This is a genomic window from Pusillimonas sp. (genome assembly GCF_044464525.1).
GTDB lineage: Bacteria > Pseudomonadota > Gammaproteobacteria > Burkholderiales > Burkholderiaceae_B > Pusillimonas.
Window position 1 is genome coordinate 1 of sequence record NZ_JBIQLE010000022.1, and the last position, 54,716, is coordinate 54,716.

The 54,716-nt window shown below is 58.2% G+C and carries 58 protein-coding genes, 1 tRNA gene and 1 pseudogene (1 of these 60 running past the window's edge); 31 read left to right on the forward strand and 29 right to left on the reverse strand.

The genetic code is table 11. The features are described from left to right. The first annotated feature begins 2 nt into the window (after positions 1 to 2). The 3 genes from ectB to thpD all read left to right on the forward strand — a co-directional run bounded on the left by ectB (position 3) and on the right by thpD (position 2,704). On the forward strand, positions 3 to 1,310 hold the full coding sequence (gene ectB, locus ACIY1O_RS12325) for a diaminobutyrate--2-oxoglutarate transaminase (protein WP_397475393.1): 1,308 nt from the start codon (positions 3 to 5) through the stop codon (positions 1,308 to 1,310). Next, positions 1,307 to 1,705: an ectoine synthase gene (locus ACIY1O_RS12330; RefSeq protein ID WP_397475394.1), complete on the forward strand. Its 399-nt coding sequence runs from the start codon at positions 1,307 to 1,309 to the stop codon at positions 1,703 to 1,705. The genes ectB and ACIY1O_RS12330 overlap by 4 nt, the downstream gene beginning before the upstream one ends. A gap of 81 nt (positions 1,706 to 1,786) precedes the next feature. Continuing rightward, positions 1,787 to 2,704 carry an ectoine hydroxylase gene (gene thpD / locus ACIY1O_RS12335; protein ID WP_397475395.1) on the forward strand — a complete coding sequence of 306 codons (918 nt, stop codon included), beginning with the start codon at positions 1,787 to 1,789 and terminating at the stop codon, positions 2,702 to 2,704. 113 nt (positions 2,705 to 2,817) lie between these two features. Here the strand turns inward: thpD and ehuA are convergent, their stop codons facing one another. The 4 genes from ehuA to ehuB all read right to left on the reverse strand — a co-directional run bounded on the left by ehuA (position 2,818) and on the right by ehuB (position 5,934). Continuing rightward, on the reverse strand, positions 2,818 to 3,600 hold the full coding sequence (ehuA, locus tag ACIY1O_RS12340) for an ectoine/hydroxyectoine ABC transporter ATP-binding protein EhuA (protein WP_397475396.1): 783 nt from the start codon (positions 3,598 to 3,600) through the stop codon (positions 2,818 to 2,820). Further along, positions 3,597 to 4,289, reverse strand: a complete 693-nt coding sequence (gene ehuD, locus ACIY1O_RS12345) for an ectoine/hydroxyectoine ABC transporter permease subunit EhuD (protein WP_397475397.1) — start codon at positions 4,287 to 4,289, stop codon at positions 3,597 to 3,599. Before ehuD ends, ehuA begins: the two co-directional genes overlap by 4 nt. Next, positions 4,289 to 4,960: an ectoine/hydroxyectoine ABC transporter permease subunit EhuC gene (gene ehuC / locus ACIY1O_RS12350; RefSeq protein WP_397475398.1), complete on the reverse strand. Its 672-nt coding sequence runs from the start codon at positions 4,958 to 4,960 to the stop codon at positions 4,289 to 4,291. Before ehuC ends, ehuD begins: the two co-directional genes overlap by 1 nt. 86 nt (positions 4,961 to 5,046) lie before the next feature. Then, a complete protein-coding gene (ehuB, locus tag ACIY1O_RS12355) occupies positions 5,047 to 5,934 on the reverse strand; it encodes an ectoine/hydroxyectoine ABC transporter substrate-binding protein EhuB (RefSeq protein WP_397475399.1) in 888 nt (295 codons plus the stop codon). Between the two features lie 331 nt (positions 5,935 to 6,265). Between ehuB and aroG the strand changes: the two genes are divergently transcribed. The 3 genes from aroG to mnmA all read left to right on the forward strand — a co-directional run bounded on the left by aroG (position 6,266) and on the right by mnmA (position 10,061). Next, positions 6,266 to 7,342, forward strand: coding sequence for a 3-deoxy-7-phosphoheptulonate synthase AroG (aroG, locus tag ACIY1O_RS12360; RefSeq protein WP_397475400.1), 1,077 nt, complete (start codon positions 6,266 to 6,268; stop codon positions 7,340 to 7,342). 72 nt (positions 7,343 to 7,414) lie between these two features. Beyond that, a complete protein-coding gene (locus tag ACIY1O_RS12365) occupies positions 7,415 to 8,845 on the forward strand; it encodes an FAD-binding oxidoreductase (RefSeq protein ID WP_397475401.1) in 1,431 nt (476 codons plus the stop codon). 97 nt (positions 8,846 to 8,942) lie between these two features. Further along, positions 8,943 to 10,061, forward strand: coding sequence for a tRNA 2-thiouridine(34) synthase MnmA (gene mnmA, locus ACIY1O_RS12370; RefSeq protein WP_397475402.1), 1,119 nt, complete (start codon positions 8,943 to 8,945; stop codon positions 10,059 to 10,061). A gap of 12 nt (positions 10,062 to 10,073) precedes the next feature. On the opposite strand, the gene ACIY1O_RS12375 is transcribed toward mnmA, so the two are convergent. From ACIY1O_RS12375 to ACIY1O_RS12410, 8 genes are all read right to left on the reverse strand, one after another. Beyond that, a complete protein-coding gene (locus ACIY1O_RS12375; protein ID WP_397475403.1) occupies positions 10,074 to 10,730 on the reverse strand; it encodes a glutathione S-transferase N-terminal domain-containing protein in 657 nt (218 codons plus the stop codon). Between the two features lie 88 nt (positions 10,731 to 10,818). After that, a complete protein-coding gene (locus tag ACIY1O_RS12380) occupies positions 10,819 to 11,568 on the reverse strand; it encodes an IclR family transcriptional regulator (protein WP_397475404.1) in 750 nt (249 codons plus the stop codon). Then, on the reverse strand, positions 11,568 to 12,131 hold the full coding sequence (locus ACIY1O_RS12385; RefSeq protein WP_397475405.1) for a VOC family protein: 564 nt from the start codon (positions 12,129 to 12,131) through the stop codon (positions 11,568 to 11,570). The genes ACIY1O_RS12380 and ACIY1O_RS12385 overlap by 1 nt, the downstream gene beginning before the upstream one ends. 20 nt (positions 12,132 to 12,151) lie before the next feature. Next, positions 12,152 to 13,660: a bifunctional 3-(3-hydroxy-phenyl)propionate/3-hydroxycinnamic acid hydroxylase MhpA gene (gene mhpA, locus ACIY1O_RS12390; RefSeq protein WP_397475406.1), complete on the reverse strand. Its 1,509-nt coding sequence runs from the start codon at positions 13,658 to 13,660 to the stop codon at positions 12,152 to 12,154. Positions 13,661 to 13,670: 10 nt separating this feature from the next. Continuing rightward, positions 13,671 to 14,975, reverse strand: coding sequence for a TRAP transporter large permease (locus ACIY1O_RS12395; protein ID WP_397475407.1), 1,305 nt, complete (start codon positions 14,973 to 14,975; stop codon positions 13,671 to 13,673). Positions 14,976 to 15,040: 65 nt separating this feature from the next. Beyond that, on the reverse strand, positions 15,041 to 15,520 hold the full coding sequence (locus ACIY1O_RS12400; RefSeq protein ID WP_397475408.1) for a TRAP transporter small permease: 480 nt from the start codon (positions 15,518 to 15,520) through the stop codon (positions 15,041 to 15,043). 25 nt (positions 15,521 to 15,545) lie between these two features. Continuing rightward, the gene (locus ACIY1O_RS12405; protein WP_397475409.1) at positions 15,546 to 16,574 is read right to left on the reverse strand and encodes a TRAP transporter substrate-binding protein; all 1,029 of its coding nucleotides are present in this window, start codon (positions 16,572 to 16,574) and stop codon (positions 15,546 to 15,548) included. 107 nt (positions 16,575 to 16,681) lie between these two features. After that, positions 16,682 to 17,533: a fumarylacetoacetate hydrolase family protein gene (locus ACIY1O_RS12410; protein ID WP_397475410.1), complete on the reverse strand. Its 852-nt coding sequence runs from the start codon at positions 17,531 to 17,533 to the stop codon at positions 16,682 to 16,684. Between the two features lie 241 nt (positions 17,534 to 17,774). Here ACIY1O_RS12410 and purB point away from each other — a divergent pair, with 241 nt between their 5' ends. Together purB and ACIY1O_RS12420 are read left to right on the forward strand one after the other, a co-directional pair. Next, positions 17,775 to 19,151 carry an adenylosuccinate lyase gene (gene purB, locus ACIY1O_RS12415; protein ID WP_397475411.1) on the forward strand — a complete coding sequence of 459 codons (1,377 nt, stop codon included), beginning with the start codon at positions 17,775 to 17,777 and terminating at the stop codon, positions 19,149 to 19,151. Between the two features lie 129 nt (positions 19,152 to 19,280). Continuing rightward, positions 19,281 to 19,356: transfer RNA gene (locus tag ACIY1O_RS12420), tRNA-Lys, on the forward strand. A 16-nt stretch (positions 19,357 to 19,372) separates the two neighbouring features. Here ACIY1O_RS12420 and ACIY1O_RS12425 read toward each other — a convergent pair. Then, positions 19,373 to 19,570 (reverse strand): annotated as a pseudogene (locus ACIY1O_RS12425) (tyrosine-type recombinase/integrase); the annotation flags it as partial. A gap of 215 nt (positions 19,571 to 19,785) precedes the next feature. Here ACIY1O_RS12425 and ACIY1O_RS12430 point away from each other — a divergent pair. Both ACIY1O_RS12430 and ACIY1O_RS12435 read left to right on the forward strand, forming a co-directional pair. Next, a complete protein-coding gene (locus ACIY1O_RS12430) occupies positions 19,786 to 20,052 on the forward strand; it encodes a BrnT family toxin (protein ID WP_397475412.1) in 267 nt (88 codons plus the stop codon). After that, positions 20,039 to 20,314 (forward strand): BrnA antitoxin family protein, encoded by a 276-nt coding sequence (locus ACIY1O_RS12435; protein WP_397475413.1) that lies wholly within the window; start codon positions 20,039 to 20,041, stop codon positions 20,312 to 20,314. The genes ACIY1O_RS12430 and ACIY1O_RS12435 overlap by 14 nt, the downstream gene beginning before the upstream one ends. Positions 20,315 to 20,565: 251 nt before the next feature. On the opposite strand, the gene ACIY1O_RS12440 is transcribed toward ACIY1O_RS12435, so the two are convergent. Then, positions 20,566 to 21,324 (reverse strand): GAF domain-containing protein, encoded by a 759-nt coding sequence (locus ACIY1O_RS12440; RefSeq protein ID WP_397475414.1) that lies wholly within the window; start codon positions 21,322 to 21,324, stop codon positions 20,566 to 20,568. Between the two features lie 356 nt (positions 21,325 to 21,680). Between ACIY1O_RS12440 and ACIY1O_RS12445 the strand changes: the two genes are divergently transcribed. Next, positions 21,681 to 21,950, forward strand: a complete 270-nt coding sequence (locus ACIY1O_RS12445; protein ID WP_397475415.1) for a hypothetical protein — start codon at positions 21,681 to 21,683, stop codon at positions 21,948 to 21,950. Between the two features lie 33 nt (positions 21,951 to 21,983). On the opposite strand, the gene ACIY1O_RS12450 is transcribed toward ACIY1O_RS12445, so the two are convergent. From ACIY1O_RS12450 to ACIY1O_RS12460, 3 genes are all read right to left on the reverse strand, one after another. Beyond that, positions 21,984 to 22,442 carry a hypothetical protein gene (locus tag ACIY1O_RS12450; RefSeq protein WP_397475416.1) on the reverse strand — a complete coding sequence of 153 codons (459 nt, stop codon included), beginning with the start codon at positions 22,440 to 22,442 and terminating at the stop codon, positions 21,984 to 21,986. Beyond that, positions 22,439 to 23,002, reverse strand: a complete 564-nt coding sequence (locus ACIY1O_RS12455; protein WP_397475417.1) for a UDP-N-acetylglucosamine acyltransferase — start codon at positions 23,000 to 23,002, stop codon at positions 22,439 to 22,441. Before ACIY1O_RS12455 ends, ACIY1O_RS12450 begins: the two co-directional genes overlap by 4 nt. Positions 23,003 to 23,081: 79 nt before the next feature. Further along, positions 23,082 to 23,486, reverse strand: coding sequence for a hypothetical protein (locus ACIY1O_RS12460; protein ID WP_397475418.1), 405 nt, complete (start codon positions 23,484 to 23,486; stop codon positions 23,082 to 23,084). A 73-nt stretch (positions 23,487 to 23,559) separates the two neighbouring features. On the opposite strand from ACIY1O_RS12460, the gene ACIY1O_RS12465 reads away from it, so the two are divergent. Next, entirely contained in the window at positions 23,560 to 23,778 is a 219-nt protein-coding gene (locus tag ACIY1O_RS12465; protein WP_397475419.1) for a helix-turn-helix domain-containing protein, read from the forward strand. A gap of 125 nt (positions 23,779 to 23,903) precedes the next feature. On the opposite strand, the gene ACIY1O_RS12470 is transcribed toward ACIY1O_RS12465, so the two are convergent. Beyond that, a complete protein-coding gene (locus tag ACIY1O_RS12470) occupies positions 23,904 to 24,170 on the reverse strand; it encodes a hypothetical protein (RefSeq protein WP_397475420.1) in 267 nt (88 codons plus the stop codon). 491 nt (positions 24,171 to 24,661) lie between these two features. Between ACIY1O_RS12470 and ACIY1O_RS12475 the strand changes: the two genes are divergently transcribed. After that, entirely contained in the window at positions 24,662 to 24,967 is a 306-nt protein-coding gene (locus tag ACIY1O_RS12475; protein ID WP_397475421.1) for a hypothetical protein, read from the forward strand. Between the two features lie 534 nt (positions 24,968 to 25,501). Here ACIY1O_RS12475 and ACIY1O_RS12480 read toward each other — a convergent pair. The 5 genes from ACIY1O_RS12480 to ACIY1O_RS12500 all read right to left on the reverse strand — a co-directional run bounded on the left by ACIY1O_RS12480 (position 25,502) and on the right by ACIY1O_RS12500 (position 29,977). Continuing rightward, the gene (locus ACIY1O_RS12480; protein ID WP_397475422.1) at positions 25,502 to 25,795 is read right to left on the reverse strand and encodes an addiction module antidote protein; all 294 of its coding nucleotides are present in this window, start codon (positions 25,793 to 25,795) and stop codon (positions 25,502 to 25,504) included. Then, entirely contained in the window at positions 25,792 to 26,061 is a 270-nt protein-coding gene (locus ACIY1O_RS12485) for a type II toxin-antitoxin system RelE/ParE family toxin (protein ID WP_397475423.1), read from the reverse strand. The genes ACIY1O_RS12480 and ACIY1O_RS12485 overlap by 4 nt, the downstream gene beginning before the upstream one ends. A gap of 162 nt (positions 26,062 to 26,223) precedes the next feature. Next, positions 26,224 to 26,454: a hypothetical protein gene (locus ACIY1O_RS12490; RefSeq protein WP_397475424.1), complete on the reverse strand. Its 231-nt coding sequence runs from the start codon at positions 26,452 to 26,454 to the stop codon at positions 26,224 to 26,226. 536 nt (positions 26,455 to 26,990) lie between these two features. Then, positions 26,991 to 28,463: a phospholipase D-like domain-containing protein gene (locus ACIY1O_RS12495; protein ID WP_397475425.1), complete on the reverse strand. Its 1,473-nt coding sequence runs from the start codon at positions 28,461 to 28,463 to the stop codon at positions 26,991 to 26,993. 44 nt (positions 28,464 to 28,507) lie between these two features. Next, the gene (locus ACIY1O_RS12500) at positions 28,508 to 29,977 is read right to left on the reverse strand and encodes a helix-turn-helix transcriptional regulator (RefSeq protein WP_397475426.1); all 1,470 of its coding nucleotides are present in this window, start codon (positions 29,975 to 29,977) and stop codon (positions 28,508 to 28,510) included. A 217-nt stretch (positions 29,978 to 30,194) separates the two neighbouring features. Here ACIY1O_RS12500 and ACIY1O_RS12505 point away from each other — a divergent pair, with 217 nt between their 5' ends. Next, complete coding sequence (locus ACIY1O_RS12505) at positions 30,195 to 30,473, forward strand: hypothetical protein (RefSeq protein ID WP_397475427.1); 279 nt, start codon at positions 30,195 to 30,197, stop codon at positions 30,471 to 30,473. Positions 30,474 to 30,517: 44 nt separating this feature from the next. On the opposite strand, the gene ACIY1O_RS12510 is transcribed toward ACIY1O_RS12505, so the two are convergent. The 4 genes from ACIY1O_RS12510 to ACIY1O_RS12525 all read right to left on the reverse strand — a co-directional run bounded on the left by ACIY1O_RS12510 (position 30,518) and on the right by ACIY1O_RS12525 (position 32,169). Beyond that, the gene (locus ACIY1O_RS12510) at positions 30,518 to 30,877 is read right to left on the reverse strand and encodes a hypothetical protein (protein WP_397475428.1); all 360 of its coding nucleotides are present in this window, start codon (positions 30,875 to 30,877) and stop codon (positions 30,518 to 30,520) included. Between the two features lie 19 nt (positions 30,878 to 30,896). After that, a complete protein-coding gene (locus ACIY1O_RS12515; RefSeq protein ID WP_397475429.1) occupies positions 30,897 to 31,394 on the reverse strand; it encodes a hypothetical protein in 498 nt (165 codons plus the stop codon). Positions 31,395 to 31,563: 169 nt separating this feature from the next. Further along, positions 31,564 to 31,764: a hypothetical protein gene (locus ACIY1O_RS12520; RefSeq protein WP_397475430.1), complete on the reverse strand. Its 201-nt coding sequence runs from the start codon at positions 31,762 to 31,764 to the stop codon at positions 31,564 to 31,566. Positions 31,765 to 31,887: 123 nt separating this feature from the next. Then, complete coding sequence (locus tag ACIY1O_RS12525; RefSeq protein WP_397475431.1) at positions 31,888 to 32,169, reverse strand: hypothetical protein; 282 nt, start codon at positions 32,167 to 32,169, stop codon at positions 31,888 to 31,890. A 457-nt stretch (positions 32,170 to 32,626) separates the two neighbouring features. On the opposite strand from ACIY1O_RS12525, the gene ACIY1O_RS12530 reads away from it, so the two are divergent. The 8 genes from ACIY1O_RS12530 to ACIY1O_RS12565 all read left to right on the forward strand — a co-directional run bounded on the left by ACIY1O_RS12530 (position 32,627) and on the right by ACIY1O_RS12565 (position 41,527). Next, entirely contained in the window at positions 32,627 to 33,535 is a 909-nt protein-coding gene (locus ACIY1O_RS12530) for a TrbG/VirB9 family P-type conjugative transfer protein (RefSeq protein WP_397475432.1), read from the forward strand. Continuing rightward, positions 33,535 to 35,190: a hypothetical protein gene (locus tag ACIY1O_RS12535; protein ID WP_397475433.1), complete on the forward strand. Its 1,656-nt coding sequence runs from the start codon at positions 33,535 to 33,537 to the stop codon at positions 35,188 to 35,190. The genes ACIY1O_RS12530 and ACIY1O_RS12535 overlap by 1 nt, the downstream gene beginning before the upstream one ends. A gap of 11 nt (positions 35,191 to 35,201) precedes the next feature. Next, positions 35,202 to 36,503 (forward strand): type IV pilus inner membrane component PilO, encoded by a 1,302-nt coding sequence (locus ACIY1O_RS12540; protein ID WP_397475434.1) that lies wholly within the window; start codon positions 35,202 to 35,204, stop codon positions 36,501 to 36,503. Continuing rightward, entirely contained in the window at positions 36,475 to 36,981 is a 507-nt protein-coding gene (locus ACIY1O_RS12545) for a hypothetical protein (RefSeq protein ID WP_397475435.1), read from the forward strand. The genes ACIY1O_RS12540 and ACIY1O_RS12545 overlap by 29 nt, the downstream gene beginning before the upstream one ends. Before the next feature lie 3 nt (positions 36,982 to 36,984). Beyond that, positions 36,985 to 38,751, forward strand: coding sequence for an ATPase, T2SS/T4P/T4SS family (locus tag ACIY1O_RS12550; protein ID WP_397475436.1), 1,767 nt, complete (start codon positions 36,985 to 36,987; stop codon positions 38,749 to 38,751). A gap of 65 nt (positions 38,752 to 38,816) precedes the next feature. Further along, positions 38,817 to 39,875 (forward strand): type II secretion system F family protein, encoded by a 1,059-nt coding sequence (locus tag ACIY1O_RS12555; protein ID WP_397475437.1) that lies wholly within the window; start codon positions 38,817 to 38,819, stop codon positions 39,873 to 39,875. 44 nt (positions 39,876 to 39,919) lie between these two features. Further along, a complete protein-coding gene (locus tag ACIY1O_RS12560; RefSeq protein WP_397475438.1) occupies positions 39,920 to 40,492 on the forward strand; it encodes a type 4 pilus major pilin in 573 nt (190 codons plus the stop codon). 15 nt (positions 40,493 to 40,507) lie between these two features. Further along, positions 40,508 to 41,527 (forward strand): type II secretion system protein, encoded by a 1,020-nt coding sequence (locus ACIY1O_RS12565; protein ID WP_397475439.1) that lies wholly within the window; start codon positions 40,508 to 40,510, stop codon positions 41,525 to 41,527. Between the two features lie 10 nt (positions 41,528 to 41,537). On the opposite strand, the gene ACIY1O_RS12570 is transcribed toward ACIY1O_RS12565, so the two are convergent. Beyond that, positions 41,538 to 42,743 carry a urate hydroxylase PuuD gene (locus ACIY1O_RS12570; RefSeq protein ID WP_397475440.1) on the reverse strand — a complete coding sequence of 402 codons (1,206 nt, stop codon included), beginning with the start codon at positions 42,741 to 42,743 and terminating at the stop codon, positions 41,538 to 41,540. Positions 42,744 to 42,800: 57 nt separating this feature from the next. Next, complete coding sequence (gene uraH / locus ACIY1O_RS12575; protein WP_397475441.1) at positions 42,801 to 43,154, reverse strand: hydroxyisourate hydrolase; 354 nt, start codon at positions 43,152 to 43,154, stop codon at positions 42,801 to 42,803. Between the two features lie 229 nt (positions 43,155 to 43,383). On the opposite strand from uraH, the gene ACIY1O_RS12580 reads away from it, so the two are divergent. The 9 genes from ACIY1O_RS12580 to alaS form a co-directional block, all read left to right on the forward strand. Further along, positions 43,384 to 44,148: a GntR family transcriptional regulator gene (locus ACIY1O_RS12580; RefSeq protein WP_397475442.1), complete on the forward strand. Its 765-nt coding sequence runs from the start codon at positions 43,384 to 43,386 to the stop codon at positions 44,146 to 44,148. Further along, positions 44,145 to 45,089 carry an allantoinase PuuE gene (gene puuE, locus ACIY1O_RS12585; protein WP_397475443.1) on the forward strand — a complete coding sequence of 315 codons (945 nt, stop codon included), beginning with the start codon at positions 44,145 to 44,147 and terminating at the stop codon, positions 45,087 to 45,089. Before ACIY1O_RS12580 ends, puuE begins: the two co-directional genes overlap by 4 nt. Next, a complete protein-coding gene (gene uraD, locus ACIY1O_RS12590; protein WP_397475444.1) occupies positions 45,086 to 45,613 on the forward strand; it encodes a 2-oxo-4-hydroxy-4-carboxy-5-ureidoimidazoline decarboxylase in 528 nt (175 codons plus the stop codon). The genes puuE and uraD overlap by 4 nt, the downstream gene beginning before the upstream one ends. A 29-nt stretch (positions 45,614 to 45,642) precedes the next feature. After that, positions 45,643 to 46,692, forward strand: coding sequence for an allantoicase (alc, locus tag ACIY1O_RS12595; RefSeq protein WP_397475445.1), 1,050 nt, complete (start codon positions 45,643 to 45,645; stop codon positions 46,690 to 46,692). A 31-nt stretch (positions 46,693 to 46,723) separates the two neighbouring features. Continuing rightward, entirely contained in the window at positions 46,724 to 47,263 is a 540-nt protein-coding gene (locus ACIY1O_RS12600; RefSeq protein ID WP_397475446.1) for an ureidoglycolate lyase, read from the forward strand. Between the two features lie 157 nt (positions 47,264 to 47,420). Continuing rightward, positions 47,421 to 48,872, forward strand: coding sequence for a xanthine dehydrogenase small subunit (gene xdhA, locus ACIY1O_RS12605; protein ID WP_397475447.1), 1,452 nt, complete (start codon positions 47,421 to 47,423; stop codon positions 48,870 to 48,872). A gap of 61 nt (positions 48,873 to 48,933) precedes the next feature. Next, complete coding sequence (xdhB, locus tag ACIY1O_RS12610; RefSeq protein WP_397475448.1) at positions 48,934 to 51,321, forward strand: xanthine dehydrogenase molybdopterin binding subunit; 2,388 nt, start codon at positions 48,934 to 48,936, stop codon at positions 51,319 to 51,321. Continuing rightward, positions 51,318 to 52,361 (forward strand): xanthine dehydrogenase accessory protein XdhC, encoded by a 1,044-nt coding sequence (gene xdhC, locus ACIY1O_RS12615; protein ID WP_397475449.1) that lies wholly within the window; start codon positions 51,318 to 51,320, stop codon positions 52,359 to 52,361. The genes xdhB and xdhC overlap by 4 nt, the downstream gene beginning before the upstream one ends. Positions 52,362 to 52,434: 73 nt before the next feature. Beyond that, positions 52,435 to 54,716 carry the 5' portion of an alanine--tRNA ligase gene (alaS, locus tag ACIY1O_RS12620; RefSeq protein ID WP_397475450.1) on the forward strand. The gene runs 343 nt beyond the window's last position, so 2,282 of the gene's 2,625 nt are visible here — the first part of the coding sequence; its start codon is at positions 52,435 to 52,437; its stop codon lies beyond the right edge, outside the window.

Below are 54,716 nucleotides of genomic sequence, written 5' to 3' on the forward strand. Positions count from 1 at the left end.
ATTTGAACATTTTTGACCGGATGGAGTCCGAGGTGCGGGGCTACGTCCGGTCGTTCCCGGTAATTTTCAATCAGGCGCGCGGCTCGGTTTTGCTGGACGAAGCCGGCAAGGAGTACGTCGACTTCTTCAGTGGTGCCGGCAGCCTGAACTACGGCCACAACAACCCAATCCTGAAAAAAGAGATCATCGAGTATCTGAACTCGGACGGTGTGATACACGGCCTCGACATGGCAACCACCGCCAAAAAGGATTTCCTTGAAACCTTTGATCGCGTGCTGCTCAAGCCGCGCAACTGGAACTACAAGCTGCAGTTCACGGGCCCGACGGGCACCAATGCGGTTGAAGCGGCACTGAAGCTGGCTCGACTGGTCAAGGGGCGCCCCAACATTATTTCGTTTACGCACGGCTTCCACGGTGTCAGCGGCGGCTCTTTGGCGGTAACCGCCAACGCCAAGTTTCGCGATGCCGCCGGCGTTTCGCTGGCCAACACCACCTTTGTGCCCTATGACGGCTACTTTGGTCCTGATGTAAACACCATCAGCTATCTCGAGCGCATGCTCGAAGACCCCAGCAGCGGCATGGACAAGCCTGCAGCTGTGATTGTCGAGACGGTGCAAGGCGAGGGCGGCGTTAACGTTGCGTCCATGCGCTGGCTGAAAGACCTTGAAAAGCTATGCCGTCAGCATGACATGCTGCTTATCGTCGACGACATCCAGGTGGGTTGTGGCCGTACAGGAAGCTTCTTCAGCTTCGAATCTGCGGGTATCAGCCCCGACATCATTACGCTGTCCAAGTCTCTATCCGGATTTGGCCTGCCCATGTCGCTGGTGCTGTTCAAGCCCGAATTGGATATTTGGAAGCCCGGCGCCCATAGCGGTACCTTCCGGGGCAACAACATGGCTTTCGTGACTGCAAGCCAGGCATTGGATAGCTATTGGGCCGACGAAACATTCTCCGCTGCTGTGGAACGCAAGGCGGGCATGGTGCGCGATTGGCTCGAGAACCTGGTTCATAGCTATCCCATGGCTGACCTCAGCGTTCGCGGCCGCGGCCTGATACAAGGCCTCGTTACGCCGGCAGGCGATGACATGGCAAACCAGTTCTCGCGCAAGGCGTTTGAACATGGACTGGTCATTGAAACGTCCGGCGCCAACGACGAGGTGCTGAAAGTACTGCCGGCCCTTACCATCACGGAAGATGAACTCAAGAAGGGACTCGAGATTATTGAACGCAGCGTTGCAGAAGTACTGCAAGAAAAGGGCGTAAGTTCAAGCGCCCACGTTTTGAAATTTGGAGGTAAACGTCGATGATAGTCAAGAACGTGAAGGACGTGATTGGCACAGAACATGAAGTCAAGACCGAAACGTGGCTGAGCCGTCGCGTGCTTTTGCAAAAAGATGGCATGGGCTTTTCGTTTCACGAAACCGTCATCTTTCCGGGTACCGAAACCCACATTCATTACCAGAACCATCTGGAGGCGGTGTGGGTGATCGAGGGCGATGGGGAAATTGAAACCATTGCAGACGGCAAGAAATACGCGTTGGGTCCTGGCGTTGTCTATGCGTTAGATCAGCACGACGAGCATTGGCTGCGAGGCGGCAAAGAGCCGCTGCGGGTGCTCTGCGTGTTCAATCCGCCCCTGACGGGATTCGAGGTTCACGACGAAGATGGGGTGTATCCGGCCGCGGTAACTGATGCGGCCTAAGTGTTAGAACATGGCGCGGGCAGGCCTGCCGGCGGTCGTTATGATCGGTGGCTTGGCCGGCCCGTCCAGAAGGAGCAAGCTATGACTATGGGTGATTTATACGTTTCGCGAACCGACCGGGGCGCTGCGATCATTGCGCGGCAAGATCCCGTGGTATACGAAGGCGGCACCTACGCCGACGCGCTTGATTCAGAAAAGATCGAGTCCTACAACCGTGATGGCTTCATCATGCTTGATGGCGTCTTCGACGAGACAGAGGTCGAAGGCCTGCTCGATGAAGTCAAGCGCATGAGCCTTGATGACGAAATCGCCGGCATGGACGAAGCGATCCGAGAGCCGGGCAGCGATGCCGTGCGTTCGATCTTCAGGGTGCACGAATTAAGCGACCGCATTGCGGCTTTGGCCCGCGATCCGCGCCTGCTTCATGTGGCACGCCAGATTCTGGGCTCGGAAGTCTACATTCACCAGTCGCGTGCCAATATGAAGCCTGGCTTCAAGGGCAAAGAGTTCTATTGGCATTCTGATTTTGAGACTTGGCATGTTGAAGACGGCATGCCCAATATGCGCGCGGTAAGCTGCTCGGTTTTGTTGACGGACAACAATGACTGCAACGGGCCGCTGATGCTTATTCCGGGTTCGCACATGCAGTTCATCTCGTGCCAGGGCGAGACGCCCGACGAGAACTACAAGAAGTCGTTGCGTGCGCAAGAATACGGTGTGCCTGATCCGCTAAGCCTGCAAATGCTGGCAGATCAAGGAGGTATTCGCCAAATGACAGGCAAGGCCGGGTCGGTGGTGTTTTTTGATTGCAATGCTATGCATGGCTCCACTGGCAATATTTCGCCGTGGCCCAGGGCTAACGTGTTCATGGTGTACAACAGTGTGGAAAACGCACTTAACCCGCCGAAGTACGGTTTGAAGCCGCGGCCCGAGTACATTGCCACGCGTAAGGATTTTTCGCCTCTTGAGCCTGCCGAGTCAACGAGCGTCGTCGCTTGACACGCTGATTCGTAGGTTCGTTTCGGCTGGGGCTCTTAAGCAGCTTCGTTAGCCGGAGCTCTTGAGCGCCCGAAGGCTTGCATTGGCGGCCGGCTCAAAGCGAGAAGTAATGTTCAAGCAGCCGGGTTCAGGAAGGCGTCCAGGAATTCTCGGGTGCGGGCTTCTTGGGGCTTGCCAAACAGTTGCTCTGGCGGGCCTTCTTCCACCATGCGGCCCTTGTCGAAGAAGCAGATGCGGTCGGATATTTGTTTGGCGAACTGCATTTCGTGGGTTACCAGCAGCATGGTCAGATCGTGCTTCTGGGCCAGGCGCTGAATAACGGTTAGAACCTCACCCACCAGTTCGGGGTCAAGCGCAGAGGTGGGCTCATCGAACAACATGATGCGCGGTCGCATGGCCAGGGCTCGTGCGATGGCCACGCGCTGCTGCTGGCCGCCGGAGAGCTGGCTGGGAAATTTGTCGGCGTGATCGCTTAAGCCGACGAGTTCGAGGTATTCATCGGCACGTTCGCAAGCCTCTTTTTTGGAGAGCTTCAGCACGTGGACGGGCGCTTCGGTAACGTTACGGCGCACGGTCATGTGGGGAAACAGGTTGAATTGCTGGAACACCATGCCCATTTCTTTGCGCATGAGGCGCAAGTGGGCCTCGCCGGCCGGCACAAGTTTTCCGTTGCGCTCTTCGTGCCAGAGGGGCTTTCCGACCACGTGAATGGTGCCTGCATCTATGCCTTCTAGTGTCATGAGAATGCGCAGTACGGTCGATTTTCCAGAACCTGAAGGCCCAATTATGGTGACTTTCTCACCCTGGTTCACATGAAAATCCAGCTCGTCCAACACGGTGACGTCGCCGAAGCGCTTGACGACGCGGTCGAAGCGGATGATGGCTTGTTCGTTCATTTCAGCGGAAGACCTCGTTTTGGAAGGCGGGTGTCAAGATAGCGGACCCCCGCCGAAGCGATGAGGGTCATTATCAGATACAGGGCGCCGACCATGGATAGGGGAATGACGTAGTAGAAGCTGCGGTCGCCGATGATTTGCGCGACCCTGAGCATCTCCAGTACCGATACCACAGACAGCACGGGCACGTCCTTCATGATGGAAACCAGGTAGTTGCCCAGTGCGGGGATGATGCGTGGCACGGCCTGGGGAAGGATGATGACGGTAAAGGTGCGCAAGGGGGACAGGTCGAGCGCGCGGGCGGCCTCGGTTTGGCCCTTGGCTACCGACTCGATGCCCGCGCGGTATACCTCGGACATATAGGCGCTGTACTGCAGCCCCAGTGCAAGCGCTCCGGTCAGAAAGGCGGGCAGCAGTATCCCGTATTCGGGCAGTACGTAATAAAGGAAGAAAAGCTGCACCAGCAAGGGGGTGTCGCGCAGAAATTCGCTGATGGCTCGTGCGGGCCACGAAATGAGTCGTGAGCGAGCCGCTTTGAGTCCCGCCAGCACCAAACCCAGTACGGCGGCCACCGCGAAACCCACTACGGTGGCCTGGATTGTGACGACCATTCCGCGCAGCAATATGGGCAGTATGGAAGCGGCGAACAGCCAGTCGTTGCTTGTGTCCCACTCTATGCCAAATAACATCAGGCCCCCCCTGTACGCCAGCGCCCAACCGACCGCTCAAGCAGTTTCATGATGGCGGTGAGCACCAGCGCCATGCCGAAATACATCAGCAGCAATATGGAGTAGATGGTGGTGCTGTCTTGGGTGAAGTTGCGGATCTGCTCGGCCTTGAAAGCCAGGTCGCCCAGGCTGATCAAGGAGACCAGGGCGGTATCTTTAAGGTTCTGTATGGCCAGGTTGCCGAAACTGGGCATCATTTCAGGGATTGCCTGGGGCAGGCTGATGCGCCAAAGGGTTTGACGTGGTGTGAAATCGAGTGATTTGGCCACCTCGTGCTGCTCACGCGGCACTGCCTGAAGGGCGCCGCGCACCACTTCGGCGCCATAAGCCCCGATGTTCAGGCTTAAGGCAAGTGCGCCGGCCGCCACGGGAGGCAGTCGCAAATTGATGCCTATCGCCTCGCCGATAAGAGGCAGGGCGAAATACAGCCAGAACAATTGCACCAGTAAAGAGGTGCCTCGGAACACTTCAATGAAGCTCACCGACAGCCAGCGTGCGGTCCGGTTTGGAGAGATCCGGCCAATGCCGAACAGGAACGAGAAGAATGCCCCGCCTATCGTCGAGATAACGGTAAGCTGGACAGTGACCCATGCGCCTTCGAGCAAGGGGACGATGTAGTTCATCCAGTGCATGCGTGGATTCCTTGCTTGGCCGCCGGCAGCCGTGTCTTGCGCAGGCAGGCGGCGGGGTGTGGATACTGGCTCATCTGGTCAACCCGTCAGTGCGCAGCGCACAATTGCTCGCGCGTACGTGCAAATGATTCGTCGGCATCGGCCTGGCTGAAGCCGTGGCGAGACAGTATTTCCCGCCAGGCCTCGGTCTGCTTGAAGCGCGCCAGTTCGTCATCCACCGCCCGGGCCAGTTCGCCGGAGTCAATATTGAATGTAAATGCACCCCAACTTCGAACCGGCTCTCCGTCTACGATGGGATCGATGAAATCGCTTGCCGCTTCCACGCGGCGATCTTTGCCGGCCAATTGAAGAATGGTGGCGCTGGTGGCCGCATAGGCGCTGGCCCGGCCGGTGGCTACGGTGGAGATGGCGTCGGAATTGCTGGAGATGGTTACCATCTGCTCGTGTGGCACCCCGAGCGCTTGCAGAATTTCGAGCTGGTCGGCGCCGGACATGATCGCCACTTTGTCGTCGGAGCCGGCAAAGTGTTCGAACGAATGGATATTGCGTGGATTGCCGCTGGCAACCAGCAGGCCTTCGCCGTAGGAGCTGTTGGGCTCGGAAAACAACACGTGTCCGCAACGCTGGGGGAGGATGGCCATTTCGGCCGCCACCATGTCGAAGCGTCTGGCGCGCAAGCCCGGTATCAGCGCGCTGAAGGTCGTGCTGATCCACTCTATTTTCTTGACACCGAGCTTTTCGGCGATATGCTTTGCCACGTCGGGCCCCACGCCCTGGGGCCTGCCGCGCAGATCCATGTAGCCGTAGGGGATTTCGTTGGCAACGGCGATGCGCAAGACGCCACGTTCTTTGATCTGGTCTAAAGTTGCGGCATGAGCCGAAGAAGCCCAGGCCAGACCGGCCAGTAATGCGACCGCCGGCAACAATGCTGATTCAAGCCATTTTTTCAGGCGTTTTTTATATTGGTTTATCACGCTGTTTAGTCGCTGCGCCCTGCGGGCGGTGCGTGTAATGATTCTGATAAGAATGATACAGTACAAAATCATTTCACTTCAAATGAATAAGTTCGGGGTGGGTCCTTCGCTGTCTCTTTTTCTTGCCACTGGGGGTCGCATGTGGTAAGATGTCCAGCATGAATCGTGCCGTCTACGCTTTCTTTTATTTTTTTGCTTTTCCAACACCGCTGGTGGAGGAAGGGAAGCGTCGTACGCACTAATAAACGCCCAATTCCTGAAAAGCCGCCAGCATAGAAGCTAGGCGGCTTTTTTTGTACCGTCTGGCCGATGGCAATAACCGGAGTAGCTTGTGTCACACAATACCGACGATTTACGTATCCGCGAAATCAAAGAACTCAGCCCCCCCTCGCACATCATGCGCGAGCTCGCCAGCACTAACGACGTTTCGCGCACCGTTTATGCCGCTCGTAACGCCGTTCATAACGTCTTGCACGAAACGGACGACCGCCTGGTCGTCGTCATCGGCCCATGTTCCATACACAATACCAAGGCGGCGCTCGAGTACGCGGGCCGGCTCAAAGAGCAGCGGGATCGTTTTCAAGGTGAACTCGAGATCATCATGCGTGTGTACTTCGAAAAGCCGCGCACGACGGTGGGTTGGAAAGGTTTAATCAACGATCCCAACCTTGACGGCAGCTTTAACATCAACCAAGGCCTGCGCGCAGCACGTCAATTACTGCTTGATGTCAATGCCATGGGCCTGCCTGCCGGCTGTGAATTCCTTGACATGATCACTCCGCAATACATCGCCGACCTCGTCTCCTGGGGAGCCATCGGAGCGCGCACCACCGAAAGCCAGGTTCACCGCGAGCTGGCTTCCGGGCTGTCGTGTCCTGTCGGCTTCAAGAACGGCACTGACGGTAACGTACGCATTGCCCTGGATGCCATCAAGGCGGCTTCCCAGCCGCATCATTTTCTGTCGGTGACGAAGGGCGGCCATTCGGCCATTGTTTCCACGGTCGGCAATGAAGATTGCCATGTCATCCTGCGCGGCGGCAAGGCGCCCAACTACGATGCGGCAAGTGTCGAGGCCGCCGGCCAAGACATGATCAAGGCCGGCCTGAAGCCTCGCATCATGGTCGATGCCAGCCATGCCAACAGCAATAAAGACTACACCCGGCAGCCTCAGGTTATCGACGACGTCTGCGGCCAGATCTCGGCGGGCGATCAACGCCTCTGCGGCGTAATGGTCGAAAGCCATTTGGTCGGCGGCCGCCAAGACTTGGTTGTCGGTAAACCGCTGGTCTATGGGCAAAGCATTACTGACGGCTGCATTGATTGGGATACCTCGGTGCAGGTTCTAGAGCGTTTGTCCGAAGCGGTACGCGAACGTCGCCGGGTTTCGGTGCAGACCAGCGCCGCGTAATTGAATAAAGGCGGTCGTTTACTTTCGGCGCCCGCCTTTATCGCAGTCTTTCCATTGTTCAACGGAACGTCCATGAACCCATTAAAGCCCAGCCCTTCCAGCCGCCGCGTCATCCCGGCCGGCTTCATGGAGGCGCTTGGCGAGCGCTTCGGAGCCGCGTTTTCTGTCGCCGAAGCCGTGCGGGCGCATCATGGCCGCGACGAGTCTCCTTATCCGCCCATGCTGCCTGACGGCGTGGTGCACGCTCAAAGCATCGAAGACATTGCTTGGGTGGCGGCGCATTGCCATCGGCATAAAGTGCCTCTTATTCCCTTCGGTTCGGGTTCCTCCCTTGAAGGCCATATCCTGGCTGTCCAGGGGGGCATCAGCCTTGATCTTTCAGGCATGGATCAGATTCTGTCGGTCGATGCCGAAGACCTGTGTGCGACTGTGCAGGCGGGGGTACGGCGTAAGCAGCTTAACGAGCATTTGCGCGACACAGGGCTTTTCTTTTCAGTCGATCCGGGGGCGGATGCCACGCTGGGCGGCATGGCTTCGACTCGCGCCTCGGGCACCAATGCCGTCCGATACGGCACGATGCGCGACAACGTCATGGCGTTGAAGGTCGTCACAGCCGACGGCCGCATCGTGCATACGGGCTCGCGGGCACGCAAGTCGTCTGCGGGTTACGACCTGACCGGTGTATTTGTGGGTAGCGAGGGTACGCTGGGCATTATTGCCGAGGTTACGGTACGGCTGCGTCCGCAGCCCGAGGCTGTGTCGGTGGCCACCAGCAACTTTCCCACGCTCGAGGCGGCCGTCAATAGCGTCATCGACATCATCCAGATGGGGGTGCCCATTGCCCGCGTAGAGTTCATGGACACTGACGCCGTGAAGGCCACCAACGCCTACAGCAAGTTAGACTTGGCCGAATCGCCGTTGCTGCTGTTCGAGTTTCACGGCAGCCCCGCGGGGGTTAAAGAGCAGGCTGCCATTGTCGGTGAGATCACGGCAGACCATGGCGGCGCCGACTTCCAGTGGGCAGAGCACCCCGAAGATAGAACCCGGCTGTGGACAGCCAGGCACAACGCCTATTTTGCCGGCATGCAGCTGCGACCCGGCTGCCGCGCCACCACGACTGACGTCTGCGTGCCCATTTCGCAATTGGCCAAATGCGTAAGCCAGACCGCGGCCGATCTGGAAACCGCCAGCTTTCCGCACACCATATTGGGGCATGTCGGCGATGGTAATTTCCATGTCATGATGCTTATCGATCCCGACAACGCCGATGAGTGGAAAGAGTCCGAGCGTATCAACCGCCGCCTTGTGGAACGTGCCATCGCCATGGGAGGAACGTGTACCGGCGAGCACGGCGTGGGGCTGCACAAGATGGAATTCATGGCCGCCGAGCACGGCGAAGAGGCGCTGGAAATCATGCGCAGCCTTAAACGGGCTTTCGATCCGCATGACATACTCAACCCCGGCAAAACGATTCCAGCCGCCCCGGAAGTTCCCAGCGTCTGAGTCGCGCTGTATTTATCGGCGCTCTGCAGACTTTTTCGGCAAGTATGGGTTGCAGACGCCGACCAAGCCGGCCATTGCCGGCGTTTAAAATAATGTCATGACATCAACTTCAACATCGAAAGGACGGGTCGTTGTCGGTATGTCCGGCGGCGTCGATTCGTCCGTCAGTGCTTGGCTGCTGAAACAGCAAGGCTACGAGGTCATCGGCCTGTTCATGAAGAACTGGGAAGACGACGATGATTCCGAATATTGCTCCACTCGCCAAGATTGGCTGGACGCTGTCAGCGTCGCCGATCTGATCGGCGTGGATATCGAAGCCGTCAATTTCGCAGACGAATACAAAGACCGCGTGTTTGCGGAGTTCCTTCGCGAGTATTCGGCCGGCCGCACACCCAACCCCGACATCTTGTGTAACGCCGAGATCAAGTTCAAGGCCTTTCTCGATCACGCAATGTCGCTGGGGGCGGAGCGCATCGCAACCGGCCACTATGCTCGGGTGCGTGAAGTGGCCACGCCCGACGGAAACCGCTTCGAGCTGTTGAAAGGGCTGGACGCAAGCAAGGATCAAAGTTATTTTTTGCATCGCCTGAATCAGGCGCAATTGTCGCGCACCTTGTTCCCCCTGGGCGAACTGCCCAAGACCGAGGTGCGCCGCATCGCCGCCGAGCTGGGCTTGCCCAACGCCGCCAAGAAAGATTCCACCGGCATCTGCTTTATCGGTGAGCGTCCCTTTCGTGAGTTTCTCAATCGGTACCTGCCGACCAAAGAAGGGCCGATCAAGACGCCTGAAGGCCAAGAGCTGGGGAGCCATATGGGCTTGGCTTTTTATACATTGGGTCAGCGCAAAGGCCTGGGCATAGGCGGCGTGAAGGGCCGCCAGCGAGCAGACGGCACCGCGGAAGCCTGGTACAGCGCGCGCAAGGACATCGAAAGCAATACCTTGTTTGTCGTCCAGGGGCATGATCATCCCTGGCTGCTTTCAAGTCGGTTGCGAGCCCAGGATGCCAGCTGGATATCCGGCAATCCACCCTCGGCGGGCGCCTATGCCGCCAAGACTCGCTATCGACAGCCCGATGCGTCCTGCCGCCTGCTAGAGGCTACCGTCGAGGGTGGATTTGAACTGGATTTTGACGAGGAACAATGGGCGGTGACGCCCGGGCAGTCGGCCGTGCTGTATGACGGCGACATATGCCTGGGCGGCGGCATTATCGTCTAGAAGTTTGCGGTTTTATTGCGGCTGCTGGTCTATCGCGATGTCTTGTGCTTGCTGCTTGCCGGCCGGCATGGCGCTGGCGATGAACGAAGGACGCTCGTAGAGTTTGTCGGCCAGCAGGGCGAGGTTGGGATGCTTGCCACGCCATTGCAGTTCGGGACACCGAAGCTCGAGATAGCCCAGCGCACACCCTACGGCCACGTCGGCGAGACTGAAATTGACGCCCGTACAGAAGGCATTGGGTTCGAGGCCGTGTTCCATGAACTGGAGCGCGGCGTCGATCTTGCTTTGCTGGCGGCGGACCCAGTCGGTGCTGCGCTGGTGTTCGGGGCGCTGTGTGCTTTCAACCCGGATCGCGACGGCCGCATCCATGACGCCATCGGCGATGGCTTCCCAACACTTGGTGGCGGTGCGGTCACGACTGGCCTGCGGCAATAGCCGGCCAACGGGCGAAAGAGTGTCGAGGTATTCAACGATGACGCGCGAATCGAAAAGGCTGCCGCCGTCGTCCATGACCAGACAGGGGACTTTGCCCAGCGGGTTGTATTGCTGGATTTGGGTTTCTTCCGACCACACATCCTCGAGAACGAGCTCGTACTCAAGCTTTTTTTCGGCCATTACGACGCGTACTTTACGCACGTAAGGGCTTGTCAGCGAACCGAAAAGTTTCATGTCTGCCAGAATAAGTTGCGGTGCGTAAAGTATAGCAGGGAAGCTGCGCCGGTCATTGGCCTTGCATGGGTAACGGCGGGGATGCAGGTCAGGGTGTTGGTTTATCGAAACGTGCTTGTATCAGAACCGCGGCTGCTTCCAGCCACAAACGCAATTGATCTTCGCCGGCTGCTTTCAAGCCCGGTATTGTTCCTACCAGTGCAAGAGCGCCGGTCAGGCCTTTGTCGGGGCTGATGATGGGCACTGCGGCGCCGCCTACCGAAGGTTCCAGCTCGCCCAGAGAAAAATAAAATCCTTGGCGGCGGATGTGGCTTAAGCGTGTGCGGAATTCAGACAAATGGTTGCCAAGGCCTGCGGCCCGTGCCTCGTCCTTGTTCGCTTCGTACAGCCGTGTCAATTGCTGGCGCGGCAACTGAGAAACTAATATTTTGGCCGCTGCCCCCTGAAACAATGGGCGTACGCGCCCGCGGCCATAGGCCAGCCTCAGGCTGGAGCTGTCGTTAACTCGGTGGGTATCTACGATTTTGCCGCCAAACATTCGGGACAGCACGGCGTCGAAACCGCTTTCGTCACTGAGATGTTGCATGATGGGAGCTGCCGCTACATACACGGGGTCGGTCTGGCGCTGGATGTAATCCAGAGTGACAATGCGTCCGCCCAAGGCATAGCGGCCCGCCGAGACCTTTTGCAGAAATCCTGCATCGACCAGCTCTTTGACGTAGCGATAGCCTGTGGGACGGCTGTATGCCAGCTCTTGATTGATTTCGTCGGCCGACCAGAGTGGCCGTTCGGGGGTGAAGAGCTCGAGTATCGCGAAAACCCGAGAGGGGCTGCTCATTACGAATCCTCTTGTGCGATGCCCATCTTGCGTGCAACTTCAGCGCGCCATTCGCTACGCGTCCGGAACCCGGGCAAAGAACGCGCATGTCGTTCGAGGCTGGCCATCAGAGCGTCATCGTCAAGCGAGAGATCGACGGGCATGCGAAACGGCTGGTTAACGTACCAGGGCAGGTCAAGGTAAAGCTCAAGTCGGTTGCCTTCGGGATCGCGTACATAGACAGAGATGGCGTTGCCATGGGTCGCGGGCTGAATGTCGTTAGCGCCGTACTCTATCATGCGTTGGTACATTAGCCGCAATGTCCCAAGGCTGTCGGCCTTCAGGGAAATCTGGTTGATCACATTGAATTCCAGCTGTGGTGGACGCCCCGAAACCAGCACGATCTGGTGATGCTCGTCGGGATCACGGCTCATGAATACAAGAGATACTGCGCCGTTGGGTGTTTCGAGTTCACCGCGATCTGTAACGGTGAATTCCAGCAGCCGCGTGTAAAAGTCCTCCATAAGCGGAATGTCGTATACGAAGATGCCGATGTGGCTGAACGTAAGGCCGGGTCTACTCATGATGTCCTCTGTGTGGTGGCTTATGTGAATGCGATGTGTTCAGTGCAAAAGAGGCGTTTCAGTTCGTCAGGCGTTTGGCCGACGGCGGCGATGTAGCGGTCGGGTCGGATCAGAGCTGCTTTGGCGGGCAAGCCCACCAACCAATGCCGCGTCCGCTCGTCATGGGCGACGTGAACGGCATATTGCCCGCCGGCCCCTGTCATGGCCGCTTTGGCAGCCTCGGGCAACGCGATGATTGAAAACTGATAGCCGGCAACCTCGTCGAAGCGGCGTCCGTCCGGGGTAAACGGCTGCAATGCGATCCTGCCCGCCACGCCGTCGCCATTGTGGGCGCCTGGTCCAAGCTGCGGGTTGGGCGTAGTGAACATTTCGGGGTTGTTGGCCATTTCGGCGTCGCGGCGCCTGGCGACTTCGGGGTCGCGGGTTTGGATGATCGAGCCCAGACGCACTGCGGCTTCAATAAATTCTCGCACATGAGGCGAACGCTCTGATTCATAGGTGTCCAACAGGTCTTCAGACGCACGTCCACGAATCACCTCAGCCAGCTTCCAGCCCAGGTTGGCAACGTCGCGTATTCCTGCGCACAAGCCCTGGCCCATGAAGGGAGGCGTTTGATGGGCTGCGTCACCGGCGATCAACATGCGGCCTTTGCGCCAGCCCTTGGCCACCACCGAATGGAAGGTATAAACAGCGGGACGTTCCAGCAGGCCGTCTTTGGGAGTTATCCAACGTGAAAGCAGCTTCCAGATGTTTTCCGGGAGCGCCATTTCGGCCGCGTCTTCGTCCGGCATGATCATGAGCTCCCAGCGGCGTCGCTGACCTGCGCCGCGCACATACGTGGCGGGGCGGGCCGGATCGCAGTACTGAATGCTGTGGTCGCCAAGATCGGGACGGTCACGCTTGAGCAGTACGTCAACCACCAGCCAACGTTCGTGCGACTTCATGTCTTCCAGTTCGGTATCCAGTAGCCTGCGGACGAGAGAACGGGCGCCGTCGCACCCCACCACATAGCGGGCGCGCAATTTCAACAAGCGGCCGTTGGTCAGGTTTTCGACACGCAGCAGGGCATGGTCGGCGTGTTGCTCGATGGCGAAGACGTCGTGTCGCAGACGCACATGGGCGTTGTCATATTGTGCCAGGCGTTCGCGCAGCATGATCTCTAGGTCGGGCTGATGGAAACGATAGCTTGGGCGCCATGCTTGCGGGCCCACGTCGGTAGGACGCTTCCAGTCGATCAGTATCTTGCCTTCGGCGTTCAAGAAGCGCATGCCGGGCGCCACCACCAGCGATGGCTCCAGCGCATCGGCGATGCCTATGGTCTGGAATACACGCATCACTTCGCCGTCAAAGTGTATGGCACGAGGCAAGGGAAACACGTCTGCTTCGCGCTCCAGCACAAGCACGCTCAGCCCGCGCAGCGCCAGCAGGTTGGCTAGCGTGGCGCCAGCAGGCCCGTATCCGACGATGGCCACGTCATACAGGTGGTCAACGCCATTTGTTTCTTGGTTTGAAGCAGAATTGCGACTCATGATGGAAATCTCAACTTAATACAGAGGGAAGCCACAGCACCAGCATGGGGAAGGCCATGAGGATGCCCAGCCGCAGGAAGCTGGACGCAAGGTAAGGCAACACCCCACGATAGATTTTTGAGAAAGGTATGTCCGGCGCAACGCCGTGCACCACGAAGACGTTCATACCCAAAGGCGGCGTGAGTTGACCGATTTCGATAATGACGATGTTGATCACCCCCCACCAGACAGGATCGAATCCCCAACTGATTACCAGCGGAAGCGCGAAGGGCATGGCAATGACCATGGCGGCCAGTTCGTCGAAAAAAGCGCCGGCCACGATGAACACCAACAGGATTAGACACATTGCGGCCCACACCGGTATGCCAGAGCCTTCAACGGCCTCGACCAGCACACGGGGGGTTTGAGTGACGGCCGCGAAATAGCCGAACAGCGACGCACCAATCAGCAGGACATAAATCATGGCCGAGGTGGATGCGGTGCTGGTCAGGGCGCGGCGCAAACCTGTCAGTGTCAGGGCGCCGCGCATCAAGGCAAATACGAAAGCGATGGCGGCCCCAACGGCGGCGGCTTCCGTGGCAGTGAATGCGCCGCCAACCATGCCGCCCACAACGATAAGGGCCAGTAATATCACTTGCCAGCTTTGAGCCAAAGCATGCAGCCGTTCGTTCATGGGCGCTTTCGGTCCAATAGGTGCATGTAGAGGATAACAGCGGGAATAAATGGCGATTGCCCCGTATTGCATCAGTACGGCAAGCAGTGCGGGTAGAAGGGCCGCTATGTACATGGTGACGATGAGTTCCTGCGCCAGCACCGCATAAACCACCATGGCGGACGAGGGCGGAATAAGGGTGCCCATCGTGCCCCCGGCCGCGACGGTGGCGGCGGAGAATCCGGGTTCATAGCCGCGTTTGCGCATGGAGGGCAGCGCGGCCCAGCCGAAGGTCGCGGTGGTGGCGACCGAGCTGCCGCAAACTGCCCCAAAGCCTGCGCAGCCGCTGATGGTGGCCGCCGCCAACCCTCCGCGGCGATGGCCGATCAGGGCGTAAGCTAGGCGATACAGATCTTCGGATAGGCCCGCAACGTTGGCAAAAGCGCCCATCATGATGAACAGCGGAATGGTAAGCAGATCCAGCGAAGAAAGAGTAACGGCCACTTCGGAAGCGATCATGGCCAGTGCCGGAGAGGGGCCGGCCAGGGCTGCGAATCCGACCACTCCTGCGATGCCCATGGCAATGCCTACGGGCACATGCAACAGCAACAGCGCGAATGTGGCGGCCAGCCCCAGCAAGGTAAGAATTACGGGATCGTTCATTTTTTTTCCGGGCGATGGACGAACGGCGTCCGCCGAAACTTCGGCTAATCAGAGGGTCCAGAAGTTCAGGACGTGGAGGGGTCTGTCAATGTGGCCAGGGCAACCAGTGCTGTCAGCAAGGTAAAGACGGCAACCGCCGTCCACCAAGGCCATACGGGCCATCGCAAAGTGGGCATGGCTTCGCCTGCCTGATACATGTCAAGCGCGTATAACGCGCATTGCCATGCCATGACGGCGAAGAAAAGAGCAGTAACCACGGCGCCGAATAAGTTCAGCGCCTTCAGGGCTTGCGTACCCAGGCTGCGGCCCACGAAATCAACCGAGATATTGCCGCGTGAGGCGACTACGTGCGGCATGCACGCAGCCAGTAAGGCTGCGGCAGCTACCATGGTTAGATCGGTCAGACCCCGAATAGGCGTGGCGAACAAATACCGCATGAGGATGTCGCCGGTGGTGACGGCTGCAAGTATCAATAAGCCGAAGACTGCGAGTCCGGCCAGGGCCTCTGCAAACCAGGCGGCCCTGCGATGAAGCGTGATTATCATGGCTACACCCCCACGCGTTGCAACATTAGCCGCCCGAGCGGACTTTCTTGACATTGGCAGTGAACGATTCGTAGAGGCTTTCGTGCTTGGGGTCCAATTTGCGCCAATCGTCAATAACAGGCGTTACGGCCTCTTTCCACGAATTGACGGTGGCCTCATCTGGCAGGACGACGGTATTGCGGGTAGATTTCTGTACTTTGCCCAGGACCTCTTCCTGCTGGGCGTCAAAAGCCTGGCCAATTTGTTTTGATAGCAGTTCGCCGCTGAAGCGGTCGATGGCTGCGCGGGCTTCGGCAGGCAGCGCCTCATAACGGTCTTTACGCATGACCACGCCCACTGCGACCGCCCCAAGCGGCACGTTGAGATGGTGGGAAGTGACCTGGTCCACCTTGAAGTCGCCGACGAAGCCCCAGTTATTCAGGGTCATGTCAACCACGCCACGCGACAAGGCTTCCGCGATCTGGCCGCCACCCACTTGAACCGGAGCGCCGCCCAGCAGCTCGACCATGCGGGTGGGAATGTCGCCCGAAACGCGGACACGCTTGCTTTGCATGTCAGAAGGTTGGTTGACTGGGTTGTTGGCGTGGATGGTGACGGGCGATGTGGCTGCGATAGCCAACACCTTAAGATCGTCAAACCCGCCTAGCTCACCGTTGTCAAACATGTGCTGCAGGGCCAGACTGCCCTCGATTGCCGTTTCGGTAGCGAAGGGCAAGCCCACCACGTCGGCGTCGTCAAAGCGTCCGGGCGTGTACGGCAGCACCACCCAAGCAAGGTCGGCCACGCCGTCGGTGACCAACTTGAGCTGTTGTGCCGGGTTGCGGCCCAACGTGCCACCGGCGAACATGGAGATCTCAAGGGTACCGTTGGAGGCCTCGCTGGCGTTCTTGGCGAAAGGGGTCAGGACTTCCGATGTGATTTTCGCCATGGGGGGCTCAAAGCTTGAAAATCGCAGCTTTGCCGCTTCTGCGGCCACGGCGGGCATTAGGGCGCTGGCAGTCAGCAGGGCTGCAGCTATCAAGCTGTGGCGGCGCGTGAGGCAGATGGGTTTCATGTTGTCTCCTGGTGGCGGGCTATGCCGTAAATTGAATTGTTAGGTTGCGTGCGCGGGTTGTGTTCTTATAGGCCCGCGCTCGAACCAGCCGATGGGGTTCGAAGCAATCAAGCTTCGGACACTATGGGGTTGCGTAACACACCTACCTTGTCGATCTCCACTTCGACAACATCGCCGGGCTTCATCCAGACGGGGGGCTGGCGGCGGGCTCCGACACCGCCGGGGGTGCCGGTAACGATGACGTCGCCGGGCTGCAAGGGCGCAATTGCGGAAACGTACGCGATCTGGCGCTGGATACTGTGAATCATCATGTCAGTGGTGGCCCGCTGCATTTCCTGGCCATTCAGGCGAGTGACCAGAGTTAGCTGCGTATGAGCGGGTATTTCGTCTGCCGTGACCATCCAGGGGCCGAAGCCGCCCGTGCGCCAGAAGTTCTTTCCCGGCCCCCATTGTTGGGTATGGCGTTGCCAATCGCGAATGGTGGCGTCGTTGTAGCAGCTGTAGCCGGCGATGTGGTCGAAAGCAGCGGCCTCGGCGATGCGCCGGCCAGGTTTGCCGATGATGACGGCGATTTCTCCTTCGTAATCCAGTTGGGTTGACTCCTGGGGCACCGGAATAGCTTGGCCCTGGCCCACTTGCGAATCTGCGACGCGCAAAAAGAAGGTGGGCATTTCGGTGACTTCACGATTGGTTTCGCGTACGTGCTCGTCGTAGTTGAGTCCGCAGCACCAGATCTTGCCCGGTTGGGGAATGACCGGCAGGAAGGTGACGCTGTCTTCGGGGAAGTCGGCTTTGCGGCCAGCCACAGCCTGTTCAGCTTCTTTGATCGCATCGGCTGCGATCAGAGCTTTCAAGTCGGCATATCGGTTATTGAGCGCGACGCCTAAATCGACGATACCGCCTTGAGTTATGGCGCCGAAGCCGTGGCTGCCGTGGCGTTCGTAGCTGATGAGCTTCATAAGTGGGGATTTCCTGGTTGCCTGGCTAATGGGAAGTGTCGTGTCATAAATCTCAATAAAAGAGATTTAATTACGATCAGTTTTTCATGTCAAGCAAGAAATTCCCATTTGGTGCCGCGGTTCTGGAAAACCCTGAGGTAGTAGACATGCGTTGCGATGAGAAACGCGAGTCATCAGATAAGTGAGACGCCACGCGCGCTGGTAAAATGGTCTGTTTTGTCTATTCAATCGGTTTTAAGCCATGCAGATTGCCTCCGACCTGACGTCGTTAAATGCCCTGTCGCCCCTGGATGGGCGTTACGCCTCACGCACTCATTCGTTGCGTGGGCTACTGTCCGAAGCCGGCTTCATGGCGCATCGGGTCGAGGTGGAAGTTGCCTGGCTGATCGGCCTGGCCGACGGCAGCTTGCCTGAATTGCCCGCTTTTTCGCCTAAGGCGATCGAGCAGTTGCGGGCGCTGGTGGCAAATTTTTCAGAAGCCGACGCCGAACGCATCAAGCAAATCGAGCGCACCACCAACCATGACGTGAAGGCGGTGGAGTACTGGCTGAAAGAGAAGGTGGCCGACTACCCCGAACTGGCCAAGGCCGGCGAGTTTATTCATTTTGCGTGCACGTCCGAAGACATCAACAACACCTCGCACGCTCTGATGCTGACACGCACCCGCGAACAGGTGCTGTTGCCCATGCTGACGCAAGTGCGCGACACCATTGCGGGCTTGGCATCGCAGCATGCCGACCAGCCGCTGTTGGCGCGTACCCACGGCCAGCCCGCCAGCCCCACCACCATGGGCAAAGAATTTGCCAATGTTGCACATCGGCTATCTCGTGCGTTGGCTGATATCGAGGCAGTTCAGCCTTTGGCCAAGCTCAACGGCGCAACGGGCAACTACAACGCCCATTTGTCCGCCTATCCTGAAATCGACTGGCCGGCCTTTAGCGCAAGCGTACTGAAACAGTTGGGGCTTACCCAAAACACCCACACCATTCAGATCGAGCCACATGACTGGATGGCAGCCTTGTTTGATGCGGTGGCGCGCGCCAACACCATTTTGCTGGATTTCAACCGTGACATCTGGGGCTATATTGCGCTGGGCTATTTCAAGCAAAGGCTCAAAGAGGGTGAGGTGGGCTCTTCCACCATGCCACACAAGGTCAACCCCATCGATTTTGAGAACTCGGAAGGCAATATCGGCCTGGCAAATGCCATGTTGCACCATCTTGCCGAAAAGCTGCCGGTCTCGCGCTGGCAGCGCGATCTTACTGACTCGACCGTGTTGCGCAATTTGGGCGTGGCGTTCGGCTACTGTGCTGTGGCATGGGATGCCTGCCTGCGAGGGCTAGGCAAGCTCGAGCTTAATGCGGCAGCCATTGATGCCGATATCGACGCTTGCTGGGAGGTTCTGGCAGAACCTGTTCAAACGGTCATGCGGCGCTTCGGCCTGCCCCAGCCTTACGAGCAGCTAAAGGCGCTGACGCGTGGCAAGGGCATCACGCAAGAAGCGCTGCGTGAATTTATCCAGCAATTGGAATTGCCTGCCGACGCCAAGCAGCGTTTGCTGGATATGACGCCGCGCAACTACATAGGTTTGGCAGCAAAGCTGGCGATCGAAAAATAGGGCGCGTACAAGGCCGTGGGCGAGCCGGATTCATACCAAAGTCGCGCCCTCAAAGGACGCTTTAACCTGTCCAAAAATACGGCCGTAATGCCAAAATCAGCATAAAAATTCTGTTAGAATTTCGCCCGGGGGGCTTTAGCTCAGTTGGTAGAGCAGAAGACTCTTAATCTTTTGGTCGAGGGTTCGAGCCCCTCAGGCCCCACCAGAAAAAGCTCGTAATTTCAGTAGGTTAAGGTCGCCTCTTGCGCGACCTTTTTCTTTTCTGAATCTTCGTGTGCCAGAAATGTGACATTTTCGGCGTGGTGCGGGTACTTCTGCACCATCTCGATGGTTTCCCATCCGCCCAGCTCTTTAAGCACTATGAGCTGCGTGCCCTTCTGAACGTGCCACCATGCCCACGTGTGGCGAAAGTCGTGGAAGGTGAGTCTTATAGAATCAGCGCTGCTGGGGAAACATCAATCACCCATGGGCGGATTACATCGAGTCGCATGGCGGGGCCCGGAGGATTGCCCTTGAGGCGGTGGCCTGACGAAACCCTACTCAGAACGGGAGGGCAAGAGAAAACCCACCGGGCGTAATCTTGTAACTACAAATATTTCTTGCCGATCTTTATTCTTGTAGCTACAATAATTGAATGCACATTACTTACGACGTCGCAAAGGACAAAGCGAACCGGGCCAAGCATGGCGTGTCGCTGTCCCTGGCTCGTGGGCTGGATTGGCCAGAGGTAATGGCAAAGCCGGATACCCGACGTGACTATGGCGAGTTGCGAGAAATCGGGTACGGCGTGATTGAAAACCGCCTGTACTGTGTGGTGTTCACGCAGCGACGCAACATGATGCACGTGATCAGCCTGCGCAAGGCGAACAGCAGAGAGGTAAAGAACTATGCCGAAACTTAAAAAGGGATTGATACTACCGACGCCTGAGGAAGATGCTGCAATCGATGCTGGCATCAAGGCTGACCCGGATACCTATGAGCTATCGAAGGGCGAATTCAAGCAACTCAAGCGAGTAGGGCGCCCAAAGAGTGATTCTCCCAAGGTGCAACTGACCGTGCGTTATGACGCCGATATCGTCGAAGCGTTCAAGGCCGGGGGCGAAGGGTGGCAGACTCGGATGAACAGCGCGCTTCGTGACTGGCTCAAGACGCATCGGGTGTAGGGCAAAATAAACCCGGCGCGGGGCCGGGTTTATTTTCATTCAAACGAATCGGTCAAGCTGGCGCCAAATCGTTCTTTCTGGGCGGCCCGAAGTTCTCCTTTGCGCCTTCTCGGATTCCGGAACTGCCGGACGTAATCGCCTGGCGCCCTCGCTCAGTCAGAATGAGTTCTTTAACGACTATCTTCGCGCCAGGCTTGGATATAACCTTGCTGTCGGCCACAAATTGCCATTTCTTTGATTCATTAGCCATATTAGGTATACCTCTTAGTGACGAAATCGCTTATTGCGTCGCTTCCTACCCCCAGGATCTGCCGAACATCCTCTCGGTCGAAAATTTCTCGCTCACTTGAGTCCAAGTAAATCACACCGAGGGTTCTATGTCCAGAAGAATCCAACACTGGAATCGCAGCTGCGGAGTATCTGCCTGATGTGAGGCTTCTGGCCTGGATGTCCGTATACCCCCATTCTTTGACAAGCTCACGCCTGTGCTCAGGCTCGTCAACGCTATTGCTCGACATCACAGTTGGAGTAGTGCTTCGTATAGCATGTCCGGTAATCCCCGTATTAATGGAGAATTCCCTGGCCGTGCCGGGATCATTCCAGCCGACATACGGGATAATTTGCTCAATTTTTGTCGGGTTGGAGAGCGGCGGAACTACTCGATGGAATGTAGCTCGCATTTCACCCCCGCACCCAACTTGCTGACAATAATGAGAGAGGACCGCATGCAGCGTTGCCACCGCAGCGTAGAGGCCCTCATGCACCACATCAGGCTCCTCTTTCTTGTCTTCGCTTGCGGCGGTAACAACTCTCAAAAGCGATGCAATTATCAGCCAGACAATCGCCGCGAGCGCCCAAGAGCGAATTGATGACGTGCTTTCCTCTGGTATTCGATACAGCATGACTATGCCGAAGATAATTGGCGGGCCGTTATAAATGCATTCCCTGAACCATTTCTTGGCCCACCACTTCTTGCGGCGGGCGGTTGGAATATGCTTTGACAACCTCAATTCATAACTCCTCGTTCATCACATCCCCACATCAAACCAAACTGTCACAGCATCTCACTCTGAGTTACCTACCGCCTGAAAAAATAATTAGGCCCAGCACAATGGTTAAGATAATGCCAATAATTTGGCGTCCGCTCAGCCCAGTGCCGCCGAAGTCCGGTGGAGGCGCCTCAGGCACAGGCGTCAGCTTGCAACCGCAGTGCTTGCACACGCGAGCCTGTTTCAGTACGTACTCTGCGCAGTCTGGGCAGGTCACGTGGGTGCTTGGACTTGGTATGCCGTGAGTCGTCGTTGGCAGGGTTTGTTTGCTCAAATCCTTTGACACAGCCAAGAAAATAGCCGCGAGGATTGGGCTGATGAATACAGCGAGCACGAACCAGCCCAAACCACTGCGCCCTTTATTGCTCGCCCATATCCCGATTGCGATGGACACCAGAAACCAAAATAAAATTATTTCCATTACAAACCCACATCAAACTAAATCCCAGAATCACTTCCCCCTGAAAGCCACCCACGTCACGATCGCCACGACCACCATGCCGACAACAATTAACACGTCAGCGGTGATGCGGGAACCGAAGAAAGAGGGCATCTGGAATTATCCTTACAAAAACACATCAAACTAAATTCTTGTTATCCACGAGGCTAAAGCATTGGCCTTACGTAGATGCCCGTGGATCCGCGATTATCCTTGAGGGCGATCCATACAGAACAAGAACCTTATCTCCTTCGGAAAAACGCGGGTCCGCGCCTTGCACAATCGTCATCAGATTGCCGTTTGATGTCTGAACTACGTATTCAATGGCCGTTTGTTTTGTAGCATTGCTTTCGACAGCGGCCCCGGCGAGCCCGCCGATGACTGCGCCACCAATCGCGCCGAGCACGTTCGCCCTTGCGCCGCCGCCTATGGCCGACCCTGCTGTCGCGCCGGCTGCAACCCCTACCGCCGCTCCTGTTCCGGTGGTTCCTGTTACATCAACATCGCGAGCGCTTATGATTGTCGCCGCAACGCTGCGGTTAACTTGCCCCACCGATGATACTGGGTAGGCGTTCGGACTGATGTTAGCTGCGCAGCCGGCGAGCAGGCCCACGACGAAAAGCAGGGCAATTCGAGTCATTTCTGCGCAACCTCAGATGGGAACATGGGCTTCGATGCGTCTATGGTTTCCAGCGCCTGAAGAAACTGAGCAATGTTCTGTTGTACGGATCGGTTGAGTGACTCGCGGGCTCGGACCATTCCAACAAAGGCATAATCGAAGGGTACAACTCCGTCTGCTGCGATGTCCTGGGTGAAAATAATATCGCCGTTTGCCCTATCGATTAGTTCATACCTTGCAGCTGATTTCGTAGTCATGCTTGCGCCAAACGAGGGCATGTCTATAGCCAGAATCTTTACTGTAAGATTGACGCGCTTTTCTGCGTCATCTCGAAAAATTGCCATTCGGTTGATCGCGTCCTGCAGGGCTGCTTGCCATAAAGGGGCTGCGACCTCTGCGCCAGATGGCAGATCGCCTGTCTTTTCCTCAGGGTTCGCCAAGCTTACTGTGATGGATTTAAGCTCTGCATCTATCTTTTTCTCGCTATATCCTACGGTCGATACTGCGAAATTCACAGGTGGCATGCTTTGGCAGCCTGCCAGTCCAATCAAAACAGCAAACGACGCTATCAGCTTTCGCATTTCTCTTCCCTTACAAAAATACATCAAACTAAATTTTTGTTACTGCGCGGCCAATTGAAAGAAAGCACTCACTACAAATCTAGCTAAATTTTTTGTCGCTTAGATATTTCGTGGCATCGGCGAGGAGGTACTTCTTTTCTTTCTTCCCTAGGGCGCGGTAGGCGGCGAGCAAGTCCCGCTCATCTTCGGGCAGCACCGCTTCTAATTCCTCATCAGTCACGAGCTTCGGAACATTGTTTCTTGGGTCCATGCCTGGCACAAACAATTGCCAGACCTCAACGCCGAACGTTGCAGCAACACCATCGAGCTTGTCGATGGCTGCTGCCGACGCTCCTATCTTGTCACCATTCCGTAGGCGGTCGAAGGTGGAGCGAGAAACGGTTTGGGTTGCTGCGCTGGCATTCGCGTTCGACGAATAAATCCCCGTCGGCCCGATCAGCCGGTTCATAGTATCTGCAAGGGTTTTCATGGCGTCGGTGCTCATATTTGGGATGTTCCCAGATTATTTAACCCAAGTGCGGGTTTAGGTGGCCCAAATATGAGTCGATAATGGGCGCATGGAACAGAAAACAATCCTTCTCATCGACGTCGTGACGCACTTGCGCGGCGTCAAGTGGAGCCATCTCCCGAAGCTGGCTGGCGATACGGGTGTGCCCGAAAGCACCATAAAGAAGATTCGGTCCGGCGAGGTGAAAGATCCGCGCATCAGCACTATCGAGGCGCTCCACCACCACTTTGCGTCGAGGCCCGAACTCAAAGAGGAGTCTCATGTTTAAACGCCTATATGCACGAATCATCCTGTTTCTTATTCGTCCGACGCTGGAACGGATGTGTGTCGTGCGCGTACAGGACCGCATTCGCAGCCCTGGCTGGGAGATACGCAAGAGCGGAGAGATCACGATCACTCCACATGCTTCATCTGTTTGAGCAGGTCCGACATGTCACGCATAGGTATCCGCAAAGGCCCTTCGAAATCCTCGAGAAGCTCTGTGTCCGGCGGCTGGCCAAGGAAGTACAGGACTGATTCTTCGAGTGCTTGCCGGTTGAAATTCGGTGATGCCTGTACGGAAGCCTTGAGCGCGGCTAGCGACGCCAGCATGCCTAGCCGGAACGCTTTCAGCTCTTCAACTGCCTTTATGGGATCAGGAGGTATGTTGCTCTCAGCCATGGTCAATCCTTTTCGGAAAAGTTTGGTTACTGGAGTCTCCAAGCCTAATCGAACTGGGTTGACCGCCCCTATGGGCATTGACCCCCATATCAATGCACCGTCAGCGCGCCATCGTCGCCTATATGGCAACGCAAGCAGCACGACACAGCTACGCTAAGTCAGGACACGCGAGTGATCAAGCCGCGCCACGAGGTGGTATTGGCCGCATAGATTTGAATTGCTGGGCCACTGGCTCCGTTTCTTTCGCCTACTCACAGGTGCTAAGGGCGGGACTTTTGTTTTGTGCCTTGGCTTCGGCCCCAATTAGCTGCCCTGACTCGGTTGGTTACGGACGAAACGGGGTACGGGTCGCGCCGCTACGTCATGCTGGTATCCTAGTAACACATCAATAATAAAGTAGGCCGACAAGCCGCATGATGAAAAATAAAGGCCACGCAGCGGCACATGAGCCCATGGTTATTCTGCCTAGCGACGATGCCGGAGTCGTTAGCATGGATCAAAGAATACAAGAGTTAGCCGACCGAATTGAAGAGGGGAATAGGCGAGGCAAGCGCGTTCCGATGACGGACGATGATTGGGTGACGTTGTCTGTTCGCACTAGTCACGAACTGGCCGAACAGCACGGCATCCCCTACGCATACATGACCGAAGAAGAGAAGGTGGCATGTGATTTTGTAGCCGCCCAGCGTACAAGAGAACCTCGGGATAAATACAATAGGGCTGGGTGGCTTGGCGTAGTTTCATGGGCCGTCATAGGGCTTACCGCTGTAGTCGTGGCGGTTGTGATCCTGAGGTAAGTCCGCTCGAATGGGTTGACAAGACTCAGCGAACGGTGCGTAGTTTCGTACTTAGGTACGGCAGTTCGTGAAACAGAACGGACAGAACACAGTGTTGCATTGTGGGTTTTGGCTAACGTCGTCAAATCGCAGTGGCGCGACACGAACCAGAGCAGGGCGATAGCCTTCTGTTAACTGGATACGAGGCCACACATCAGAGGTTACACATCTTCGGGTTGCTTTTGGTGTGTGGCCTTTTGCGTTCTGGTGGTTCTGTTGAATGGGCATTGCTCTTTAACAACCTGGAGGTTGGGGGCGGCGCTCGTGTTTGACTTGATCATGCTTATAGGCTATTGCCAGCCAAGCGAACAGACTGTCGAGAACCAAAGCGCTCGAGATGTCATCCAGTTTTGTTGGTCTGAGACCGAAAGAAAAGCGCTGACACCTGCTGAGCAGCGTTTTACGGCTAGAACCTGTGAGCACATGGAGGGTGAGTTCCGCAAGAAGTACGGGCATCACCCTTGAGGGGATGCCCGCCGCGTTGAGCGGCTATTTTTAAGCGTGGACAGGCTCTACGGTGAGCTTTACACCTGCGGCGCGGGCTAGTTTTAGCACCGTGTCGTAGCGGGGCTTGGCTCCTGGGGCGAGTGCCTTATATAGGCTTTCACGACCAAGCCCGGCGTCTTTGGCCATTTTGGTCATGCCGCGAGCTTTGGCCACGTCGGACAGTGCAGCAAGGAATAGGGCGGGGTCGTCTTCTTCTAAGGCTGCAGATAGGTACTCGGCAATCGCTTCTTCGCTGTCAAGATACTCTGCGGCGTCGAAGGGGGCTATTTTTATGGAAGTCATGGCTGTTCCTCTTTAATCTGTTTCCACATGGTTATGGCGGTCTTAACGTCCCGTTTTTGCGTAGACTTGTCGCCGCCAATCAATAAGAGGTATACGGCTCGGCCCTCGCGGGCGTAGTAAATATGATAGCCTGGGCCGAAGTGAATGCGCATTTCCGAAACGCCATCGCTGATGGGCTTTACGTCGCCGAGGTTGCCTTGGCCGCTTGGCGCATGCGAACAATTATTTTCGCCCTTGCTTTCAGGTCCTTGAGCTCGGCTAGCCATTCAGTAAATTCGGCAGTTCGGTTAATCGAGTTCATGACCATCATGGTATCCGATTGGATACGTTGTTGCAATTGTTTTGCCCTGCCTTGCGGGGCATTTTTTATTTGCGCCCAGTATGCTGGGCGCAAATAAAAAACCCCGCATGGCGGGGTCGCTTTCTGTTTAATGCTTCTTTTTGTCGATATGTGCCTTGGCTCGCACCAGGGCGTCTTCACTGGCTGCTTCAAAGTCGAAATACACGGCTATTTCCGTCTCGAGGTTGGTCCATTTCCGGCTGGCGGTTTCTGGTGCGTCTTTAGTAATGCGAACGCCGGCGAGAAAAAGCCCTTCATCTTCTACTTCAGTCAGTTCGATCCATTGTCCCTTGTATGGGGATTCGACAGTTGCCCGCATGACAGGCTCCTTTTTGTGAGTCCTGGGCCTACTCATATTATCGACATTCATTCGGCCGGTTGTAGTATTTGGTAAGTGCCGCGACTCTGTAGCTGACACAAGTCTGCTCTTGGAATTCGACACCTGACGCGTCTAGGGCCTGAGCTTCGCAGTTACTATGAATTACTCGGCTGAATCGTTGCCTGCACCGGCCGACCATACAATGGAAACGGGGCGCCACAGGCGCTGTTGTGTTCCAATCAGGTGTAAGTTTCTTAGTCTTATTTGCGGGATCAGGGTTTATGCGTCTTCAGAGTTTCAGCCGTTGCGGCACGGTGGTACTGCTTGCCGGGTTGGTATCCGGGTGTTCGTTCGGAGGGTCGCCAGCTTCCGGTGATTCCGCAAGCGCGCATCATCGCAGTGATTGCTACGGGAACCGGAGCGGCTGCATGTATGAAGGCCGCTACGAGTCGGGAGAGCGGGACTATGCCGAAGAGGAAGCCAGGCGGCTGAATCGCGCTGCGCTGCAACGGCTGCGGCGCGGCGGCTAACCAAGCCTAGGTGCCGCGTTTCCTTCGTCGGCGTATCCATGACAAACCTTGAGCCCAGTGTTTGCGCAGCCCTCGCTGGCTCATGGGCTCGAGAAATCCCTCGGCGTCTTCGGGATCGAGCAATTCGTTGTCGGCGATGTATTGTTCAAGGGGGCCCGGAGTGATGAGATCGAGAGCCTCTAGGGTTTTGCCGTTTCCGCGCAACGCTTCGATGGTTTCGATCAACGATTCGCACTGCTCGAACCTGGTCGCAAACAAGTCGGGGGTGACGTCCAGATGTTCGCTTAGGAGCCTTGTTCGCAGGTCAGCCATGGCCTTGGGTGTGCCGTGATTGGGCTCAAACGCTGCGTCTATGATCACGTCGCACTCTGAATCCAGCCCCAACGACCGGTTATTGAGATTCGACGAACCGATGCGCAGAAGCCGGTCGTCGACGATGGCAACCTTGGCATGAACATAGATGTCGCCGCCTTGCTGAGTAACGGGAACATAAATGCGGAAGCGGTTCTTGTGATCGCATTCGGCGATTTGGCGTGCCAGGCGTGTGCGTGCGGCGTCCATGGCCATTTGTTCAAGCCAGCCGTCTGCGGTGCGCGGCATAACCAGCACGAATTCAGGCGGGTCGGGCTCTTCGAGCCGCTTGGCGATGGCTCCGGCAATTTTGGCTGATGTGAAGTATTGGTTTTCGATATACACAAAGCGCTTGGCCGCACTGATCATATCCAGATAAAGGGCTTCGATTTCTCGTACTTCGGAAAGGTCGTTGTATTGGGCGCGCGTGCGGGCAATACCCACGGCAATGTTTTCGAATTGGACCGCAAGGTCTGCGGGCCACATCTCGCGGGCGGGAGATTCAACAGGTTCGAGTTTTTTCGATGTGGCGCAAAACCACCTGTCACTGCCAAGTTCGCCCAATACGGCCGCGATCGGCCCGGCAAGCATCATGGTGGCATCGTGCCAGGGCGGGTATGGCTTGCCGTTCGGCAGACGCCGGTGTGGGTCTTCGTCTGCGTGGCGCGATGTGTCCCACCGGGCCGTAGCGATGTCGATGCCGCCGCAGACCGCAAGCCGATCATCGAGTACAACAATTTTTTGATGATGGCTGCAACCCGCTGGATGAGCGCCGTCGAAATGGAATTCGATGGCTTCGGTGCGAGCCCAGCGCCACAGGGTCCAGGCTGCTCTGGGAGACAGGAATTGCTTTTTCGCACCAAAGCTCCATTTAAGAATGTCGATGCGGCGCGCGGGGTTCTGCTTGGCCAGGGAGAGAAAAAAATGCCCCAGCGTTTCTCGCCGCTTGGTCGGTTCGAGCAGGACTCGAGTATCGAAATCCCAGCCTATGATCAAGATTCTATGCTGGGCGACAACCATTGACTGGCGTATGCAGCGATAGTAGTCGGCCGCATCGATAATGACGGAAGCGCGGGCGCACTGCTCGATCCGCCAACAATTCCTGCCGGGTGCGAGTATGGGCTCCATTAAGAGGCTCCTAGCGGCGAATGATGAATGGGGCCGTAAGCCGTTTAACCGCCCATGCCGCGTTCGAGCGCCCAGATAATGGCAGCGCCTCGGCGGTGGACGCCTATCTTGCTATACACGGCAGCGACATGGTTGCGAACTGTATGCGGGGATATGCCAAGCGCCCGGCCGATCTCGCGATCATCGCTGCCTTGACACATGTGGACGAGGATTTCGTGTTCGCGCTGGGTCAGGTCGGCCAGTTCAGCTGATTTCCCTGCTTTGCCATGACTTCCCCGCAGTTGGGCCAGTTTCTCTATCACGCTGCGGCTGAACCATGAGGCATCCTGCATGACCACTTCGATGGCTTGCATCAACTCGGCTTCTGAGCGCTTTCGCTGGGTAATGTCTTGAATCACCCAGAGTATGCACCGGTCGCTGCCGATAGTGACCATTTCCGCCGACGCCAGGCAATCCAGGAACTGTCCCGATCGCAGGCGCAGCTGTATCTCGACGTTGCGTATGCTTCCGTCGCGGTCGACCAGCTTGGCGAGATTTTCTTGTGCGTCCGGATCAAGCCATAGCTCTTGTTTGCTTAGCGCCTGATTGGCATCGTCTATGTCGGCGTGTCCGGTGGTTCGTAAAAAGGCCTCGTTGACCTCTAGTAGTTGGCCATCCGCAAGCGTGCTTAATGTCATTGGCACAGGAGCAAGCCTGAAAGCCGTGGAGAAAATTTCTTCTGACTGGCGTAGACGTTCCTGTGCCTGCCGACGGGCTGTAAGATCGATGAAGGTGAATAACATGCAAGGATCACTGTCGACGTCCACCGGCTGTCCCGCAACAATGACATGCAGGTCGCTGCCGTCCGACCGTCGAAGCACGGCTTCCATCTGAGGGATGGTCGCGCCTTGCTCCAGGCTTTCAAGGGCTTCCTGGCGTTGCTCGGCCTGGCGCAACACGTCGATGTCATGGGCGGATTTCCCGATGAGGTCTTGCCGCCGGTAGCCGGTCATGCCGAGAAATCCGTGGTTTACCTTGATATAGCGCAGGTCGGCAAGCTTGCAGATGATCGCGGGCGCGGGATTGACGTTGAACGTCTTTTCGAACCGTTCCTGGGCTTCGTGTTTTTCGGTCGCATCCAGCATGACAAGGGCGCGCGAAAATGTATTGCCGTCGTTCTCAAGAGCTAGGCCGCGGAACTCAAGAATTCGACGAAAGCCGTCGTCATTCTTGCGCCTGACCTCCAGGCATATTTCATTGAAGCTACCGTTGCGCTTGAGTCGGTCTATTGGATATTGCTCGGGGCTGAGCGGGCGAAGATTGCGAAAGCGCAGCGAATGGCGCTTTCGGTAGCCTGCAGCGGTACCCCCAAGGTCTGCCGGCCCATCGGCATCGTGCATCCGCAATGCGGCTTCATTAGCCCAAGTGATGCGCCCGCGCTTGTCGATCAGAAGTATGCCCTCGGAGGAGCGGGTGAAGATTTCGTGGAACAGGGCACTGAAATCGTGAGAGGCCGTGGCGACGGTAGGGGGCATCAGATCTCCTTGTTGGGTTGCGCCCAAAGTATTGCCGGCTTTTGTAGCTTAACTCAGCAGCTTCTCTTTGCGCCAATACTGTGACGCCGCTTGGGATCATGACAAATATACTAGAAGGACTACGCCATTTGCGTCTTTACAGGGCGACATGCTGTCGCTAAGCTTGCGGTCAACACGATTTTGCGTGCCGCGGATTGTTCAACTGTCGTGGGAAAAAATGTCGCACGGTGAATTCATTAAGCGTTTGAATAAAGGCATCGAAGGGCATATCAAGGCCTATTTCGAAGACGCAGAGGGTTGCCTTTTGTACTTGAGTAGGGACGACACGATATACGTGCCCTCGATGCACGTTGAAAAACGCGAGGACGAACTGCTCGATCTGCTTCGCGAAGCAATCCGGGCGGGGGTGTCAGGCCAACACAACGTGACTTTGGCCAGCGATATCTTGCTTTTGCAGCCATGCTCAAGCGAAGATTCCACCAATATGGCGAGCTGATAACGACAGCCGGCTTAAAATTTCTGCTCGTACCGTGCGAAATTCTAGTTGATGGATCGCGGGCCTTGCAATTGCGATTGCATCTCGAGGATAAGAGCTTCCAACTCAGGAGACGTTTGTAATGCCAGCACTGGCACGCCCTCGGCTTCGGAGCTGGCTTGCTCGAGCTTGAGAGTGATGCTCTGGCCCTCGAAGGCCTTGGGATTAGCCTGGATTTGCACGTATTGGTTAAGAAGCCTGTCGACCGCTTTTTGCGCTTCGAGCAGTTGCGTCGAAACCGGTGAATCGGCATGCAGCTTGAATTGCTGCTCGATGGTTTTAGCCAGATCCCAGCTGAAGAACAGAAGGGCGTTCTGGCCATGACATTCGGGGTGCAGAAACCCCCAAGATTCAGGATTCGCCAAAATTATTTGCCAAGAGTGATCAGGGACGCGTGCGCTTACGAATGGTTTTCCCGTCGTAGGCGTACTCGTCTATTTTATCCGGCTTCTGGTCGTTGGGCGTGTGCACCACAAATGAGCTGCCCTTGACCGACACCTTGATCTGATCAGAGCATGAACCAAAGGCCGGTGACATGGTGTAGCCTTTTTCCTTCAAGACGACCCAACGATACGAAACCGGACATTCGGCGTTGCCTGTGTTGATGGAAACCAGCGCAATTTGCGAAGAAGGCAGGCTGAAAGCATAGGGAATATTGAGCAGGCCCTCGACAACAGGCGCTACATCGGCGTCGTTGAAGTGCAGTCTGGATTCATAGATGTACTCGTTATCAATGACCTGAAGCGTGCCGTACGGCGTATCAAGCGCCAGGCGCGAGGGTGCCGCCGGCCAGTTGCTCGATGCGGCAGAAGCCCCGCTTAGCAATGTACCAAGCAAGCAAACCAGCAGAAAATTCTGACGTGTGGGAATAGGGCGACGCATAGCATTCTGGAACCGAGAAACCCTGGCGGCTGAACCGCATGACAGCAGAACGGCTAACAGCCCAATTGTGACAAGATGGCCGCAGCTGGGCACTGAATGTAAAGTCCTTTACATTCTATTCTATTTGTCGCCAGACGTGGAGGGCCAACCGTGAACAACTGCGCCCCTTTTAAACGTTTGAAAAAGTCAGGAATAGGGCGGCAGCCAACAATAAGAAAAAATAGACCGCGATACCTGCCACCAGGCTCTGAACGGCGATGCGTCGTTTATCCCGCCAGCTCAGACGAGAGCGCCCATCATGCCGTCGCGCGGCCCACCAGAACGTGAGCGTCATGGCCAGCATGCTTAGAAAGACAAAAGCGATTTTCATGGCCCCCATTTTAGCGGCTGCGAGCGAGGCAGAACGAAAAGCCCGGCAAAAGCCGGGCTTGGGAGTAAGCCGCACGAAGCCCCGAGGGATCGGTGAGCCGCGTGCCCTTATGGGGCTTGTTTACTAGTAGATGGGGGTGCGCATGATGGAAACACGCAGTTCGCTGAGCGCTTGCGCCGCCTGGCTGTCGAAGTCGTTTTTAGCTATGGCGGTGCTGAGTTTGGTTTCGAGTCCGGCGCAATATCGCGCACGTATAGGCTCGGGCATGTCGTTCAGTTCTTCGATGAACGAAGCTGCGAATTCGTCGCCCAGGCCTGTGAGGTCGGCGAAGTTGACCTCGCCTGATTCATATTGGCGCGTGATTTTCAGTGCACGAGCCCAGTACTGCTCAATGATTTCGTTCATGACTAGTCTCCTGAGTGAGTGCCGTTTTCGGTGGGCTGGTCAAGGACTTATCGCAATGCGATTGCTCGACCCGACCAAGCTGGCAGCATAATTATTGTGTGTGCCGTTGCAGCGCCCTGACGTACGGCGCGCAGCCGCAGCATATGGCCCGGTGGAGGCCGGAGGAAAGGTTTTTTGGCTGGTTAGCTCAGTTGTAATGGGTACCTTCCACGCGGCTCTAGAGTACCAGACAGGTACGAAGTTTGGTGTGACAAATTGAATACGTCTGGCCGACGTAGTGGGGAATTTAAAGCCGGTTGGCAGGTAATGGCTGTAAGTTGTTGAACTATAGAGGTAAACCTTTCAATAGAAATCGCCTGCACGTTGGGACGTTTTCTTCCATGCGTATATCTCGGTCTGGCGATTGGGCTTAAGCCTGGCCAATATCGACTCAACTCAATGATTGGTGGGCGGGTCGATGACAACGCAAACGGCGGTGAAGGCTTGTATCGTGGGGCTATGGGCAACGCTGGCTGTGGGCTGCGCCAGCTTGCCCGATTGGTCCTTATTTGGTCCTCTGCAAACCAACTCGGTAGCGTCTGCAGAAGCTTCTTACGACTTCTCCTGGCGCTTGTCGGGCGATCGGCAGGCGGGTCCGATCCAAGTGTTCGATGATGGCCGGAACACCTGGTTGCAATTCGCTCCAAGCCAAACGATTCCCGCCATTTTTGCTCGCACCGAACAGGGCGACCGGCTTTTGACGCATCGGGTGCAAGGCCCGTATGTCGTGCTTGATGGCGTGTGGCCATTGCTGATCCTGCGTGCCGGGGCGCTCCAGAGCCAGGCGCGGCAAGTGGCGGCCAACGACGAAATTTCCTTATCCGATTACGAGCCGCTGGAAACAGCATCTGATGGGCCGACAGCCGCGCTCGTGGCCAAATCCGGGGAGTTTCCCGTAAATGATGCGGAGCGTCCCGCTGCCCACTTGGCGCCCGCGCCGAATGTCGCGGCCATCGCTCCTTTGTCTTCAGTGTCATCCCCGGCTGGTGAGGCAGTGGCCTTTTCGTTGAGTATGACGCCCGAGGCAAAGCCCATGCTGCGTTATCGGGTTTCCCCCGAAGACGGTAACTTACGCCTGGCCTTGTCGCGCTGGGCACGGTCCGCGGGATGGACATTCGAAGCAGAGCACTGGGCTGTTGACATAGATATTCCTATTGCCGGAACCGCCGTTTTTGAACTGGAGTTCGAAGAGGCTGTGCAGCAGTTGCTTGCGTCCACTGAGCTGTCAGAGCGGCCGTTGCAGCCCTGTTTCTATGCGAACAAGGTTCTGCGTGTTGTCTCGTATGCGCAAAGCTGCGACCGTAGCGCGCCTCTGGAGCGAGCCTGATGACCGCCCCTCGTTCGCAGCTTGATGGGCCGCTTATGCCCAGGCCCGCCGGCGTGTTGCGCTCCATGCCGGGGTGGCGGCTTGTTGCCGTGTTGTGTGTCATTGCGCCGCTGGCAGGTTGCGCCCTGCAACAGAAGCTGCAAGAAATTACCCTCTCGGCAGAGGCTGCCCACGCACAGGTGACGAACGAGCGCCGTATCTTTTCCGATGCGGTGGGCAGTGCACGGGCGCGACGTGCGGCACAGCATGTGGATCGTCCCTGGTTGGCCGGTCGCGCCCAGCCCTTGGCGCGCGAGATCACGCTTCCTCCCGCCTTGCGTGCGGACGTACGTACGACATTGGTTTTCCCGGGTGCGGCGCTCGATCTGCCCGCCATTGCACAGCGCATTACGTTGGCAACAGGCATTCCTGTCCATGTCCGGCCAGATGCACTGCTACCCCAGGAACGCTTTTCGCCCCGCCTGGGCGGGGGCGCGGCGGCATCAGCTCATGCCGTCGGGGCATCGACCTCAATGACTTTGTCGGGCGAACCGGGGCCACTGAGCAAACTGCTTGATCGCATTGCCGCCACACTAGGCGTGCGGTGGCGCTACACCGAGCAGCGCATCGAGTTTTATCGCACTGAAACCCGGGTATTCAATGTGCGGGCCCTTACTCTCAATGCCGATGCTGAAGCGGCGTTGGGCGCGGGAAGCGAGACGTCCGGCCAGGGTTTCTCAAGTGTGTCCAAGACCCGGCTTAGCGGCGGCAAGGTGGCTCTGATGGAGGTCGTGCGCCAGCGGATAGAGCCCTTCTTGTCCCAAGCCGGCGTGGTGGTCGCCGAGCCCGGCGCCAGTTCCCTGGTCGTGGTTACCGACACCCCCGAGGTGCTGCAGCGCATAGCCTTGTATCTTGAACAAGAGAATCGTTCACTGACGCGGCGCGTACGGCTTATCGTGGACGAGATCACGCTGGCGACCCATGAGTCAGGCGACGCGGGGCTTGATTGGAACCTGCTGTTCTCCAGCGCCAAGTTGGCCGCTGCGGCATTTATGCCGGGCAGTGCGCTTGAGCAGGCCGGCGGACTCGGCTTGGGGCTCCAGCAAGGCTCGTTCAGCGGATCAGAGCTGGTGGTGCAGGCCTTGGGGAAGGCCGGAAAGATAGTTCGTCGCAGCAGTTTGCCGGTTCTTACTCTGAATCGCAGGCCTGTCTCACATGCGGTGCGCACCACCTTCTCGTACATAGACCAGGTCCAGACGACCGCGCTGCCCGACGGCTCGGGCGCGGCACTGCCTACCGTGTCGGTTAGTCAGCGTGAGGAAACTGTCGGTTCGCTGTTGACGCTGGTGCCTGACGCGCAAGAAGACGGCCAGATCCTGCTTTCGGTGGCTTACGACAATACCGTGGCCCAGCCCTTGAGGTCGATCACCTTTGGCGACAAAGCTCATCCGCTGCAGTTGCAGCAAATCACCATAGATGGCAACGGAACGGTGCAGCAGGTGGCGCTGCGGCCGGGGCAGCCGTTGGTTATCTCGGGGTTCGAGCGTCGCCAGGAAGAGACGGAAGAGCGCAGGCTCAATCCGGGATTCCCTATGGTGCTGGGGGGCAGCGATAGGGCCGCCAGCCAGCACCTGACGACCATCATGGTGGTCACCGCCCAACTTGAAGAGGGCTGAAAAGGTCCGCCATGCACGATATATTGATTCGTCCCGTCTTGACTTACCACTTGGTCTTCGGGCTGGAATGGCAGCCTTTGATCAGCGGTCGGGCATCCAGGGCCGCGAAACGTATCGCACGTCAGCGCAAGGCAACCCACCTCGTTCTGGATGGCCCTTCGCCTGCATCTTTCGGATATGGGTTGTTGCGCGCTTCGGCGGCCTTGCGTCGGTGTACGCTTCACTCCGCAGCACAGAACATGGCGCGCTTGTATCCGACGGGCAGTGTCGCGTGCGTTCTGCATCTGGGTTTGGCCGGCTATTGGCTGGTGGCGGTGCACGAGGGGGCGGTAATGTCGCGCACCGACGTCGTTTGCCGTTCGATCGAGCAAGCGCACCTGGTGTTGGAGGCGCTGCGGGGCGCGCATCCCCGTCTGGTGGTACTAGGCGCCGGCGACGACGCTCCCAGTCTTGAATCCATAGCCAAGGCGTCAGAACCGGGCACTTTGCTGCGTGATACCGGCCGCCGCCGTCGCCAATGGCTTTTTCGGATCTGCTGCCTGATCCTGACGTGTGCATTGTTGGCGGCCGTGCATGGGGCATGGTTTCCCCGTGCTGTCCAGACAACACAACCTGCCATCCCGACGGCCGAAATTGAATCCCGGTGGCGTCAAGCCATACAAGACGCCGAACGGGGTATGACGGTGCATGGCGTGACAGCCACTCATGCTGCGCTTCGGCAAGTTCAAGGCGTGCCGGCCCGGATTTCGGGTTGGAGTCTGGCCCGAGTCGCCTGCCAGGCGGACGGAGCGTTATGGCGCTGCGTTGCGGATTTTGATCGTCGCCATCCTCGTGCGAACAATGAGGGTTTGCTGACGAGCGTACCGTCGGGGTGGGCGCTGAGCTTTCCCTCGATCGAGCGAGCAAGCGCCGCCTGGGAATTTCGTACCTCGACACAGGTAGTCAGTCCGCGTCATTTGAATACAAGCGCCCATAACCGTCGCCATTTGCAAAGCGCCTGGCAGAGCATGCGGACGGCATTCAGCAAAATCGAGATTGGTCCATCCAAGGTCATCGAGATCAGGGCGCCGTTGGATGATGAAGGACAGCCGCTACCGCAGCCTGCGGGCATGCCTGGGTATTCCAGCAGCGCGGTCCGGTTCGAAGGTCCTTTGCGGTCAGTGAGCCTGCTGCTTCCGCATACTCATTCCATTGGATGGCGCAGCTTCAGCCTTGTCATGGGCACGGCAACCTCGCCCACGCTTGCGTCGAGCCGTTTGCGCGTCACGCTTCACGGAGACCTCTATGAATTACTTGGCGCCGACAAAGCGTAGGCGCGGGCAGCCCGGCAGGTGGCGGGCGCTTCGTTGCCGGAAAATTGCCGGCTTGCTGGCGGTGGTTGCGTATTGCGCCGGCGCTGAGCCGGCAAATGAAGTCGACGAGCTGGCCGCCGACCAGCTTTCAGTGCGCGAGCTGATGCGGCTGGAAACAGAGCAGGCGCTGAAGCGTTTGCGTGCCCAAAGTGATGTGTCCGGCGCCACGATCACCGGGCAGCGCTTCGATCCGTCAAGCAGCAGCGGGCCGTCTGCGGCCAGCCTCGTTGCCATTTATGGGGTGGGCCGCAAGCTTATGGCGCAGGTAATGGTCGATGGCCAGACGCTTTTGTTCATGCGGGGCCGGCCACAGGCTGTGGGGCCGGGAAAGACACATCGCATGCGCCTTGTGGACATCACCGAGCGTTGCGTGGAAATCGCGCTTGGCGAACAGCGCGAATCTCTCTGTGCCCCGGCACAGGGTATCCAAAGGAACTGAAATATGCGTAGCGCATGGACCCGACTTTCCGGCCATAAAACGATGACGGCCACCGCGCCGGCGCCCGGCTTCGACAGCGCCAGCGTCCCTGTGTTCGATGGTCCGGACGACATGCTTCGCATCCGTCCGGCCTTCTTGCGTTCGCTCAGTCGCGAATTGGATGTCGAGGCCTTGGCCGCCCGGCTTTGCCCCATACAACTGGAAGACGAAACAGTGGCCATATTGGCTCTGGCCGAGCACGTCAATGGCGACCAGGCCGATGCGCTGGCGCGGCATGTGATCAGCAGCGGCTACCGCTTGGCGCAGACGCAGCGCTACGTCTTGCCGGCGCCATTGTTGTTGGCCATCGCGCGAGGTCAGATCACGGCAGGCGTGTCGAGCGCGCACGCGCGAAGTGATGCGAAAACTTCCGGGACGGCGTTGTCCGACGCTTTCCAAGACATGCTTGAATGGGGAGTTCGCAATGGCGCCAGTGATCTGCACATCAATATTCGTCTGCGCGATCCTGATTCCGAGGTGAGGTTCACATTATCGGGTCGCTATGTTGCGCCGGAGCGTTTCCAGCGCATTCCGACCCGCACCTTGTTGGATATGCTGGCGGTGGTGTGGATGGACGTTCGCGGGGGCAATGGCGCGGTATTCGACCCCACGAACGAACAGCAGGGCAGCCTTGTCAAGACCGTCGATGGCCGGCAGGTGCTGCTGCGCTGGGCGTCGCTGGCGGCCGAACGCGGCCCCAGTGTATGTTTGCGCCTGTTGCATCGGGATGCATGGCTGGAAACGCCCACGCTCGCCCAACTGGGCTACCTGCCGCATCAATGCGAAATAATCGAGTCAGCCATGGCGACTCAAGGGGGAGCCATTGTTTTCTCGGGCTCGGTCGGCTCGGGCAAATCAACAAGTCTTGCTGCGTTGATCGCGGGCGTGCCATCTGATCGCAAGGTCGTTACCCTGGAAGACCCGGTCGAGTACCTTATTCCCAACGCAGTACAGAACACTGTGGCCCGCGAGCTGCGTGAAACCGCCCACGACGACTACGGCGCAAAGTTGCGAACCCTCAAGCGCTCGGCCATGAATGACGTGTTGCTCGGGGAAGTCCGAGACCTGGAGTCAGGCCGGGCGTTTCTCGACTTGGCGGGCTCTGGTGTGAGCGTGTACACGACTACGCATGCCGCCGGCGCGGCGCTAGTCGGAGATCGGCTGGCGTCCGACTTCATCGGGGTGCCGCGCGATTTTCTTGCCACCCCGGGGGTGCTCAAGTTGCTTGTGCATCAGGCCTTGCTGCCTCTGCTTTGTTCAAATTGTTGCGTGCCGGCAGGCGAAGCCATGAAAATGCAGGCTTCACCGGCCGGGTCGGGTTCGTGGAGCAGATGGCTGGGCATCCTGGCGCGGCTTTATGACGGCGACCCGCGATGTGTGCGGTTGCGTAATCCGGCCGGCTGCGACAAGTGCAGGCAGGCGGGGCCAAGTGAATTGGCGGGGTACCACGGCCGCAGCGTGGTCGCCGAGCACATTGAGCCGACCCTGGATCACGAGCTGCTGCATTCAATCCGGCGCGGCGACAGCCTTGCCTATCTCTGCCGGCCTGCGCCGGTATTTCCGGGCACGCATCGTCCGGAAGCACTTTCATCCATCTTGCATTGCGCCATGTATAAAGCCTTGCTCGGCCTTATCGATGTGCGCGATGTCGAGCGGGCATTCATGTCGCTTCCCGCGCAGGCGCGGCTGTATCGGCTTGGGTTCGGTGCCGGTGTCGAGGCTGCGGCATGAGGCGGGGGGTTGTCATGCGAGGCGCCGGGATGCTGGGCGGGTTGGCAACATACTGGGATAGCCGTATGTTTAGTTCAGCGCGCGCCGACTACTACGAGTTTCTATCGGCTTCGATGCAAAGCGCCAGGGGCCGGCATTCGTTGCGCGATGTTTTCGAGCGTGACGCGCGTCGCTACGCAGGGACTGCGCGCGGCCGCCTGGCGGCGTCCTGGAGCCGCATTTATGCGGAGTCCGGCGGCGATCTCTACGCCACATGGTCTGGATGTTTCCCCGCAAGCGAGCTGGCTCTAATCCGCGTCGCGCAGATCTCCGGCAACGAGGCGCTTGTCCATACGTTACGAGACCTGGCGCATGTGGCGGGGCTGGCGCGACACTCGCGACACATACTGCGGGCAACCATACGGTCCGGGGTATTGTCCCTGTGCGTGTTGGCTGCAACGATCCTGGCCGTGCCGCTGTTCACCGTGCCACGACTGGCGAGCTTGTTCGAGGCCTTGCCGGTCGAGTACTTCGGTTCCCGCACACGGGCCTTGTTCGGGTTTGCCGCCGTGGTGGAGTCGGCATGGCCGCCGGCGGCCATTGTCTTGATCCTGGGAGCGGTGGCGGTCGGTTGGTCGGTTGCCAACTTGACCGGCCCCCTTCGCCGCCTTTTGGATCATTGCTCCATTTGGCGCATTCATCGTTGTCTCAGTGCGTTGGGCTTCATGTCTTTCCTGGCCGTGCTGCTTCAGCGACGTGACGCTTCCTCCACTCAATTGCGCACCGCGCTGGCGATGCTTTGCGTTGGCGCGTCACCCTGGATGCGTGGGCACCTGGACGGCATGCTGGGCCGCATCGACCATGGGGTGGTGGGCGCCGAAACATTTGATACGGGCCTGCTTGATCGAGAGCTGTATTGGTATTTGCAGGACATGGCCGACGCTCGAGGTTTGGTCGACGCCCTGATGCTGCTGCGTGACCGCCTTGACGGGCGGGTGCTGCCACAGGTGGCGCGGCAGGCCCAGACGCTTCGCTGGTCATTGCTGGCTTGCTGCGTAACCGGGATGTTGGCGCTGGGCTTGTGGCATTACGCCGTCATCGACGAGTTGCGTCGATCTCTCATGATTTTCTATGCGAGCCAATGAATGACCCAAGGCACGCTTTTTTTCATCGACCCAAGGAGCTCTCCATGAACGCAGCAAACCTTAACGCCGTCCGCCAGAAAGGCTTTTCGCTAGTCGAGGTATCCATTGTCACCGCCATTGTTCTGTTATTGGCCATTATCGGCATTCCTGCCATAGGCAGTTATATCGTCGAGAACAAAGTACCCAAGGCCGGCGAAGAACTTGCCCGGTTCATTCTTCAAACCAAGGTCAATGTTCCCAACGGCAGTTCACAGCCCTATGCCGACATCGGCACCGCGCACTTCGCTGCATTGGCGCGCGATTCCAGCATTTTCTCTGTGGTTGGCGTCGATGCAACGGCCAGAGTGCTGCACGGGCTGGGCTCAGATGGCGAGCTAACGGTGCAGCCCGTCTCCGCGGGCGCGGCCTTTTCCATCGGGCTGTCGCGCGTCCATCATGCGGCATGTCCCTCGCTGGCATCCATCATGCAGCGTGTATCGGACGTCATCACGCTTGCAGCTGATGGCGGCGGGGCAACCGTCGTTAAGGACGCTTCGACACCCTACAGCGCGTTGGCGGTCGAAACCCGTTGCGCACGGGGTGACGCGAATGACTTCGTCTTCACGGTCAGCAGTTAAGCCGAGCTCCCACCTATGAGCACACCCTTGCGCAGGCAGCGGGGTTTCGCCCTGCTTGAATTGACGATTGCTTTGCTGATTGCGACTTTGCTGGCGGTCTTCGCCGCTGATCGTTTCGCACAAAGAGGCCGTGACGCCATGGCAGAGAACCATGCGGTCTGGATGGCTTCGCTGCAACAGGCGGTAATGCGATATCTTGAGCGCTATGCCGGCGCTCTGGTTGAGCAAGGCGAGGCCGCGCAGCTTGCCGGGTTTAGCGACCCCCTTCGTCCGACGCCGGCCGAGCTGAGGGTGGCCGGGTTTCTCGCCCCGGGTTTTCCATTGCACGGCGCGCGAGGCGTGGGCGCGGGAGTACAACTGATACGCGGGGCGGATTGTCCCTCAGAGGCCTGCCGGCTAGACGCTCTTGTCTATAGCGATCAACCCATGGGCATTGATGTTTCGCGCGCTCATCATCCGTCGATGGTCGCTCATTGGTTACTGGTCTCCAAGGGGAGCGGCGGAGCCGTCATGGAAGATCGGCCCCATACGGTGGGGGGCGCCGCATTCTCGTTTCCGAATCCTCCGGTTGTCGGGATGGCCCCATTGCCGGTGGGAACGGTTGCACTGGCCGTGACGGCAGAGCAGTTGGACAGCCTGGCTTACCTAAGGGTGCGGGACCACCGGGATCCCCAGTTCCAGGGGTCGGCCAGCATTGCCGGCAACCTTAGCACCCAGTCAGCCTTATATGTGGAACAACATCTTCACATTAATACGGAAGCGGTTGCGCAAACCTTGTGTGCGCTTGAAGGGGTCGTCGTCCAAGAGCAGCATGGAGGTTTGCTGGTTTGCCGGGCGGGCCGCTGGGCATCGGCGGGCGGACGAGGTGGCGGCGGTTATTCGCTGAACAGCCTTTCGGGCTGCACCGCCACGGGTCTTAACCCCGTGACGGGCAGTTGTTCGTGTCCGCCGGGTTATGGGCCGGTACGCATCGCTGACAGCACCTCGGCCGTACCTTCCGAAGGCCGCACCAGAGGCTATATGTGCGTAGACTGAGCGTGTTTTATCAGCGTCCCGGCCAAGCGGCAATAAGGCTGCGTTCTTCGGGTGTCATCCGGGTGAGATTACCCAAAGGCATGTAGTTGTTGGCAATAACCTGTTTGATCAGGTCTGGGTGGGCAAGCAACTGCTGTTCAGTTTCAAGAGCCATTCCAGCAGGCGCCGCAGGAAAGCCCGGCTGCGTCGGCTTGGCGGCATGACACTGTACGCAACGGGATTCCATGATCTGCATTACCTGTGCCGTGGTGACGGCATCACTTGAATCGGCGCTTGCCATGGGGGAAGGCTTGGGGGCGGCCAGGAATGCAATGATTACCAGCAGCGCCACACCCGCAATGGGATAGGCCGGTTTGTGCGACCCGCTATGACGCAAGACGAAATATTGCCTGATGGCGGCGCCCGAGAAAATGAAAAGGCTGAGGATGATCCACGCATGCGGGCCGCTGTAGATGAAAGAGTAGTGGTTGCTGAGCATCAGCAACACGACCGGCAAGGTGAAATAGGTGTTGTGCACCGAGCGCTGTTTGCCTCGCTTGCCGTCCAGGGCATTGGGCTGTTCTCCGGCCTTGAGCGCGCGAACCATGCGTCGCTGGCCCGGAATGATCCAGAAGAAGACGTTGGCCGACATACAAGTCGCCATTACCGCACCGGTGATCAGGAAGGCTGCGCGCCCGGGGAATATCTGGCAGGCAAGATAAGAAACGGCCACCATCATGACGGCCACCGCCACGCTTAACGCGCCATCGCGCTCCATGGTGGGGCTGATGCGGCGACAGAGCTGATCGTATATGACCCATCCGAATGCCAGGAAGGCGACAGCGACGACGCCGGCTTGCCAGCCGCCAAGCGAGGCGACCCAAGCCCAATCGCTGCCCGGGTTGACCAAGTAGAACGTGGGCTTGGCCAGGTACATGCTGGCGAAAATGGCAAAGCCCGAAAGCCAGGTCGTATAGGCTTTCAAGAATGCCCAATGCAGGTGGTCGGGCATTTTTTCGGGAGTGGTGAGGTACTTCTGATTGTGATAGAAGCCGCCGCCATGGACCTCCCACATTTCTCCGAAGACTCCGCGTTTTTTATCTTCAGCCGATTGGGGCGGTCGCAGGCTGTTGTCGAGCATGACGAAGTAAATGGATTCGCCGATCCAGGCGATGGCCGCGATAACGTGCAACCAGCGCAGCAGCAGATTGCCGAATTCCAACAGGTAAGCTTCCATGAGTCGTATTCCTTTGTGCCGATCGGCGATTGGGGCGCGGCGCCGCCGCGCGGACGATTAGCTGCCGCGGTAGGTGGAGTATGACCAGGGCGTCACGACCAGGGGCACGTGATAGTTTTGCGACGCATCGGAAACGCCGAAACTTACCGTGACCTGGTCAAGAAAGGGGGGATCGGGCAAGGCGACTTGTTTTGCCGAGAAATAGTCGCCCACATGGAATACCAATTCGTAGCGGCCCGGCTTGAGCGTTGGGCCTTGCAGCAAGGGCTCGTCGCAGCGGCCATCGGCGTTGGTGCGCGTTTGCATGACGCGTTCACGGCTGGTGCCGTTCAAGGCGTAGAGTTCTACCGCCACCCCTTTGGCAGGGGCGCCGTGCATGGTGTCAAGCACGTGCGTGGAAAGCTTTCCCATGTTGTCTCCGCTTGGCCGGTGTGTAGAGGCCGGTGTTTTTATGGGTGGAAACCCGAGGGCGCTCGGGATTGTCAACAATTTATGTTGACGATTCTGTTTTAGCTGCCAATAATTGTCAATAGCGGTTTGCCCATATCTTTTTTGAAAATTGTGTTTCGAAGGCGGTCGCGTAAATGTCCAAACTGCTGAGGCTGGGTATTCGAACCGGTATCAGGCATACGGAGTAAACATGCTTTGTCTCGATCAGCGCGCTGAATACGGCAGCGACATTGCCGCACCCCGAGCTTCCTCGCTGTTAGAGGGCGGTCTGGGCGGCAGCGAGGTCGACCGCGTCCATGCCGATATTTTCGATGCCGTCATGGATCGCCGTCTGCTGCCCGGCGCCAAGCTCACCGAAGCGGCCTTATGCGAGATTTTTTCCTGCTCACGCGCAACCGTTCGAGCAGCCTTGGCGCAGCTGGCCCACGACAAGCTGGTGGTGCTGCGCCCCAATCGGGGCGCTTTTGTATGGCGGCCCAGTCCGGCCGAGATGCGCGACGTGTTCGATCTGCGGCGAGACATGGAATGCCTGCTGATCGACAAACTCATAGCTTTGCCCGATCTGGCGCAGCGCCTTGAGCCGTTGCGCGACATGGTCCGCCAAGAGCGCAAGGCGTTCGAGTGCGGCGACCGCATCAGTTGGCTCAGGCTGTCCAATGCATTTCATGTAAAGCTGGCCCAGCAAGCCGGCAACGGCGTGCTTACCGAGCTCATGCACAGCCTATGCTCACGCACGACCCTAATCATCGCCTACCGCGACACCCCTGGGGGCACCACTTGCTCGTATGCCGAGCATGATCAGATACTCAATCTGCTCGAGGCATCCGATCGCGAAGGCGCTCGCCAAGCCATGTCGCATCATTTGAGCGATTGTGAAGAACGCATGCTGGAAAATTCGCCCGGGCGTGCTGATCCCTGGGCGGCATTCAGCGTCAAGCTCGAGGAAAACTCATGAACGACATCTATCCACGCGATCTGCTCGGCTATGGGCGCAATCCGCCTTTTGCCGATTGGCCGGGCAAGTCGCGGCTGGCGGTCCAGTTCGTACTTAACTACGAAGAGGGTGGGGAACGTTGCGTTTTGCACGGCGACGACGGTTCCGAACAGTTCTTGTCCGAAATCATCGGCGCCGCTGAGTATCCCGACCGCCATCTGTCGATGGAGTCCATTTACGAATACGGCTCCCGGGCGGGCGTGTGGCGAATTCTCAAAGAGTTCGAACGCCGCCACCTCCCGCTTACTGTGTTTGGCATCGGCATGGCGCTTGAGCGAAATCCCGAGGTGGCGCGGGCCATGGTCGAGTTGGGCCACGAGATCGCGGGCCACGGCTATCGCTGGATCCACTATCAATCTGTGCCGTCCGACGTCGAGCAGGCGCATATGCGCCGCTGCATCGAAACGATCACGGCCGCCACCGGCCAGACGCCCCTGGGCTGGTACACCGGCCGAGACAGCCCCAATACGCGGCGCCTGGTGGTCGAACATGGCGGCTTTCTTTACGATTCCGATTACTACGGCGACGATCTGCCTTTCTGGACCACTGTCGAGACATCCGACGGTTCGCGCAAGCCGCATCTGATCGTGCCCTATACGCTCGATTGCAACGACATGCGGTTTGCCACGCCCCAGGGGTTCAACACCGGCGACCATTTCTTCACCTACCTTAAGGACGCCTTCGACGTGCTCTACGCCGAAGGAGAAGACACACCCAAGATGATGTCCATCGGCCTGCATTGCAGGCTTGTCGGCAGGCCGGGGCGTTTTGCTTCCTTGCAGCGGTTTCTCGATTACGTGCAGCGTCACGAGCAAGTCTGGGTCTGTCGGCGCGTCGATATCGCCCGGCACTGGATTCAGCGCCATCCTTACGAGGCCACGGCGGCCGAGGGGGCGGCATGAGCACCCGTATAACGCTTGCCGAGCTTAACGTCATGCCCGGAGCGCAATTCGTGCACATGCTGGGCGGGATCTTCGAGCATTCACCCTGGGTGGCCGAGCAAGTGGCGTCACTGCGTCCTTTCGACGGAATCGACGACTTGCACCAGGCCATGGTCGATCGCATCGTCGATGCGGGGGCCGAAGCCCAAATGGCGCTTATTCAGGCGCATCCCGAGCTGGCCGGCAAGGCGGCCGTGCGGGGCAAGCTCACGCCTGAATCCACGTCCGAGCAGCGAGGCGCGGGCCTTGACCAATGTTCACCCGAAGAGTACAGCGAACTTACGGCCCTTAACCAGGCGTATCGCGAAAAATTCGGTTTTCCGTTCATTCTGGCGGTTCGCGGCCACGACAGGCGCAGCATCATCGAAGAATTTCGGCGACGCCTGGCTTTGTCGCGCTCCGACGAAACCGCCGAATGCCTCGAGCAAATTTATAAGATCGGACGATTTCGTCTCGATGACCTGATCAGCACGCCCGACGCCTGAGCGTGCTCATTTTCTTGGAGTGAGTTTTCATGGCCGCCCCCAATCTGCCTGTTGGAACCGTTATTAACGCACCACCCGTAGCCGAGCCGCCGGTGTTTGCGGTTCGCTATGCCAATCTGGCTTCGGCCGACTTCGGCGCGCGCGTTGTTTCGTGCTCGGATGATTTTTTCGGGGCGGCCGACCGCATGCTCCAATCCTCCGAGTCCATATTCATCGTGGGCAAATTCGATGACCATGGCAAGTGGGTGGACGGGTGGGAAACCCAACGCCGCCGCAATGGGGGCCACGACCATGCGGTGGTCAGGCTTGGCCTGCCGGGCGTGATCAAGGGGTTTGACATCGACACCAGCCATTTTACCGGCAACTTCCCCCCCGCTGCCACGGTGCAGGCCTGTTATTGCGAGGGCGGCGCTGATCCTGGCAACGATGTTGAATGGACGGAAATCGTTTCCGCTACGTCATTGTCGGGCGGCTCGCATCATTTTGTGCCCCTGGTCGACGAGCGCCCATGGACCCATGTTCGGCTAAGCATATATCCTGATGGCGGCGTAGCTCGTTTCCGGGTGTACGGCCAGCCGTCATGCGATTGGTCTTCCCAAGACCCCGACGCGCTGCATGAGGTCTCGGCGCTGGCCGCCGGAGGACGCATCGTCAGTTATAACGACGCTCATTTTGGCGTGCCTTTCCGTCTTATCATGCCCGGTCGGGGTGTCAATATGGGCGACGGCTGGGAAACCCGACGCAGGCGCGATCCCGGTTACGACTGGTGCGTGATCGAGCTCGGCCATGCAGCCATCATCGAGAAAATCGAGGTCGACACCGCGCACTTCAAGGGCAATTATCCTGACACGGTGTCAATACAGGCGGCGCGAGTCGATCAGGGCACCGATCAATCCATCACGACCCAGGCCATGTTCTGGCCCGAGCTGCTGGGCCAGCAGAAAACCGAGATGCACAAGCAGCATTTCTTTTCCGGCGAGCAGATCAAGCCCGTCGGGGCGGTCACTCATGTGCGCCTCAATATGTTTCCCGATGGCGGCGTAAGCCGGCTACGGATTTGGGGGCGGCTGGCCCGCTAGGGTTTGCGCCTTTATGCCTCCCGGAGACCTCATGTCGATACTCAAGCTGGAACGCCTCACGAAAGAAACATTCTCGCCCTTCGGCGATGTCATCGAGATGGGCGATCGTCCGTGGTTTCCTATCAATGGAGGAACCACCCGCCGCTACCATGACCTGGGCCGTGTCCAGGTCACCGGCGAAGACGGCCAAGCAGGCATCAGCATGGCTCGGGGCGATGCCTTCGAGTTTCCCTTGACCATTCGGATGCTAGAGCGGCATCCGTTGGGCAGCCAGGCCTGGATACCTTCCAACGGTACGCCTTTCGTGGCTGTGGTTGCCCCCAACGGCGCCGATGATCGCCCCGATGAATCCGCCATTCGTGCGTTTTACGTTGAAGCGGGACAGGGTGTGAACTACCACCAGGGAACCTGGCATCACCCCTTGATGTCGCTTGGGCGCCAGGGTGATTTCATTGTGGTCGACCGTATCGGCACCGTAGCCAATTGCGATGAATGCACATTGCGTGATGTGCGAGTGGTCGACGGCAGCTTGCTTGAAGATGGCGTGCGGCCCGCCCGGCCGGATACTTGAGACTGATGCCTGTTCCCGGTGCGGGCTTGTTGTATTTTGCCCCGCCGCGCGGTGCTCGAATGCCGCTTTGTTTGGGTTTATAGTGTCCTTATGGGGCACGGTCATAAAAGAGGGGGCGAGGCGTGTTTTCATAGCCATCGCCCGCCACGGAGACAACATGGACGTTCGACGCTTCATCCGCTTTTATCTCAACGGCACACTTTGCGAGGTTGCCCCGGTTTCGGCTACGCAAACGGTGTTGCAGTACCTGCGTGAAGAACTTAAGTTGACCGGCACGAAAGAAGGCTGCAATGAGGGCGATTGCGGCGCCTGTACTGTGACGGAAGCCAGTTTGGGGCCCGACGGCCAGGTCAGTTTCCAGGCAATCAACGCCTGTATCAGGTTTCTGCCCACTCTTGACGGAAAGGCAATCTGGACGGTAGAGGCGCTTGAGCAAGACGGCGCGCCTCACCCCGTTCAGCAGGCCATGATCGATTACCACGGGTCGCAATGCGGCTTTTGCACGCCGGGCTTCATCATGTCCATGTACACCATGTACCAGAATGGCAAGGTTCGTCCCGTGCGCGAAGAGGTGCTCGATGCCTTGTCGGGAAACCTCTGCCGCTGCACCGGCTACCGGCCCATTATCGACGCGGCCTGCAATATGGATGCGTACCCGGCGGTCAGTCTTGATCGCGAGGCATTGCGCGAGCAGCTTCTGGCGCTGCGCCAATCATCCGGCGGCATGCTGGCCTTCGAGGCCGGCGGGCAGTCGTATTTTGCCCCAACCCACGCCGATGAGCTCGCAGAGCTATACGAGCGGTATCCCGATGCCGTCGTGCTGGCGGGGGGAACCGATGTGGGCTTGTGGGTTACCAAGCAGTTGAAGACGCTGCCCGTGGTGATTTATCTTGGCGATATTGCCGAACTTGATTACATCGAGTCACGCGATGGCGTTTTGAATATCGGTGCTGTGGTTTCCCTGAATGAAGGATATGAGGCCATCACCGAACAGTATCCTGAAATCCGCGAGCTCTGGAAGCGTTTCGCCTCGACGCCGATACGCAACTCGGGCACCCTGGTGGGCAATCTGGCCAACGGCTCGCCCATTGGCGACACCGCGCCGCTTCTGATTGCCATCGGCTCGACCGTGGTCTTGCGCAAGGGCGCACGCCGCCGCCGGTTGCCACTGGAAGACCTCTATCTCGATTACCGCAAGCAAGATCGCGAGCCCGGCGAGTTTGTCGAAAGCGTGATGGTGCCTTTGCGCGACCCGGAATGCCAGGTGGCCAGCTACAAACTGTCAAAACGCATCGACCAAGATATTTCGGCGGTGTGCAGCGCCTACGCGATCAAGCTCGATCAGGGCAAGGTGGCCTCGGTGCGCATTGCCCACGGCGGCATGGCGGCCACCTCCAGGCGCGCGCGTCGTGCCGAGCACGCCTTGTTGGGGCGCGACTGGACCGAAGCCACGGTTGCCGAAGCCATGCGGGCGCTCGACGATGACTACCAGCCAATGACCGACATGCGTGCGTCGGACGACTACCGCCGAAAATCAGCACGCAACCTGCTGTATCGCTTTTATCTCGAAAGCACCGGCCAGGCCGACGCCCGCATTCCGGGCTTCTAGAATCTGTCGACAGGCCGGGCCGGCCTGCTTCGGCAGCCACCGTCCCAAATAAGGAGACGTCATGAGCATCAATACATATCAAACCGTGGGCCAATCGCTTGCGCATGAAAGCGCGCGTTTGCACGTCACGGGCGAGGCGCAATACACCGATGATCTTCCCGAGCGCGAGGGCACTTTGCATGCCACCTTGGGTTTGTCGCGGCGTGCGCACGCCACCATAGTATCCATGGATCTGTCCAAGGTTCGATCGGCGCCGGGGGTGGTCGAAGTCGTCTGCCTTGACGACGTGCCGGGTGAAAAATACCTGGGTCCGTTTCTGCACGACGAGCCGGTTTTCGCTGATGGCGCCACTCAATATCTCGGTCAACCCTTGTTCGCTGTGGCGGCCACCTCGCACGATGCCGCACGTCGGGCGGCTTTGCTGGCCGAGGTCGAATACAGTTCTCTCGAACCGGTGCTTACGGCCGACGAAGGCGCCGAGCGCGAGTCTTATGTGCTGCCGCCGGTGCGCATCTCGCGTGGCGATGTGCCGGGCGAACTTGATCGCGGCCCTCATCGTCACCAGGGACGTCTATATTGCGGCGGACAAGAGCAGTTCTATCTCGAGGGCCAGGTAGCCTATGCCCAGCCGGGCGAGAACGACGAAATGCTTGTCCTGAGCTCTACTCAGCACCCGTCTGAAATGCAAGGCATGATCGCTCACATGCTGGGCCGGCCGCTGCACACCATACAGGTGCAATGCCGCCGTATGGGGGGCGGCTTTGGCGGCAAGGAAAGCCAGTCCTGGCCTTTCGCAGTCGCTGCCGCGCTGCTGGCCTGGCGCACGGGAAGGCCGGTCAAGCTGCGCGCCGACCGCGACGACGATTTCATCATTACGGGCAAGCGGCACGATTTTTCCGCCGGCTATGACGTGGCTTACGACGATGACGGGCTGATCAACGCAGTGGCGTTCGAGCAGCGGCTGCGCTGCGGCTATTCCGCCGATCTTTCCGGCGCTGTGGCCGATCGTCAGGTATTCCACAGCGACAATACCTACTACCTGCCTGCCTTCGATATCCTTTCCCTGCGTGTAAAGACCAACACTCAATCCAATACCGCGTTCCGAGGTTTCGGCGGGCCGCAGGGCATATTGTGCATCGAGTACGTACTCGACGACATCGCCCGGCGACTTGGCCACGATCCGCTCGACGTGCGCAAGCGCAACTTCTACGGCCGCGACGAGCGCAACGTGACGCCGTACGACATGGTGGTCGAGGATAACGTTATCCACGAACTGGTCGATCAACTTGAAGTGTCCAGCGAGTATCGGCGCAGACGCGAAGAAATCCGGCGCTTCAATGCCGACAGCAAGGTATTGAAAAAAGGCCTGTCGCTGGTACCGGTCAAGTTCGGTATTTCGTTCACCGCCACGCATCTGAACCAGGCCGGCGCACTGGTCCACGTCTATACCGACGGGTCCATCCTGGTCAACCATGGCGGTACCGAAATGGGGCAAGGCCTCAATACCAAAGTTGCGCAGGTTGTCGCCGAAGAGTTCGGCGTGGATATTGTCCAGGTGCGAGCCTCGGGCACCGACACGTCCAAGGTGGCTAATACGTCGGCTACCGCGGCTTCAACGGGAACCGATCTTAACGGCAAGGCTGCGCAGGATGCCTGCCGCAAGATCAAGGCGGCGTTGGTGGCCTTCGCATCTGACGAGTTTGGCTGCGATTCCGAACAGGTGCGCTTTCGAGACGGGCAGGTATGGCTTGGGGCGCATTCCATGCCATTTCGCGACTTCGTGCAAAAGGCCTATATGGCCCGTGTATCGCTTTGGTCCTCGGGCTTTTACAAAACGCCCAAGATTCACTACGACTTCAAGACACTTACCGGCCGCCCGTTCTTTTACTTTGTCTATGCCGCCGCATGTTCCGAGGTCATTATTGATACTCTTACCGGAGAAAACCGGCTGCTGCGAACAGACATCTTGTACGACGCTGGCCGTCCCATCAATCCGGCGGTCGACCTGGGGCAGATCGAAGGCGGCTTTATACAAGGGGTGGGCTGGCTTACCACCGAAGAGCTGTGGTGGGATGAGAGCGGGGCGCTTAAAACCCATGCGCCGTCCACCTACAAGATTCCCTCTGTCTCTGATTGCCCCGAGCAATTCAATGTTGAGTTCTTCGACAACGGCAATACCGAAAACAATATCTATCAATCCAAGGCCATGGGCGAGCCTCCCTTGCCCTTGGCTATTTCGGTATTTCTTGCGATCCGCGACGCCATCGCCTCTGTGACGGGCGCGGGGGTCGACATTCCGCTCGATGCTCCGGCTACAGCCGAACGCGTATTGCAGGTGCTTGATACTGTTGCGCCCGATCGCTTCGCCTTGAAGGTGGGCGCAGATGCTGTTGCATCCGCCGAGGCGGTCGCATTGGCGGCCGAACCGGGCGGTGGATTGGAACAATGACTGTAGCTCTCGCTCCTTTGGCCCAGCGCGTCCATGGTCGCTGGGTCGGGGCTGCATTACGCTGTTTGAACTCGGGCGGGTCGCTGGTTCTGATCACCGTCGTTCGTTCGCTGGGGTCGACGCCTCGCGATGCCGGCACGCGCATGTGGGTCGATGCCGGCGGGCCCTGCGCCACTATCGGCGGCGGTCATCTCGAGTTGCAGGCAATCGATACTGCGCGCACCATGCTGGCCGATGCCGGCGCGCCGGCGGCGCAAATACGCCATTACGCCTTGGGGCCGAGCTTGGGGCAATGCTGCGGCGGCGCGGTGTGGCTGGCGTTTGAACGGCTGGATAGGGCCGATATTTCGTGGTGTGAAGCCTTTCAGGCGCTTCTGGACAGCGGCGCGAGCGTGCGGCGTACACGCCAATTTCCGGTATTGAACAATGCCCATGATGCTGGCCGTGCGTCCAGCCAAAAGCCCGAGCCCGGCGTTGCGCTCGAGCCGCTGGATGCGTTGGTGGTCACACAGCCTGACGCCAGTTGGAAAGATTCCGATCACCTTCTGGTCGACGTGACGCCGGGCGCGGCGCCATTGGTGGTAGTGTGCGGCGCGGGCCATGTCGGCAAGGCCATTGTGCGTGTCCTGGCGGAGCTGCCTGTCAGCGTGGTCTGGCTCGATCCGCGCGAAGACGAGTGGCCGGCCGACCTGCCCGACAATGTGCTGTGCGTCAACGGTGATGCCGACGACGTTCCGGATTTCCCGGATGATGCATATTGGCTCGTGCTGACGCATAGCCACGCGCTCGATTTGGACATCATCGAGCATGTGTTGCGGCACAAGTCGTTTCGCTATCTGGGCCTGATAGGCTCAAAGACCAAGGCGGCGAAATTCAGGTCGCGCCTGTTGCGCAAGTTTCCTCCAGCCATGGTCGACCGCATTGTCTGCCCCATTGGTATTGTCGAAACTTCCAGCAAGTTGCCCGGTGTCATTGCGGTTTCGGTGGCGGCCCAGCTTGTCGGCCTGCTCGAACACGTGACCAGCGCCGGCAAGCTCTAACCGGTTATAGGCACGTTATGCGCAACAACTCTATAATCATTGGTTACCTCTATATTGTGCGCGCTTTGCCCCGATGAAAACCACTGAGATTCGCCAGAAGTTCCTGTCTTTTTTTGAGTCGAAAGGCCACGCCGTGGTGCCGTCGTCCCCGCTTATCCCGGCCAACGACCCCACTTTGCTGTTCACCAACGCGGGCATGGTCCAATTCAAGGACGTTTTCACGGGCAAGGAATCGCGTCCTTATCAAAGGGCTGTCAGCTCTCAGCGCTGCGTACGGGCCGGAGGCAAGCACAACGACCTTGAAAACGTGGGCTATACCGCGCGGCACCATACTTTCTTCGAGATGCTGGGCAATTTCAGCTTTGGTGATTATTTCAAGCGCGAGGCTATTGCCTATTCGTGGGAATTGCTGACCCAGGTGTACGGCCTGCCGGCCGACAAATTGTGGATCACCGTCTACCAGGAAGACGACGAGGCCTACGATATTTGGCTCAATGAAATCAAGGTGCCGGCCGAGCGAATCATACGAATAGGCGACAACAAGGGCGCGCGCTACGCGTCGGACAATTTCTGGCAAATGGCCGATACAGGCCCTTGCGGCCCCTGCTCTGAAATTTTCTATGACCACGGCCCGCATATTTGGGGGGGGCCTCCGGGCTCGCCCGAAGAAGACGGCGATCGCTACATCGAAATCTGGAACCTGGTGTTCATGCAATTCGAGCGCGATGCGGCGGGCAATATGCTGCCTCTGCCCAAGCCGTGTGTGGATACCGGCATGGGCCTCGAGCGCATCGCGGCGGTGCAGCAGCACGTGCATTCCAATTACGAAATTGATTTGTTCCAGGCCCTGATCGCGGCCGCTGCGCGCGAAACCGGCGCTAAAGACCTGGCGAACAATTCCCTCAAGGTCATTGCTGATCACATTCGCGCCTGCGGCTTCCTGGTGGTGGACGGCGTCATTCCCAGCAATGAGGGTCGTGGTTACGTCTTGCGCCGCATTGTGCGCCGGGCGCTGCGCCATGGCCACAAACTGGGCCAAAGCAAGCCTTTCTTCCATCGGCTTGTAGGCGATCTTGTGGCCCAGATGGGCGACGCCTATCCCGAACTGGCCGTTAATCAGGCTCGTGTCGAGCAAGTGCTTCGCCAGGAAGAAGAGCGTTTCAGCGAAACGCTTGAAAACGGCATGAAGATACTCGAAGCTGCCCTTGCCAATCTCGAAAAGGGCGGGCGCCTCGACGGCCAGACCCTGTTCACGCTGTATGACACCTATGGCTTTCCGGTTGACCTCACCGCCGACATCTGTCGAGAACGTGGCGTTGAAATTGATCTGGATGGCTTCGAAGCGGCGATGGCCCGCCAACGAGACCAAGCGCGGGCGGCCGGCAAGTTCAAAGCGGCGGATGGGCTTAGCTATCAGGGTGTGGACACCCGTTTTGAAGGATATGAACAACTGCAAGGGCAGGGCACGATTACCGCCTTGTATGTGGATGGCACGTCGGTTGACAGCATCGAAGCGGGCGACGAAGCCATCGTGGTTCTTGACGCTACGCCTTTCTACGCCGAGTCGGGCGGCCAGGTGGGCGATGCGGGCCTGCTTGAGGCAGGTGAAACACGCTTCAAGGTTTCAGATACGCAAAAGGTTCAAAACAATGTTTTTGGCCATCACGGCACGCTTGAGTCCGGGAGCTTGACGGTTGGTCAGTCGCTTCAGGCTTTTGTCGATGTAGAACGCCGTGCTCGCACGGTGCGCAATCACTCGGCCACCCACCTCATGCACAAGGCTTTGCGCCAGGTGCTGGGCGAACACGTGCAGCAGCGCGGTTCTTTGGTCGATGCCGATAAGACGCGTTTCGACTTTGCCCACGACGCCCCGGTTACCGCTGCCCAGATCAAAGAGATCGAACGCATCGTAAATGACGAAGTGCTGCAAAACCACGACGTTCAGGCGAGCCACATGGCATACGACGAAGCAGTCAGCGGCGGTGCAGTGGCATTGTTCGGCGAAAAATACGGTGACATGGTGCGGGTCCTGGATATCGGTTTCTCGCGCGAGTTGTGCGGCGGCACTCACGTGGCCCGCACCGGCGACATCGGCCTGTTCAAGATCGTGTCCGAGGGAGGGGTGGCAGCGGGTGTGCGGCGCATTGAGGCGGTCACCGGCATCAACGCCCTGAATTGGGTGCAAGATACACAGGCGACGTTGCAGCAAGCCGCTGCATTGCTCAAGGCGCAGCCGGCCGATCTTTCCGATCGCATTCAGCAGTTGCAGGGGCAGCTCAAGACACTCGAGCGAGACCTTGATCAAGCCAAGAGCAAGCTGGCCGCGTCAGCGGGCAACGACTTGGCCGGCCAGGC

Coding starts and splice junctions, on each gene's coding strand:
- ACIY1O_RS12405 (WP_397475409.1), bottom strand. CDS start 16,574: ATGAAACCCATCTGCCTCACGCGCCGCCACAGCTTGATAGCTGCAGCC.
- ACIY1O_RS12490 (WP_397475424.1), bottom strand. CDS start 26,454: ATGCGGGCAACTGTCGAATCCCCATACAAGGGACAATGGATCGAACTG.
- ACIY1O_RS12470 (WP_397475420.1), bottom strand. CDS start 24,170: ATGGCTGAGAGCAACATACCTCCTGATCCCATAAAGGCAGTTGAAGAG.
- ACIY1O_RS12465 (WP_397475419.1), top strand. CDS start 23,560: ATGGAACAGAAAACAATCCTTCTCATCGACGTCGTGACGCACTTGCGC.
- ACIY1O_RS12435 (WP_397475413.1), top strand. CDS start 20,039: ATGCCGAAACTTAAAAAGGGATTGATACTACCGACGCCTGAGGAAGAT.
- ACIY1O_RS12450 (WP_397475416.1), bottom strand. CDS start 22,442: ATGACTCGAATTGCCCTGCTTTTCGTCGTGGGCCTGCTCGCCGGCTGC.
- ACIY1O_RS12385 (WP_397475405.1), bottom strand. CDS start 12,131: ATGAGTAGACCCGGCCTTACGTTCAGCCACATCGGCATCTTCGTATAC.
- ACIY1O_RS12365 (WP_397475401.1), top strand. CDS start 7,415: ATGAACCCATTAAAGCCCAGCCCTTCCAGCCGCCGCGTCATCCCGGCC.
- purB (WP_397475411.1), top strand. CDS start 17,775: ATGCAGATTGCCTCCGACCTGACGTCGTTAAATGCCCTGTCGCCCCTG.
- mhpA (WP_397475406.1), bottom strand. CDS start 13,660: ATGAGTCGCAATTCTGCTTCAAACCAAGAAACAAATGGCGTTGACCAC.
- ACIY1O_RS12500 (WP_397475426.1), bottom strand. CDS start 29,977: ATGCCCCCTACCGTCGCCACGGCCTCTCACGATTTCAGTGCCCTGTTC.
- ACIY1O_RS12555 (WP_397475437.1), top strand. CDS start 38,817: ATGTTTAGTTCAGCGCGCGCCGACTACTACGAGTTTCTATCGGCTTCG.
- ACIY1O_RS12600 (WP_397475446.1), top strand. CDS start 46,724: ATGTCGATACTCAAGCTGGAACGCCTCACGAAAGAAACATTCTCGCCC.
- ACIY1O_RS12475 (WP_397475421.1), top strand. CDS start 24,662: ATGGATCAAAGAATACAAGAGTTAGCCGACCGAATTGAAGAGGGGAAT.
- ehuA (WP_397475396.1), bottom strand. CDS start 3,600: ATGAACGAACAAGCCATCATCCGCTTCGACCGCGTCGTCAAGCGCTTC.
- ACIY1O_RS12445 (WP_397475415.1), top strand. CDS start 21,681: ATGAATACAGCGAGCACGAACCAGCCCAAACCACTGCGCCCTTTATTG.
- ehuD (WP_397475397.1), bottom strand. CDS start 4,289: ATGTTATTTGGCATAGAGTGGGACACAAGCAACGACTGGCTGTTCGCC.
- ehuC (WP_397475398.1), bottom strand. CDS start 4,960: ATGCACTGGATGAACTACATCGTCCCCTTGCTCGAAGGCGCATGGGTC.
- ACIY1O_RS12520 (WP_397475430.1), bottom strand. CDS start 31,764: ATGAAAATCGCTTTTGTCTTTCTAAGCATGCTGGCCATGACGCTCACG.
- ACIY1O_RS12455 (WP_397475417.1), bottom strand. CDS start 23,002: ATGCGAAAGCTGATAGCGTCGTTTGCTGTTTTGATTGGACTGGCAGGC.
- xdhC (WP_397475449.1), top strand. CDS start 51,318: ATGACTGTAGCTCTCGCTCCTTTGGCCCAGCGCGTCCATGGTCGCTGG.
- uraH (WP_397475441.1), bottom strand. CDS start 43,154: ATGGGAAAGCTTTCCACGCACGTGCTTGACACCATGCACGGCGCCCCT.
- puuE (WP_397475443.1), top strand. CDS start 44,145: ATGAACGACATCTATCCACGCGATCTGCTCGGCTATGGGCGCAATCCG.
- ACIY1O_RS12515 (WP_397475429.1), bottom strand. CDS start 31,394: ATGCGTCGCCCTATTCCCACACGTCAGAATTTTCTGCTGGTTTGCTTG.
- alc (WP_397475445.1), top strand. CDS start 45,643: ATGGCCGCCCCCAATCTGCCTGTTGGAACCGTTATTAACGCACCACCC.
- ACIY1O_RS12540 (WP_397475434.1), top strand. CDS start 35,202: ATGCACGATATATTGATTCGTCCCGTCTTGACTTACCACTTGGTCTTC.
- ACIY1O_RS12560 (WP_397475438.1), top strand. CDS start 39,920: ATGAACGCAGCAAACCTTAACGCCGTCCGCCAGAAAGGCTTTTCGCTA.
- thpD (WP_397475395.1), top strand. CDS start 1,787: ATGACTATGGGTGATTTATACGTTTCGCGAACCGACCGGGGCGCTGCG.
- ACIY1O_RS12400 (WP_397475408.1), bottom strand. CDS start 15,520: ATGATAATCACGCTTCATCGCAGGGCCGCCTGGTTTGCAGAGGCCCTG.
- ACIY1O_RS12525 (WP_397475431.1), bottom strand. CDS start 32,169: ATGAACGAAATCATTGAGCAGTACTGGGCTCGTGCACTGAAAATCACG.
- ACIY1O_RS12330 (WP_397475394.1), top strand. CDS start 1,307: ATGATAGTCAAGAACGTGAAGGACGTGATTGGCACAGAACATGAAGTC.
- ACIY1O_RS12375 (WP_397475403.1), bottom strand. CDS start 10,730: ATGAAACTTTTCGGTTCGCTGACAAGCCCTTACGTGCGTAAAGTACGC.
- ACIY1O_RS12580 (WP_397475442.1), top strand. CDS start 43,384: ATGCTTTGTCTCGATCAGCGCGCTGAATACGGCAGCGACATTGCCGCA.
- ACIY1O_RS12460 (WP_397475418.1), bottom strand. CDS start 23,486: ATGAGCACCGACGCCATGAAAACCCTTGCAGATACTATGAACCGGCTG.
- ACIY1O_RS12430 (WP_397475412.1), top strand. CDS start 19,786: ATGCACATTACTTACGACGTCGCAAAGGACAAAGCGAACCGGGCCAAG.
- ACIY1O_RS12530 (WP_397475432.1), top strand. CDS start 32,627: ATGACAACGCAAACGGCGGTGAAGGCTTGTATCGTGGGGCTATGGGCA.
- ACIY1O_RS12495 (WP_397475425.1), bottom strand. CDS start 28,463: ATGGAGCCCATACTCGCACCCGGCAGGAATTGTTGGCGGATCGAGCAG.
- ACIY1O_RS12505 (WP_397475427.1), top strand. CDS start 30,195: ATGTCGCACGGTGAATTCATTAAGCGTTTGAATAAAGGCATCGAAGGG.
- ACIY1O_RS12550 (WP_397475436.1), top strand. CDS start 36,985: ATGCGTAGCGCATGGACCCGACTTTCCGGCCATAAAACGATGACGGCC.
- ACIY1O_RS12395 (WP_397475407.1), bottom strand. CDS start 14,975: ATGAACGATCCCGTAATTCTTACCTTGCTGGGGCTGGCCGCCACATTC.
- ACIY1O_RS12480 (WP_397475422.1), bottom strand. CDS start 25,795: ATGACTTCCATAAAAATAGCCCCCTTCGACGCCGCAGAGTATCTTGAC.
- ACIY1O_RS12535 (WP_397475433.1), top strand. CDS start 33,535: ATGACCGCCCCTCGTTCGCAGCTTGATGGGCCGCTTATGCCCAGGCCC.
- ACIY1O_RS12565 (WP_397475439.1), top strand. CDS start 40,508: ATGAGCACACCCTTGCGCAGGCAGCGGGGTTTCGCCCTGCTTGAATTG.
- ACIY1O_RS12570 (WP_397475440.1), bottom strand. CDS start 42,743: ATGGAAGCTTACCTGTTGGAATTCGGCAATCTGCTGCTGCGCTGGTTG.
- uraD (WP_397475444.1), top strand. CDS start 45,086: ATGAGCACCCGTATAACGCTTGCCGAGCTTAACGTCATGCCCGGAGCG.
- ACIY1O_RS12380 (WP_397475404.1), bottom strand. CDS start 11,568: ATGAGCAGCCCCTCTCGGGTTTTCGCGATACTCGAGCTCTTCACCCCC.
- ACIY1O_RS12545 (WP_397475435.1), top strand. CDS start 36,475: ATGAATTACTTGGCGCCGACAAAGCGTAGGCGCGGGCAGCCCGGCAGG.
- ACIY1O_RS12485 (WP_397475423.1), bottom strand. CDS start 26,061: ATGGCTAGCCGAGCTCAAGGACCTGAAAGCAAGGGCGAAAATAATTGT.
- mnmA (WP_397475402.1), top strand. CDS start 8,943: ATGACATCAACTTCAACATCGAAAGGACGGGTCGTTGTCGGTATGTCC.
- xdhA (WP_397475447.1), top strand. CDS start 47,421: ATGGACGTTCGACGCTTCATCCGCTTTTATCTCAACGGCACACTTTGC.
- ACIY1O_RS12410 (WP_397475410.1), bottom strand. CDS start 17,533: ATGAAGCTCATCAGCTACGAACGCCACGGCAGCCACGGCTTCGGCGCC.
- xdhB (WP_397475448.1), top strand. CDS start 48,934: ATGAGCATCAATACATATCAAACCGTGGGCCAATCGCTTGCGCATGAA.